Origin of the sequence: Actinophytocola glycyrrhizae (genome assembly GCF_042653545.1) — a bacterium.
Taxonomy (GTDB): domain Bacteria; phylum Actinomycetota; class Actinomycetes; order Mycobacteriales; family Pseudonocardiaceae; genus Actinophytocola; species Actinophytocola glycyrrhizae.
Map to the genome: position 1 here is coordinate 566,346 of NZ_JBHSIS010000010.1, position 55,715 is coordinate 622,060.

Sequence of the window (55,715 nt, forward strand, 5' to 3'; positions counted from 1 at the left end):
GGAAGATGGGCGCCGAGCTGATCATCGACCGCAACGCGGAGGGCTACCGGTTCTGGAAGGACGAGAACACCCAGGACCCCAAGGAGTGGAAGCGCTTCGGCGCGCGGATCCGCGAGCTGACCGGTGGCGACGACCCGGACATCGTGTTCGAGCACCCTGGCAAGGAGACCTTCGGCGCGAGCGTCTACGTCGCCCGCAAGGGCGGCACGATCGTGACGTGTGCTTCGACGAGCGGGTTCATGCACCAGTACGACAACCGGTACCTGTGGATGAACCTGAAGAACATCGTCGGCTCGCACTTCGCGAACTACCGCGAGGCGTGGGAGGCCAACAGGTTGATCGCCAAGGGAAAGATCCACCCCACGCTGTCCGGTGTGTACCCGTTGGAGCAGACCGGGCAGGCGGCGTACGACGTGCACAGGAACGCGCACCAGGGCAAGGTCGGCGTGCTGTGCCTCGCGCCGGAAGAGGGCCTTGGCGTGCGGAATCCCGAGTTGCGCGAGCAACATCTTCCCGCGATCAACCGTTTCCGCGGCGTCTGATCCGGCGACACGACCCGTCCCGCCGCGCCAGGCAAGGTAGCGTGGGGCCCATGGCGCTGGGCGAAGAACGTGATCTTGTACCGCTGGGAGCCGGCTTCGACATAACCAAGCGCGGCTACAGTCGAATGCAGGTCGAGGAACACCTCGAGCAGCTGGACAGCCAGCTGAAGATCCTCGCGGCCGACCGCAACGCGGCGGCGGCGCAGGCGGCTGAGCTCACGTCCCAGCTCGAGCAGGCCCGCACGACGATCGACGACCTGAACAAACAGGTCGAGAAGCTCGCGCAACCCCCGACGACGTTCGATGGTCTCTCGGCGCGCCTGCAGCGGCTGCTACGTCTCGCGCACGAGGAATGCGATGAGATGCGCACCAAGGCGACCGCGGATGCCGAGCACATCCGCGCGAAGGCCAACGCGGAGGCCGACGAGCTGCGCGGCAAGTACGAGCGCCAGCTCAAGGAACTCGACGAGCGCCGCATCGCGATGGAGAAGGAACACCGCAGCGTCCTGGAGAAGGCCCGCAAGGAAGCGGACGAGATCGTCGCGAAGGCGACGTCCGAGGCCGAGGCGACCGAGATCGCCGCGCTGGCCCACCGCACCCAGGTGGAGGAGGACTTCGAGATCGCGATGGCCTCCCGCCGCACCGAGTCGATGCGCGCGCTGGCCGAGCAGGAGGCGACGTCGAAGTCGGAGGCCGAACGGCGTGTCCGCGAGGCGACCGAGGAGGCCAACCGCCGCCGCCACGAGGCCATGACGGAAGCAACGGCCCGCCTGCAGGAGGCGACGGACGAGGCCAACCGCAGGGTCCGTGAGGCCACTGAGGAGTCGAACCGCCGCATCAACCACGCCACCCAGCGCGTGGCCGCGCTGCGCAAGCTCCGCGCGAAGGTCGCCGAGCAGTTGACGTCGGCCCGCGAACTGGTCATCGACGCGCACGCGTACCTGGACAACGCCGTCCCGGCCTTCGAAGCCCTGCCGGAGGAACTGGCGGACGCGGCCGAGGCAGGCGCCAAGCCGACCCCGGCCCCACGCGACCGCAACCCGATGCCCGGCCCGCCGAAGGAGAAGTGGGAGACGTCCGGAGGCAAGGACGCGCCGCCGGTGCCCCCGGAGGTCGCGGCCGCCGAGACGAAGCGCATCACCAGGTGACCGACCTGCTGGCCACCGCCGTCGCGGAGGCCAGACAGGGCCTCGCGGAGGGCGGCATCCCGATCGGCGCCGCCCTCTTCACCACCGGCGGCGAGCTCCTGGGCAGCGGCCACAACCGCCGGGTACAGGACGGCGACCCGTCCCTGCACGCGGAGACCGCCGCGTTCCGCAACGCGGGCCGCAGAAGGCACTACCGCGACACGATCATGGTGACGACCCTGTCCCCGTGCTGGTACTGCAGCGGCCTGGTACGCCAGTTCAACATCCCGAAGGTCATCATCGGTGAAGCGACCACCTTCCACGGCGGCCACGACTGGCTGGCGGAGAACGGCGTGACGATCGAGATCGCCGACGACCAGACGTGCGTCAAGCTGATGACCGACTTCATCAGCACGAACCCAACCCTCTGGCACGAGGACATCGGCGAGTAAACCCCGCCCCAAGCACTACGCCGGGCCAGTGGCCCACTCACGCGGGCTCACCGCGTGATGGCGAACATGTAGCAGCCGTAGGCCACGTTCCGGCTGTGCACCTCCACCACCTCCGGATGCGCGAAAACGGCAGCGACAGCCGCCTCCGGATCGCTCCCGTCATGCACACACGTGGCCGGGTGGATCCACCCGCGAGCGTCATAGGCCCGCAGAGCCTGAGCCCTCCCGACCCATTCCGGCGGGTATCCCGCGGACTCCGGCCCATCACACGGAGCGGCGTGCGCGAACACCGCCCCACGCTCCTCATAGGGAGAAGGCGCAGGCAACGGCGGCGAGTAGTTGAACAGGATCATCTCCTCCCCCGCCACCGCGCCCCGCAGGCAGCACCGCAAGTCCTCCCCGCCGGATGCCACCACAGCCACCCCGTCACCACGAACCGTCAACGGTCGAATCACAGACATGTCCCCAAGCCTGCGCGAGGCGACGGCCAGGATCCGGCGGGAATCGGTCGTCACAGACACGGTGCGAAACAGGCCCCCACCACGGTAGGTTTACGCGCGAGTAGCTAACGGGAGGTCACATGACGGCTTACCAGACCGTGGTCGTCGGTACGGACGGCTCCGACTCGTCCTACCTCGCGGTGGACCGGGCCGCCCGCATCGCGGCCGACGCGGACGCCACCCTCGTCATCGCCTGCGCCTACCACCCGGCCCGCCAGGAAGACGTGAGCCGCGCCCAGGACGTGCTGGGTCCGGACGTCGCGTACCAGGTCGTCGGTTCCTCGCCCGCCGAGGAGACGGTGCGCACGGCCGCGGAACGGGCGAAGAAGCAGGGCGCGACGAAGATCGACACCGTGGTGGTCGACGGTGAGCCGGTCGCGACGCTCACGAAGGTCGTCAAGGAGCGCGCGGCGGATCTGCTGGTGGTCGGCAACCGCGGCCTCAACTCCCTTGCCGGCCGGCTCCTCGGCTCGGTCCCGTCGGAAGCGGCCCGCAAGTCCGGCGTGGACGTGCTCATCGTCCACACCACGTGACCGACGACGAGGCGCTCCAGCAACGCATCGAGCGCATCCTGCTCGGCGGCGGCAGGCAGTACACCCGCGCGCAGGTCGCCGAGCTGTCCGGGGTGTCGCCGGAGCGTTCCAGCGCACTGTGGCGCGCACTGGGCTTCGCCACTCAGGACGACGACGTCGCCGTCTTCACCGACGGCGACGTCCGCGCGCTGCGCATCACCAGCGAGCTGATCCGCGGCGGCATCGTCGACCCGTCGATCGCGACGGCGACCGCACGCATGATCGGCCAGCACATGTCGCGGCTCGCCGAGTCGCAGGTGCACATACTGCGCGACGTCCTCGCCGCGAACCCGGAGATCGGCGCCGACGAGCGCCAGCTCGCGCGGCTCGTCGAGCACCTCACGCCCGAGCTGGAGGCTTTGCAGGACTACGTGTGGCGCAGGCACCTGGCCGCCAACTCCGTCCGCATGCTCGTCGCCCCCGACGAGGACCTCGACGAGCACCGCCAGGTCGTCGGTTTCGCCGACATGGTCGGCTTCACCACGCTGACCCGCCGCGCCAGCGAGGCCGAACTGGTCGCGATCGTGGACCGGTTCGAGGCGCTGGCCGCCGACATCGTCGCCGAGAACCACGGCCGGATCGTGAAGATGCTCGGTGACGAGGTGCTGTTCGTCGCCGACTCCCCCGCCGCCGCCGCCGAGATCGCACTGACCCTCCTCGACCGCGCGGAGAAGGAGGACGGGGTGCCGTCGCTGCGGGCGGGCCTCGCGTACGGGCGGGTGCTCAGCCGCTTCGGCGACGTCTACGGCTCGGTGGTCAACATCGCGAGCCGCCTGACGTCGGTGGCCAGGCCGAGCACGGTGCTCGTCGACCTGGAGATGGCGGAGGCGCTCAAGGACGACCCGGCGTACACGCTCCGCACCCGCAGACCGGTGTCCGTCCGCGGCTACACCCGCCTGCGCTCGTCGGCACTGCGCCGGGCGGGCGACGAGAGCCCGTCACTGGCCGAGTCGGCGCAACGAGTGGCCGCCGAGGTGCTGGGACTGGTCGACGACGAGGACGAGACGCCGCACATCCCGCTCGAACCCGACGACGAGGCGACCACACCACGCAGGAAAGCACGGCGGCGCAGGCGCTGAGCTGTTTGGATGGACCCATGCGCTTCCCCGAGACGCCGCTAGTGCTGCTCCACGCGTTCCCGCTGGACCACCGGATGTGGGACGGGGTGAGAGCCGGGATCGCCGAGCACATCGAACTGCTCACCCCGGACCAGCGCGGCTTCGGCGGCACCCCACTGGGCGACGACGAACCGGACCTGGCGGCGGTGGCCACCGACGTCCTGGACCGGCTGAACGGCCGCAGGGTGGTCCTCGGCGGCTGCTCGATGGGCGGCTACGTGGCGATGTCCATCCTCCGGCAGGCACCGGAACAGGTGGCCGGCCTGCTGCTGGTGTCGACGAGGGCGACCGCCGACGCCGACGCGGGCCGAGCCAACCGCCACGCGATGGCGTCCCGCATCGAGGAGGAGGGCCCGGCGTTCGTCCCGGAGACCGTGCTCCCGACACTGCTGGGCACCGAAACCCACGAACGCCGCCCGGAGGTCGTGGCAGCGGTGCGCACCATGGTGTCCGAACAGGACGGTGCGACGATCGCGTGGGCGCAGCGCGCGATGGCCGTCCGCCCCGACTCGTCGGAACTGCTGCGCGACACCGACGTGCCGACCCTCATCGTGCGCGGCGAACAGGACACCCTGATCCCACCCGACGAGGCGGACGCACTGGCGGCACTGATGCCGAAGGCGGAACTGGTGGTACTGGCCGGCGCCGGCCACCTGCCACCACTGGAGGTCCCGGAGGAGTTCACGGGCGCGGTGGCCCGCTGGCTGGAGTAGCCCACCCCGAGCCCATACGACGGCATCCGGCAGAGCACGCGAAGCCAACGCCCTGAAAGGCGCCTTTCAGGGCATTGCCAACGCCGACCTGCGAAACTCGCGAACCGCCCGCTCAGTGGGTCGCGCTCAAGCTCGGTTTCACCGAGGTGCGCAGGGCCTGGTTCCAGGGCACGTTGTGTTGCTTCTTCCGGCACCCGGATGAATGATGCGGGCCATGCCCGTAACCGTCAGAGCCGACCTCGCCTCCCTGCCCGACTACATCGCAGGCCGGAAGGTGCCCGGGGCCGTCATCCTCTCCAGCAACGAGCTGTCCGGTCCACCGCCCGAGGCCATCCTGGCCGCGGTCGCGGAGGCCGCCGCCGACGTCAACCGCTACCCCGCGATGGGCGCGGACGACCTGCTCGACAAGACCGCGGAGCACTTCGGTCTCGACCGGCCGCGGCTCGCGGTCGGCTGTGGCTCGGTGAGCCTGTGCCAGCAGCTCGTGCAGGCGACGTGCGAGCCGGGTGACGAAGTGATCTTCGGGTGGCGGTCGTTCGAGGCATACCCGATCGTCACGCAGATCGCCATGGCCACCGGGGTGCGGGTGCCGCTGACGCCCGCACAGGGCCTCGACCTCGAGGGCATGCTCGCCGCGGTCACCGACCGCACGCGCCTGCTGTTCGTGTCGAACCCGAACAACCCGACCGGCACCGCGCTGCGGACCGCAGAGCTGACCGCCTTCCTGGACCGCGTCCCGGAGAACGTGCTCGTGGTGCTGGACGAGGCGTACCGCGAGTTCGTGACCGACGAGGACGTGCCGGACGGCTTCACCTTCCTCGACCGCCAGAACGTGGCCGTGCTGCGGACGTTCTCCAAGGCCTACGCGCTGGCCGGTATCCGGCTCGGTTTCCTCGCCGCGTCGCTGGACGTGGCCGCCGGGGTCAGGAAGGTTGGGATCCCGTTCTCGGTGAACCGCATCGCGCAGGCGGCGGGCATCGCGGCCATGGCTGCGACACCGGAGCTGCTGGCACGCTGCGCGGAGGTGACCGCCGAGCGGACCCGCGTGCACGACGCGCTGCTGGAGATGGGCTACGACGTGCCCGCGTCGCAGGCGAACTTCGTATGGCTGCCGCTCGGCGAGAAGACCGCGGAGTTCAACGAGCACTGCCTGGACCAGCGGGTCGTCATCCGGGCGTTCGCCGGTGAGGGCGTACGGGCCACCGTCGGCCTGCCCGCCGAGAACGACGCGTTCCTGGCCGCCGCCAAGTCCTTCCAGCACTGACCGCTGGTCCGCCACGGCGAGTCGCGCGTTCGCACACACCGAGTCGTCCGAATCGGTGTGTCCGAGCGCGCGACTCGCGGACATCCAGGGCATCAGGCGGCGACCTGCCGGGCCTTCAGCTGGTCGACGAAGCGTTGGCGGGCGTCGGCGACCCGGCGCCAGTGGGTGATGCGGTCGAGTTCCGTGGACGCCTTCGCCAGCACCTCGGCGGCGTGCGCGGCGGACTCGATCTCGTTGGCGGCGGCGTCGAGGTCGCCCGCGTCGATCAGCACGTATGCGCGGCGCATCTCGGTCTGGGCGGTGGCGTAGATGGCGTAGGCGGTCATGTTGTCCGCGAGGGCGCCGAGTGGGTGCGACATCGGTTTCTCCGGTCTGTGAGGTGGCTTACACAGACACGTCGAACCTGACGCCGCCGGTTCGACATCCGGCGGACGGGTTTCCTAACGTTTTCGTGTCGGCCGCCGACGGCCGCGTGCCTGCCAGCACCCGAGATGCCAGTGGCGCCGGTCGGCGACCGAGCCGACGTCGTCCGCGGGCCACACCACGACGTGCGCGACGCCGGCCTGGATCTCGTGGTCGCAGCCGGGACACCGGTAGGTCTTCGTCGCCTGCGTGGCGCTCACGTTCCGCACGAGCCAGTCGCCGTCCGGCCCCGACTCGGCACGCTGCCAGCCCGCACTGCCCAACGGGCGCGGCTCGGCACGCGGCACGCGACGGTCACGGTTACGACGAGGCACGGGACCTCACGGTAGCGGCAGGGCAGAATGGGTGCGTGCCGACATACGAGTACCGCTGCCGTGACTGCGCGACCACCTTCGAGGTGCGCCGCTCGATGAGCGAGTCGTCCGCCCCGGCGTCCTGTCCGGATGGCCACGACAACACCGTCAAACTGCTGTCCATGGTCGCCATGACCACCGGCGCCGCGGGCAGCGACGGCGCCTCGGCCCCGGCCGGTGGTGGCTGCTGCGGCGGCGGATGCGGCTGCGGCTGAGCCGCGGACCGATGCCCTGAAAGACGCTTTCGGGGCATCGAGCGACTCGAAAGCGTCTTTCGGGACGTGGCCATCGCGCTCAGCGGTAGTCGCGGAAGCCCTTGCCGGTCTTGCGGCCGAGGCGGCCCGCGGTGACCAGGTGTTCCAGCAGCGGCGCGGGCGCGAACCCGGCGTCCCGGAACTCGTAGTACAGCGTTCGCTCGATGGCCAGTGAGACGTCCAGCCCGACCACGTCCAGCAGCTCGAACGGGCCCATCGGCAGGCCGCAGCCGACCTTCATCGCGGTGTCGATGGCGTCCGCGTCCGCGTAGTGGGCCTCCAGCATCTTCACCGCGTCGTTCAGGTACGGGAACAGCAGTGCGTTCACGATGAAGCCCGCCCGGTCGGCGCAGTGCACCGGGTGTTTGCCGACGGTGCGGCACACCGCGTCGGCGGTCGCGACCACGTCCTCCGCGGTGGAGATGGTCGCGACCACCTCGACGAGCTTCATGACCGGTGCCGGGTTGAAGAAGTGCAGGCCGACGACGTCGGCGGGGCGGGACGTCGCGGCCGCGCACTCGATGACCGGCAGCGACGACGTGGTGGTCGCGAGGATCGCGCCCGGTTTCACCGCCTTGTCCAGTGCCTCGAACACCGTCTGCTTGACCGCCAGCTCCTCCGCGACCGCCTCGACCACCAGGTCGCAGTCCGCCAGGTCGTCGAACGACGTGACCCCCGCGATACGGGCCAGCACCGCGTCCCGGTCCTCTTCGGACAGTCGACCCTTGGTCACCTGCCGGTCGAGGGACTTGCGGATCGCGGCGACGGCGGCCCCCGCCTTCTCCGTCGTGCGGGCGCGCAGCACGACGTCGAAACCCTTCCTGGCGAACACCTCCGCGATGCCGGTGGCCATCGTGCCGGTGCCGACGACCCCCACGCCGCGCACGTCGCGGGCCTGCGCGCTCGCGCTCACGGCCGCCGGTGTGTCCACATCGGACACCACGACCGGCGAGTCGATGGCGTCGTAGGTGTAGAAGCCGCGGCCGGACTTCCTGCCCAGCAGTCCCGCGGTGATCATCTGCTTCAGGATCGGCGCCGGTGCGTGCAGGCGGTCGCGGGACTGGCGGTACATCGTCTCGAGGATCACGTACGCGGTGTCCAGGCCGATGAGGTCCAGCAGTGCCAGCGGTCCCATCGGGTAGCCGCAGCCGAACCGCATGGCCGCGTCGAGGTCCTCGCGCGTCGCGTACCGCGACTCGTACATCGACACCGCGTGGTTGAGGTAGCCGAACAGCAGCGCGTTCGCGATGAAGCCCGCCCGGTCGCCGATGACGACCGGCTCCTTGCCGAGGTCCCGCGCGAACGACTCCACGTCGGCGATCACGTCCGGCTCGGTCACCACCGTGCGCACGATCTCCACCAGCTTGAGCACCGGCGCCGGGTTGAAGAAGTGCAGCCCGACGACCTTGCCCGGCCGTCCTGTGTGGACACCGATCTCCGTGACCGACAACGACGAGGTGTTGGACGCGAGGATCACGTCCGGCCGGCACACCTGCTCCAACTCGGTGAACACCCGCGCCTTCAACTCGAGGCTCTCCGGGATGGCCTCGACCACCAGGTCCACGTCGCCGAGGTCCTTCAGGCTTGTGGTGTAGGTGATCCGCGCCAGCAGCGCGTCGCGCTCGGCGGTGTCGAGCTTGCCGCCCGCCCGTGCCCGTCCGGTGGAGTACTCGATGTGCTCGCGTGCCCTTGCCACGGCCACGTCGTCGACCTCGACCCCGACCACCCGGCGCCCGGTCCTGGCCACCACCTCGGCGATGCCCGCGCCCATCGTCCCGAGCCCGACGACTCCGACGCACTGGATCTCCCGTGCCACCGTGCACCTCCGCAGTCCGTGACCAGACGGGCAAACTCGGACACTACCTGCCAGTAACAAAGGCGGCAGCACAGCCGTGGCCCAGGTCACCGGGCTGTATCGGTCAGGCTTGCGGCAGCTCCGGCCACACCAGCTCGGCGACCGCGGTCGCCGCGGCGCAGGCAGCGTCGATCTGTCCGCCCGCCGCGCGGGAGTAGACGCTGGCCACCTCGTAGGCGTCCTCGCCCGCGATCTCGTCGAACCGGATGTGCGCGGTCTCGACCGCGCAGTAGGAGTTCTCGCCGACCTTCGGGTACCGGTTGGTCGCCGACGGCCGCCCGCCGACCAGCCCCTCCGTGCCGCCCTGGCTGTACACCCCCGGCCGCGGCCCGGCGCCGAACTGGACCCGCACGGTCACCGGCGAGCCGGGCGACCGTTCCCAGAAGCAGGTGTGCCTGCCCGGGTACTCGTCCGGCCTGCTCACCCCTTCGAGCCCCGGGATCGCGGCGATGTCGTCGTCGTCGACGAGCTCGCACGGGTCGATCCTCAGCAGGGAGTTCCGCTCCGGCTCACGGTGCTCGACGTCCCGGTCCGTGATCACGTCGATGGCGTGGTCCATGCCGGTCTCGACCATCGGGCAGGTGTCGGTCGACCCGTCGTACACGCTGGCGGACACCTGCATCGTCACGCCGTCGGGGAACACGAGCAGCTGCGAACAGAACGTCGGCGTGTCGTCCTGCTGCCCCACCCACAGGCCGCCCTCGACGTCCTTGACGTGGTTGTCCGCCAGCTCGGGCTGTGCGGAAAGCACGCTGAACGCGCCGATCGAGAGGATGACGTCGGCGTCCTTCGAGATGTCGTTGACGCGGACCGCGCAGTAGTCGAGCGACTCGGGTGCGGTGAACTCGGCGGTGCCGTACTCGTCGAACGCCCCGGGGTCGGTCAGCGAGCACGGCGCGACGGTGGTGAGGTCGTCGAACACGACCTCGGACGTCAGCTCGTCCGGCACCGTGGTGGTGGCGACCGGCAGCCCGCCGACCTTCGCCGTGCACGCGGACAGGAAACCGACCGCGACCACCGCCACGACCCGAGGAAGAACCGACAACCGCACAACGCCGCCCTAGGTGCTCAACTTTCCCCCGTGCCAAGGCGATTGAAACACGATCAGGGTTTGGGCAGTGCGGGAATCACCAGTTTCGCGATGGCGACCGCACCCCCGCAGCCGTTGTCCCCCTCCGGTGCCTTCGAGTTGTCGAAGTCGACCTCGATGATCTCGTCCGCGCCGTCCTCACCGGTCGAACGGTGCCGCCACTCGAGCCTGCAGGACGCGGCGCCCTCGGTCACGGTCTGGTAGGCGGTGATGCCGCTGCCGATGTCGACCGGCGAACCGGGGTCGACGGTGTCGTCCTTCGGGTCGTAGCCGGTGCGGATCCAGACCGAGATCCTGACCGAGTCGCCGTCCCAGTTGCACCAGTGCAGCGAGTACGGCGACATCTCGGTGTTCGCGCCGACCGCGGTCTTGATCTGGTCGGTGTCCAGCAGCGTGCACGGGTCGGTGCCCGCGACGGAGCCACGCTTGTCCTCCCGCTGCGGCGGGTCGTCGCGGACCATGGCGACGACACCGGTGAGCACGGTGCGACCGGTCGCGCACAGGTCCTCGCCCTCGCCGCCGACCTGCACGCGGAGACCGAAGTTGGGGTTCGTCGAGGTCACAGCACTGACGAAGCAGGCGCTGCCGTCGTCGAGCTCGCTCTCGATCGCGGGCAGCCCGCCGATGTTCTGGTCGGCCTCGGTGGCGTTGTTGATGGTCTCGCCGACGTAGAGCGTGATGTTGAGATCCTTGCCGTCCTTGTCCTCCATGTAGTTGGAGCACTCGCTGAAGTCGCGTGTCCGGTTGTTGGCCGGGGTGCCGAGCGAGGCCAGGATGTCCTCACTGAGCAGGGCACACGGGTCGAGCTTGCGGAGCTCCTCGGTGGAGAACGCGGGGTCGTTGGTCTTCGGCTTGCCGGTGCTGGTGCCGGTGCCGGTGTCCACCTGACCCGCGGGCACGGTGCTGCGCGGAAAGGTCTGCTTGGCGGTGTCCACCGCCTCGCCACACCCGGCGAGCACAACGGCGGCGACCGCGCTCAGTACGACAAGGGCTCCCCTCACACGTGCACCGTAGCCATCGCGCGCGCACCGCGTGCGGGGAACACCCGAATCAGGGCCGCTCACCCCTTCCGACCAGGGACTGTGCCGTGCGGTGGCGGCGCGAACACCGCGCGTGTCCACGCGCCGGGGCCGTGCTCAGAACAGGCGGAACTGCAGTAGCAAACCCAAGGTGGCCGCTTACCTGCCGATGAGGCATCAGGCGCCGACGTTATGACCCGGGGCATGCAGGGCCGCGACCGTCGCCGACGAGAGCAGATCCGCACGAACGGGCCTCGCGAGTCGTTCACTTTGGACGAGATCGGAGCGCGTGATCTGTGGCGTTGCGCATCTGCCTTGACCCCGTCGACCGACGGTTCCGTGCACCCGACCCGCCGCGGTCACCCAGCGTTGACCACATCAAGTCCGTCTCTACGGGTGGAACGCACACGAAGAACAACGTCCGACTCACACACCTGTTCTGCAACATGGGCCGCGGTTACGTCGACAAGCCCACGCTGAGCTCGGTGAGAGTCATCCAGAGCCCAGCGCGCCGCGTCGCACGCTTCGAGGCCAGCCAGTAGATCACAGCTTCGTTCGACTGGCAGTGAACTCCCGGATACGACGCCCCCGCGTCCACCGCCCGAGGGGGTCGACAAGGGCGCGGACAGAGGTAACGCTTCCGACCTGGACGCCGACACACGGCGACGTGGACATCAGCCGAACGGGTCGGGTGCTCGCGGGGGTCGGCATCGTGTTCAGTGTGGTCCTGCTACTGAACGGTGCTCTGCTTACCCCGCTTCTAGCGGTGCTGGTGGGTGCCGCGCTCATCCTGTTTGGTGTCCACCGTGTGCTGAAGGCGAGACGAGCAGAGCGGTAGAACGTGCGGCGGTTGTGGGTTGTCCTCGCCGGACGGGCAGGTCTCGGGGGTGGCGGGGGATGCTGTTTGGCGGCGGTTTGGGCGGGTCCCCCTGCGGGGTGGGCTTGCGCCACCGTCAGGGTTGCGCAGGCAGAGGCCCCGCTTCGCGGGCCCGGGGCGCGTAGCGCCCGGGGGTAAAGGCGCGCTGACGGCGTGGTAATGCCCTGAAAGGCGCGTTCAGGGCGCTGGGCGCCCTGAATGGCCCATTGAAGGCACTCGTTGTGCCGTGAACACGCCTTTCCCGGCATCGACCCAGATGACGGGTCCGTACGCCAAGCCACTTCATATGATCTTCACGGAATCAATTGTCTAGGCGTCGACCTGCGCCGAGGTGATCACCACCTGCCGCCGCGCCAGGCCGTGGGTGATCAACCGTCGTGCACGACCGTCGCCGGATCCCAACGCCCCGGCTTCGGGAACTACCCGTCGGTACTGCTCGACGCGGTGAGTCGATCGTGGCGCTGAGCAAGTACCTCGGCCACGGCTCTCCGGCGTTCACGTCGAAGGTCTACACGCACCTGATGCCGACCAGCGAGGAGCGGACCAAGACGGCCCTCGATGCGGTGCTGTCCACGTGGTGTGCCCCGACTAGGAGAAGACGAGGAGCTGCCCTGCGATGACACTCAGAACAGGCGGAACTCGTCCGACTCGATGCCGCGCAGCGCGTCGTAGTCGAGGGTCACGCAGCGGATGCCCCGGTCCTCCGCGAGGGTGCGGGCCTGGGGCTTGATCAGCTGTGCCGCGAACACGCCCCGCACCGGCGCCAGCAGTGGGTCGCGGTTGAGCAGCTCCAGGTACCTGGTCAGCTGCTCGACACCGTCGATCTCGCCCCTGCGCTTGATCTCCACCGCCACCGTGGCACCGGCGTTGTCGCGGCAGAGGATGTCGACCGGGCCGATGGCGGTCATGTACTCGCGGCGGACCAGCGAGTAGCCATCACCCAGCGTGGTGATGTGCTCGGCCAGCAGCTCCTGCAGGTGGGCCTCCACACCGTCCTTGACCAGGCCCGGTTCCGCACCCAGTTCGTGGGCGCTGTCGTGCAGGACCTCGTCGAGGGAGATGACCAGCTTCTCGCCCGCCTTGTTGGACACCGTCCACGTGCCGTCGCCCTCGGTGAGCCAGCACGGGGGGCTCATCCAGTTCAGCGGCTTGTACGCGCGGTCGTCCGAGTGCACGGACACCGACCCGTCGGCCTTGACGAGCAGAAGTCTGGTGGCCATGGGCAGATGGGCGGTCAACCTGCCCGCGTAGTCGACCTGGCAGCGAGCGATCACAAGACGCACCGAAGCAGGCTAGCCGACCAGCCCCGCGTCCTTGGCGAGCACCGCCGCCTGGACGCGGGACCGCAGGTCGAGCTTGGTGAGCACCCGCGACACGTGTGTCTTCACGGTCGCCTCGCCGACGCTAAGGCGCCTGGCGATCTGCTGGTTCGAAAGGCCCTCCCCCAGGCACACCAGCACGTCGTGCTCCCGCTGGGTCAGTTCGTCGAGCGCGGCCGGGCGGATCACCGCGGGCCGTGACGACGCGAACGTGGCCATCAACCTGCGGGTCACACTCGGTTCTATGACGCCGTCACCGGCGGCGACCAGGCGGACCGACTCGACCAGTCGTGGCGCGTCCACCGACTTCAGCAGGAAACCGGCCGCGCCCGCGCGCATCGCGCCGTAGACGTACTCGTCCATGTCGAACGTGGTCAGCACGATCACCTGCGCCGTCCCCGCCTCGATGACCTGCCGCGTCGCGGTCAGCCCGTCGGTGCCCGGCATCCGCACGTCCATCAGCACGACGTCGGGCCGCAGCGCCGCCGCCTTGCGCACGGCCGCCGCACCGTCCTCGGCCTCCGCGACCACCTCGATGTCCGGCGCGCCGGACAGGATCATCCCGAGCCCAGCCCGGATCGCCGCGTGGTCGTCGGCGATCAGCACCCGGATGGCGCCGCTCACAGGTCCTCCTCCGCGGGCAGCTCCGCCCGCACCCGCCACTGCCGCTCGTGCGGCCCCGCCTCGAGCACACCACCGACCGCCTGCGCGCGCTCGCGCATGTTCAGCAGCCCGCGCCCCGCACCGGCCTCCGCAGTGGCCGCCGTGCGGTCGTTGACCACCTCGACCACGAGCACCGAGTCGCGTCGGCCGACCGTCACCGAGGCCCGCGCACCCGGCGCGTGCTTGGCCACGTTCGTCAGCGCCTCCTGCACGATCCGGTACGCCGACAGGTCGACCGCCACCGGCAGCTCGGTTTCGAGGTCGGCCGACGCCGACACCGACAGGCCCGCCGCCCGCGCGGACTCCAGCAGTTGCGCGATGTCGCGCAGCCTGGCGGGCGCGGTGTGCTCCTCGACCGGCTCGTCGGACCGCAGCAGGTGGATCATCGCGCGCATCTCGGTAAGCGACTGCACACTGTTCTCCCGCACCGACTTCAGCACCCTCCGCACGGCGACCGGGTCACCGTCCACCATGGACAGCACCGCCTCGGACTGGATCGCGATCGCCGACAGGTGCCCGGCGATCACGTCGTGGAGGTCGCGCGCCATCCGCGCCCGCTCCTCCCGCACCGCCGCGTCCCGGTCCAGCTCGGCGATCCGCGCGACCTGGTCGGCCCGCGCCCGTTCCGCGGTCGCCGCCTCCCGGTGCCACCGCACGTTCATGGCCCACCACACGGGGATCAGCGGGATGCCGCACACCTGCAGCAGTGTCAGCACGACGTCGCGCAGGTCGTGCGCCGACATGATCGACACGACCACCAGCACGAGCACCACCGCGCCGCAACCCCACACGACGAGCCGGTTGGTGCGCCGCGAACCGTAGAGCGTCGCGGCGAAGAGCAGGTCGGTCAGCACGATCACGGTGGGCAGGGACACGCCGACGACCAGCTCCGGCGCGGTCGCCGCGAGTCCGATCAGGAGCCCGGTGCCCGGCGCGCGCCTGCGCAGCAGCTCCGCGCAGCAGAGCACGGCGAGCGTCAGCATCCGGACGGGGTGCCCTGGCGGCAGCGTGTGCGGCCCGACATTCGCGATCGCGGGCAGCCCGGACACGAGGATCACCGAGCCGACGCCGAACAGCAGCACGGCCTGCAGCACCGCGGCACGTGGCTCCACCCACGCGAGCAACCGCTCGACCGTCCCGTTCACGAAGCCCATCACAGCACACGCGCGCACGCGCGGGCGTCCGCACAACGATGGCACCACACCTCCGCCGAAGTGATGACCTCGCCTGCCCCGCCTTGCCGACGACAGTGGCGGGACCCGCCCGGCACCGTTGACGGCATGGCGGACATCAGCCCACTCGCGATCGCGATCATCGTCTGTGAGATCGGGTTCTGGGTCATGCTCGCGGCCGGGCTCGCCGCCCGGTACCTGCTGCGGTGGCGGCGCACGAGCGTGGTCCTGCTGGTGGGCACACCGCTGCTGGACCTCGCGCTGCTGGCGTTCACGGTGGCCGACCTGCGGGGCGGCGGCGAGGCGACGACGGTGCACGGGCTCGGCGCGGCCTATCTCGGGTTCAGCGTCGCGTTCGGGCACAGCCTCGTCCGGTGGGCCGACCAGCGCGTCGCACACCGGTTCGCGGGCGGTCCGCCGCCGGTGAAGCCGCCAAGGCGCGGGCCGGAGAAGGTGCGGTACGAGTGGCGCGAGTGGGGCAAATGCCTTGCGGGGGCGGCGATCGCGTGCGCGGCGATGGCACTGCTGTCCTTCGTGGTCGCGTCACCGGCGCAGACCGAGGCCCTGTGGGGTGTCGGCGGCTGGATGATGCGGCTGGGTGTGGTGACGGGGATCTGGCTCGTGGCCGGTCCGCTGTGGACGACGTTGGCGAATGTGCGCATCAGGGGGTTGCGATGAAATGGTTCACCGAGGCGATCGGGATCGTGCTCTGTATCCAGGGCGTTGGCGGCGGGCTCAGCGCGCTGCTGGAGGGCGGGCGCAGCTGGTTCCTGGTCCGGTACGTGGTGCCAGGCGGCGCACAGGTCGCCGTCGCGGCAGTGCTCGCGCTGGTGGGGGTGCTGGTGCTGGTCGCGGGGTCCCGCAAGCGCCAGTACGCGTGAGCGACGGGGCCCGCGGGACGGCAACCGCAGGGGGCTCGCGGGCCCCGTCACACCTGCCGGACCACCACGCCCGCCGCTTCGAGGGCCGCGACCTCGGCCGCGGGCGCGTCCGTGTCGGTCACGACCACGTCCAGATCGGACACCGGCGTCACCACGGCCAGCGCGGTGCGGGTGAACTTCGGCGAGTCGGCCACGGCGATCACCCGGCTCGCCGAGCGCATCGCGGCCCGCTTCACCGCGGCGTCGGCCAGGTCGTGGCCGGTCACGCCGTGCGCGGCGGTCAGCCCGCAGCACCCGAGGACGGCCGTGTCGAACCGCAGCGACGCGAGCGAGGCCTCGGTCAGCGGCCCGGTCAGCGCCAGTTCCCCCAGCCGCGGCGCGCCACCGGGGAACAGCAGCGTCAGCGCGGGCGCGCCCACCAGCACGTTCGCCGCGTGCAGGGACAGCGGCACGACCGTGAGCCGCCGGTGCCGCACCGCCCGCGCCACGGCGACGCACGTGGTCCCGCTGTCCAGCACCACCGACTCGCCGTCCGCGAGCAGCGCCGCGACCGCCTCGGCGATCCGCCGCTTGGCCGCGACGCCCTCGGTGGCCCGCAGCGCGTAGGGCGGCTCCTCGCCACGCAACAGCAGGCTCCGCGCACCGCCCCGGTAACGCTCCAGCACGCCCTGCGCCGCGAGCACCTCCAGGTCACGCCGGATGGTCATCTCGGAAGCGCCGGTCAGCGCGGCCAGCCCGGCCACGCTCATCTCCCCGGCATCCCTGGTCGCCTCGACGATCCGCCGCAGTCGTTCAGTGCTCACGAACACCACAATAGTGCGTAGCCCCGACTAACGAACATGGGTTATGTTCGAAAGGTGATGCGCCGCGCTCGGACAGCGACCTTTGCCTTCTTCGGCCTGAACGGTTTCGTCATCGGCATGTGGGTCGTCCACATCCCGGTCATCGAACAGCGGGCCGGCATCGACCACGCCACGTTCGGCCTGCTCCTGCTGCTGCTCGGCGGCGGCGCGTTCGCGGGCATGCAGGTCGCGGGCCCGCTCACCGACCGGTTCGGCCCGCACCGCGTGGTGCCGCTGTCGGCGGTCCTCTGCACGACCGCGCTGATCCTGCCCGGCCTCGCCACCAGCGGCGTCGCGCTCGGCGCGGCACTGCTCGCGCTCGGCCTCGGCAACGGCTGCCTCGACGTCAGCATGAACGCGCACGCGGTCGAGGTGGAACACGCCTACGGGCGCACGATCATGTCCGCCTTCCACGCGGTGTGGTCGGTCGGCGGTTTCCTGGCAGCGCTCGCCGGTGCCCGCACCCTGACCTGGGGCTGGTCCCCGGCGACCACGTTCGCCGTCGCGACCGGGATCACGCTGGCCATCGCCGCGGCCGCCACCCCAGCGCTCCTGCGCAAGGCACCGAAACCGGCCGCCGATGGCCGCGAGCAGCGCAGGCGCACCCCTGGCCGCATCTGGTGGCTGGCCCTGATCGCGTTCCTGCTGATGCTGGCCGAGGGCGTGGCGAACGACTGGAGCGTGCTGCACCTGAGCACGGTCCTCGGCGCGCCGGAGGCGACCGCCGCGTACGCGTACGGATGTTTCGCCGCCGCCATGACCATCGGCCGCCTGCTCACCGACCCGGTGTCCCAGCGGTTCGGCCCGGTGGCGATCGTCCGGTACGGCTCGGTGATCGCGACGGCGGGCATCGTGACCGCGTCGCTCACCACGTCGATCCCGGTCGCGCTCGCCGGGTGGACGCTGTTCGGCATCGGCCTGTCCGGCGCCGTGCCGCAACTGTTCAGCGCCGCGGGCCACGCCGACCGCGAGAACGCGGGCGCGAACGTGTCCCGGGTCGCGGGCCTCGGCTACCTCGGCATCCTCGCGGGCCCGGCCGTGGTGGGCCCGATGACCCACCTGATGCCGCTCAACCACACGTTCCTGCTGATCGCGGTGTTCTGCGTGGTCGCGGTCGCGGCGGCGGGAATCCTCAGTCCGGCCACTCCGCACGACGCTTCTCCAGGAACGCCGCCATCCCCTCCCGGGCACCGGGAAGCTGGGACGCGGCAGCCATGACCTCGACGGCGATCGCGTAGGCGTCGGCCTCCGGCCGGTCGAGCTGGGCGTAGACGGTCTGCTTGCCGATGGCCTTGCTGGCCCGGCTCCCCCGCGTGGCCCTGGCCAGCAGCTCGTCGACGGCGGCGTCGAGCGCGTCGGCCGGGACGACCCTGTTGACCAGGCCCCACTCGAGCGCGGTCGGCGCGTCGATCACGTCACCGGTCAGCACCATCTCCATCAGGCGCTTGCGCCCGATGCCGCGCGCCACCGGCACCGCGGGCGTGTGGCAGAACCAGCCACCCTTGCCCCCCGGCAACGCGAACCCGGCCGACTCGGCCGCCACCGCCAGGTCGCAGGAGGCCACGAGCTGGCACCCGGCCGCGGTCGCGAGCCCGTGCACCCGCGCGATCACCACCTGCGGCACCGACTCGATGGTCTTCATCAGCGCGGTGCACAGCTGCAGCAGGTCCCGGACGCCCATGAGGTCACGGGACGCCACGTCACCGAAGTCGTGCCCCGCCGAGAACACCGGGCCCTCGGCCGCGAGCACGATGCCGCTCGCGGCCGAGTCGCCCGCGTCCTCGAACGCGCTGAGCAGCTCGGACAGGTGCTCGTAGGACAGGGAGTTGCGCCGCGCGGGCCGGTTCATGGTGATCCGGACCGTGTCACCGTCCTCCTCGACAACGATGTGCTGTGCCATGCCCCGACCGTAGCCCCGCCGCGGCGGACGGGGCCAGCGCTCAGTGCTCCAGCACGGCCTGCAGGAACGTGCGCGTGCGCTCGTGGTCCGGCTCGCTGAACAGCTTGTCCGGCGGCGCGTCCTCCAGGACGTGGCCGTGGTCGAACATCATCACCCGGTCGGACACGTCCCGCGCGAAACCCATCTCGTGGGTCACGCACAGGAACGTGATGTCCGTGGTCTTCGCGATGTCCTTCAACAGCGCCAGCACACCGGCGACCAGCTCCGGGTCCAGCGCCGAGGTGACCTCGTCCAGCAGCAGCACGTCGGGCCGCATGGCGAGCGCCCGCGCGATCGCCACCCGCTGCTGCTGCCCACCCGAGAGCTGCGAAGGGTGCGCGTCGATCTTGTCCGACAGCCCCACCAGTTCGAGCAGGTCCCTGGCGCGTTCCTCGGCCTCCGCCCTGGACAGGCCAAGCGCCCGGATCGGCGCCTCGGTGAGGTTCTGCAGCACCTTCATGTTGGGGAACAGGTTGAACTGCTGGAACACCATGCCGATGCGCTTGCGGATCTGCCGCTGGTACTTGTCGTCGGCAGGCACCCACCGCTCACCCCGGCGCATGTGGCTCAGGCAGTCGCCGCCGACGTGGATCCGCCCGCCGCTGACCTGTTCCAGGGTCATCAGCAGCCGCAGGATGGTCGTCTTGCCCGAGCCGCTCGGCCCGATCAGCGTGACGAACTCCCCCGGTTCGACCGCGAAGTTCAGTTCGTCCAGCACCACGTTCTGGCCGAACCTCTTCATCACGCCGTCGAACCGGATCATGACATCGGACGCCGGCTCAGCGTGCTGCGATTCCGACACGACGCTCCATCCATCGAACGAGTAGGGATGCCGAGTAGCTCACGATCAGGAACAGGATGCCCGCGATCGTGATCGGCTCGACGTACCGGAACGCATCGGAGCCCGCCTCGTAGGCGGTGCCCACGACGTCCAGCACACCGATGGTCAGCAGCAGCGGGGTCTCCTTGAGCATGGAGATCGTGTAGTTGCCCAACGCGGGCAGCACCCTCGGGATGGCCTGCGGCAGGATCACGGCCGTCCAGGTGCGGGTTCTCGGCAGGCTGAGCGCCGTCGCCGCCTCCCACTGCCCCTTGGGCACCCCCTCGATCCCCGCCCGGTACACCTCTGCCGAGTAGGTCGCGTAGTGCACGCCGAAGGTGACGACACCCGTCGTGATCGGATCCAGCGTCACCCCGAAGGTGGGGAACACGGTGAACACGAAGAACACCTGCACCAGCAACGGGGTGCTGCGGATGAACTCGATGAACAACCAGGTGATGGTGCTGACGATCCGGATCGGGGACCGCCGCAACAGTGCCAGCACCAGGCCGAGCGCGTAGGCGAGGATCGAACCGAGAACGGTCACCTGGATCGTGACGAGCATGCCGTCCACGACGATGTCGGGGAGTACCTCCCAGGCGAAGTCCCAGTCCCAGATGTCAACTGCGGACTGCATCTACTTCACCCCCTTGGAGTCGGCGAGTCCCAGGTCCTTGTTCCGGTTGAACGAGGAGAAGAACGCCTGGCGCGGCGGCGGCGTCCTGCCGACGAGCGCGGCCGCCCTGCGCTCGAGCAGCCGCATGCCCATGGTGATCAGGATGGCGAGCACCAGGTAGAACACCAGCACGATGGTCCAGATGGTGGCCGCCTCGGAGATGTTCCTCGGGAGCACGACCCGGTGTGCCTGCCGGGTCATCTCGGCAACGCCGATGATCGTCAGCAACGCGCTGCCCTTGAGCAGCTGGATGAACAGGTTGTTGAACGGTGGCACCATCTCGACCAGCGCCTGCGGCAGGATCACCCGCCGCATCCGCTGAGCCGGTGTCAGGTTGAGCGCGACGGCACCCTCGTGCTGTGCCTTCGGCACGGACTGCACGGCGCCGCGGACGATCTCCGCACCGTACGCGCCGAAGTTCGCGCCGAGCACGAGGATGCCGACGGCCATGGGCACGATCTGGAAGCCCGTCAGCACCGGCAGCACGAAGGCGATCCACAGCAGCTGGACCACCTCGGACGTGCCGCGCCAGATCTCCACGTAGACCCGGGCCACCGCCCGGACAGCCCGGAAGCGCGACAGCAGGGCAAGCCCGAAGATCACGGCCAGCACGGTCGCGAGCGCGATGCCCCCGAGCGTTGCCTCCACCGTCAGCAACATGCCTTCGAGAATTATCGAGGCGAATTCGGGCACTTTCTCGAACATGACGGCTCTTACCGTGTCCGGGTTCGGGTCACTCGCCCGCGCACAGCTGTTCGGTGGTCACGTCCTCCGGCGGCAGGTTGTCCTCGGTGAACCCGAACGGCTTGACGATCTCGAGCCACTCGCCGCTTTCGTGCAGCTTGGCCAGCTCGGCGTTGAACGCCTCGACCAGATCGGTCTCACCCTTGCGGAAGACGAAACCGCCTGCCTGGATCTGCGGCTTGCCGTCGACCTCGGGCACGAAGCCCTCCGTCACCTCCAGCGGCGCGCCCGGGTTCTGCTCGATCAGTTCCCGCAACGAGATGTCGGTCAGCGCGCCGCAGTAGGCCCGCTTGTTGACCAGTGCCTGGAACAGCTCCGGCTGGCCCTCGTAGGTCTGGATGTTGCCCGCGGGAATACCGGTCGCCTCGGCGACGGACTTCTCGATCGTGCCGCCCAGCACCGCCACCGTCAGCCCCTTGGCCTTGACGTCCTCGAAGGTGGCGACGCCCTCCGGGTTGCCCGTCGGCACCATGAAGGCGGTGGGCGTGATGTAGTCGACCGCGGAGAACGCGGCGTTCTCGCAGCGGTCGGGCTTGATGGCCATGCCCGCCGCCACCATGTCGTACTGGCTGGCGTTCAACGCCTGGATCAGCTGGCCGAACTCGACCTGCTCTGCTTCCACCTCGTTGATGCCCATGGCCTTGAAGACCGCCTTGGCGACCTCGGGCGCCTCGCCGGTGACCTCGCCGTTCTCGGTATAGCCGTAGGGGACCTCCCCCGCGATCCCGACCTTGATCCGTCCCGCTTCGCGGATCCGTTCCAGGGTGCCGCCTTCGCCGCTGCCGCCCTCCGGTACCTCGGAACAGGCCGTCAGCAGTGCCGGGCCACCGATGATGGCACCGCCGGCAACCGCGCCGAACCTGAAGAAGTCCCGTCGTGTCCAGTTACCCATCGCCATCGTCAGTTCCTCACATGCGTTCGCTCGGCGTAAATCGCGTCTCGATGGCAACTCAACGTAGGGGGCGACGTCACCACTGGTCAAAGTCCGGCATAAGATCAACGGCGTCCGTTAGGCAACCGAAACATTGGATCGCAACGGCAGCGGACCAGGGCACGCAGATCTCCTCTCTGACGCTCTCCGTGCCCGGCACATTACTCTCGGCGATACCGGTCGGGGCCACGATCCGCGGCCACTCACCGCATTTCACACATCCGGGTGAGCACCCTGGACGATTGATTCCGTGTGAAGTGGCTTGCACGACAAGTGCCGTCAATGGGCCGTTCAGGGCGCCCAGCGCCCTGAACGCGCCTTTCAGGGCAATGCCAATCATCTAGTCCAGGCCGTGCGCCGTCCTGATGACGGCGACGATCTCGTTCATGATCTCGGTCAGCTCGTAGTCCTTCGGCGTGAACACCCGCGCGACGCCGCTTTCCCGCAGCGTCTGCGCGTCGGCGGGCGGCACGATGCCCCCCACGACGACCGGGACGTCCGCCGCGCCCGCCTCCCGCAGCCCGTCGACGACGTCCGGCACCACCGCGAGGTGTGAGCCGGACAGGATCGACAGGCCGACCACGTGCACACCCTCCTGCACGGCTGCGGCCACGATCTCCGCCGGGGTCAGGCGAATGCCCTGGTAGACGACCTCGAACCCGACGTCGCGGGCACGGACCGCGATCTGTTCCGCGCCGTTGGAGTGCCCGTCGAGACCCGGCTTGCCGACCAGCATCCGCAGCCGGCCGCCGAGCTGCTCGCCGGTCCCCCGGACCCGTTCCCGCACCGCGGCGAGCCCACCGTCGCCGGCGCCGCCGGAGGACGCGCCGGACACGCCGGTCGGTGCGCGGTACTCACCGAACACCGCGCGCAGCGCACCAGCCCACTCCCCCGTCGTCACACCCGCCTTCGCGCACGCGAGCGTGGCCTCCATGAGGTTCTCGTCGGTGCGGGCGGTCGCCGCGAGCAACTCCAGCGCCTTGTCCACCTCGGACTGGTTGCGGTCGTCGCGCCAGCGCCTGATCGCCTCGACCGCTTCCTGCTCCACCTCGGCCTTGATGGTCTCGATGGCGCCCTCACCCTCGAGCGGGCTCGGTTCGGTGTTCTCGAACCGGTTGACACCGACCACGATCTCCTCGCCCGCCTCGATCCGGCGGCGGCGCTCGGCGAGGGAGGCGACGAGCTGGGTCTTCATGTACCCGCTCTCGACGGCCGCGACGGCGCCGCCCATCTCCTGCACGCGCTCGATCTCGGCCTTGGCGCCACTGACGATCTCGTCTACTTTGGACTCGATGACGGGTGATCCGTCGAAGATGTCCTCGTACTCCAGCAGATCCGTCTCGTAGGCGAGCACCTGCTGCATGCGCAGCGCCCACTGCTGGTCCCACGGCGTCGGCAGGCCGAGCGCCTCGTTCCACGCGGGCAGCTGGATCGCGCGGGCGCGTGCGCTGCGGGACAGGGAGACCGCGAGCATCTCCAGCACGATGCGCTGCACGTTGTTCTCGGGCTGCGCCTCGGTCAGGCCGAGCGAGTTGACCTGCACGCCGTAGCGGAACCGGCGGTGCTTCGGATTCTCGACGCCGTAGCGGTCGCGCGTGATCTCGTCCCACAGCCGGGCGAGCGCGCGCATCTTGCACATCTCCTCGACGAACCGCACTCCGGCGTTGACGAAGAAGGAGATGCGGGCGACGACGTCGCCCATCTTCTCCCGCGGCACCTGCCCGGAGTCACGGACCGCGTCGAGCACGGCGATGGCCGTGCACATGGCGTACGCGACCTCCTGGACCGGCGTCGCACCCGCCTCCTGCAGGTGGTAGCTGCAGATGTTCGTGGGGTTCCACTTCGGCACGTTCGCCACCGTCCAGGCCACCATGTCGGTGATCAGGCGCAGGCTCGGCCCTGGCGGGAACACGTACGTGCCGCGGGACAGGTACTCCTTGATGATGTCGTTCTGGGTGGTGCCCGCGAGCTTGCCGACGACCTCGTGCCAGTCCGCGCCCTGCTCCTCGGCCTGTTCCTGGGCGAGGGAGACGTAGAGCGCGAACAGCCACATGGCGGTGGCGTTGATCGTCATCGAGGTGTTGGCCTCGGCGAGCGGGATGCCGTCGAACAGCTGCCGCATGTCGCCGATGTGGCTGACGGGGACACCGACCTTGCCGACCTCACCGCGCGCGAGCACGTGGTCGGGGTCGTAGCCGGTCTGCGTCGGCAGGTCGAAGGCGACCGACAGCCCGGTCTGGCCCTTCTCCAGGTTGCGCCGGTAGAGCCGGTTGGACGCGGCCGCCGAGGAGTGGCCGGCGTAGGTCCGCATCACCCATGGCCGATCGCGTTCGGCGTCGGATGGGTACGGCATCGGAACCACCTCCGTTGACGCGGGTCATTCGAATGTACTGGCCGGTAACCTGCTCGGCAGCACGTGTGTGGTGAATGCCGCAGCGACACCTGGTGCGGGGCCGGTCACCGCGCGACAATGGCAGGGTGTCCATGCTGCTGATCCTGCTGGTCGGCATGTGCGTGATGGCGTTGTTCGCGCTCCTGTTGCGGTGGGCGTCGAGCCTGGACACCGACGAGGCGCACCGCAAGGACTACGGCCTGCTGCGCGAGGTGGCGAAGGTGCCGTCACCGACGGCGGCCAGGGTGGTGGAGGAACGTCTGCAGGAGGTGGGCGTGCGTGCCACCACCGTCCCCGACCCGGAGGGTGAGGGGATGCGGGTGCTGGTGTTCCCCACCGACCGCGAGGTCGCGATCCGGACGTTGCTCGCGGACTGAGCCGTTCATCACGGGCGAAACGCGCCTGGTTCTGCCGGTCCGCTCCCGGAACGCGGCAACGTCAGGAGGCGAGGTAGCGAAGGATCGCGAGCACCCGCCGGTGGTACTCGGAGTCCGTGCCGATGCCCAGCTTGTAGAAGATCGAGTTGACGAACTTCTCCACTCCCGACCGCGACACGTGCATCCGCTTGGCGATCGCGTTGTTGGTGTGGCCCTCGGCCATCATCTTGAGCACTTCCAGCTCCCGCTCGGTGAGCGTCGTGAGCGGGTCGGCCTTCGAGGTGCGGGACACCAGCCGCCGCACCACCTCGGGGTCGAAGGCCGCCCCGCCCTCCGCGACCCGGCTGAGCGCGTCGAGGAACTCCCCGACCTGCGTGACCCGATCCTTGAGCAGGTAGCCGACCTTGCCCTGGTCCCGTCCGAGCAGCTGACCGGCATACCGCGTCTCCACGTACTGGGAGAGGACGAGCACCCCGACCTGGGGCCACCGCTCCTGAATCGACAGCGCGGCCCGCAACCCTTCGTCGGTGTGGGTGGGCGGCATCCGGACGTCGGTGACCACCACGTCGGGTAACTCCCGCCCGGTGACCTCGACGAGGGACTCCCCGTCCGCCACAGCGGACACGACGTCGTGCCCTTCCTCGGCAAGCAGCCGAACCAGCCCTTCACGCAACAACGTGGAGTCCTCAGCCAGGACAATCCTCACGACATTCCCCCAACCCACGTCAACTCACACATGAAGCCATACGACCCCGATTCACGTCGTTCCCGGCAAACCCTCATGCCGCGCCCTTTGTCGAAGCCCTGCCCCCGAACTCGGCTCACACAGTCACCAGAACCGGTAACCAGGCCCGAACCACGGTAGGCCCACCAACCGGACTGTCCACAGTGAACACGCCGTCCGCGGCGGCGACCCGGCTGGCCAACCCCGACAAGCCGGACCCGACCGGATCCGCGCCCCCGCACCCGTCGTCCCGGACGACCACCACGATCCCGCCCTCCTCGGCAAGCACGCCGATCTCGATCCGCGACGGCGCGCCGTGCTTCAGCGCATTGGTGACCGCCTCCGAAGCCACGAAGTAGGCGACCGTCTCCGTGGGCAGGTCCAGCCGCTCCCCCAGCCCGTACCGCAACGACACCGGCACGCTCGACCGCTCGGCGACGCCCTCCAGCGCCGTGTGCAACCCGCCCTCGTCCAACGCGGTCGGGTACACCCGCCACGTCACCTCCCGCAGGTCACGCAACGCCTGCTGCGACTCCTCATGTGCCTGTCGCAGCAACTCCTCGGCGCGCTCCGGTTCGGTTGCCCGGCGCGCCCTGCCCAACAGCAGGCCCAGCGCCACGAGCCGCTGCTGCACACCGTCGTGCAGATCGCGTTCGATCCGGCGGCGTTCGTCGTTGATCGCCTCGACCACCCCCGCGCGCGTGATGGCGAGTTGGGACACCCGCCTGCGCAGCAGCTCCTCCTCGGTCGGTCCGAGGTACTGGTCGGCAAGGGACCGATCGAGGATCGTGACTCCGATCAGGCCCCACACCGCTCCGAACAGGAGGACCATCCCCATCACCGCGATCGCGACGATCTCGGCCCAGGTGTTGCTCTCCTCCCCACCGCCGACGGGCCGGCCGGCCACGACCTGCGACGTCATGATCACGGCGGCCCCGGAACCGATGGCGACGAGCCCGAGGATCGCCGCACCGATCAGGCCGACGACCATCCTGCGGACCAGGTAGGACTGGGTGCGTGGCCAGGTGGGCCGCACACACAGGAGGTCGTCGAAGTTCAGGTAGGTGACAAGCCTGCGGCGGTTGAGCTCGACGAGCTTCCTGCCGAGCCCCTCGATGCCCGGACGCGCGGCGGGTACCGCGTGCACCGGCGTGAGCACGACGACCAGCACCATCTCCGCGAGCGCGATGAGACCACCCAGCGTGAGGCCCACCGTGCCCCGGCAGGCACGGTGGAAACGGGTGCGGAGAGATGGCATGTGGCCAGGTTAGCGAGGGTGCGGCGGGTGCGAACTGTGGTTCTCCACAAGAATCGACTGCGGAGAACCACAGGCAAATCGGGCGGATCACCTCATGGCGCGCCCACGTTCGGACACATAGCGTTGCGATCATCCACAACGAGCAGAAGGAGCCAGTAGATGATCGTGGCAGCCGCCGACCAGCCAGGAGGTCTCGCCGGCCTGGCGGTCGACCTCATGGACAAGCTGGGCGGGCCGGGCGCGGCGTTGCTCGTCGGCATCGACAACATCTTCCCGCCGATGCCGAGCGAGCTCGTGCTGCCACTGGCCGGCTTCTCCGCGAGCCAGGGCACCATGAGCCTGTTCATGGCGCTGTTCTGGACGACGCTCGGCTCCGTGGCGGGCGCGCTGCTCACCTACTGGCTCGGAGCGTGGCTCGGCCGCGACCGGGTCAGGTCCCTGATCATCCGCGCCCCGTTGATGAAGGCCTCCGACTTCGACCGCACCGAACGCTGGTTCCAGAAACACGGCACGAAAGCCGTGTTCTTCGGGCGCATGATCCCGCTGTTCCGCAGCCTCATCTCGTTACCCGCGGGCGTCGAGCGAATGCCGATGTGGCAGTTCCTGTCCCTGACCACCCTCGGCAGCCTGATCTGGAACTCGGGCTTCGTGGTGGCCGGCTACCTGCTCGGCGCCAACTGGCAGGTGGTCGACGAGTACGCGGGCATCTTCCAGAAGGTGGTCATCGTCGCGGTGACACTCGCGATCGTGCTTTTCGTCGTCGTCCGGGTACGCGACCGCAGACGAAGCAGGAGCACGGGTGAATAGCCGGGGTGCGGGGTCAGTTGCGTTCCGGGTCACCCGCGACGCGGCGGACGTCGGCGCCCAGCTTGACCAGGTTCTCCACCAGGCCCGGGTAGCCGCGGTCGATGTGGAAGACGTCCCACACCTCGGTGACCCCCTCGGCGCACAGGCCGGCCAGCACCAGACCGACGCCCGCGCGGATGTCGGAGGCCCACACCGGGGCGCTCGACAGGCGTTCGACGCCGCGGACCACGGCGTGGTGGCCGTCGGTGCGGGCGTCCGCACCGAGGCGGACCATCTCCTCGATGAAACGGAACCTGGCCTCGAACAGGTTCTCGGTGATCATCGAGGTGCCGTCGGCGATGGAGGTCAGTGCGATGGCGAACGGCTGGAGGTCGGTGGCGAACCCCGGGTAGGGCAGCGTCACGAAGTCGACCGCGGTCGGCCGGTTGTGCTGGACCACGCGGAACGCGTTGTCGCCGGTGATGGTCACCTCGGCGCCCGCGGTGCGCAGCTTCTCGAGGACCAGGTCGAGGTGGTGGGGGTCGACACCGCGCACGGTGACGTCACCCCTGGTCATCGCGGCGGCGAACGCCCAGGTGGCACCTACGATCCGGTCGCCGATCACGCGGTGTTCGGTCGGCTGGAGAGCCGTCACGCCGTGGACGGTGAGAGTGGACGTACCAACGCCCTCGATCTTGCCGCCCATCTGCTGGAGCATCGTGCACAGGTCGGCGATCTCCGGCTCGCGGGCCGCGTTGTCGATCACCGTGGTGCCGTTCGCGAGGACGGCGGCCATCAGGATGTTCTCGGTCGCGCCGACGCTGGGGAAATCCAGCCAGATCTGGGCGCCGTGCAGCCCTTCTGCCTCCGCGACGACGCAGCCGTGCTCGATCTCGCTGTGGGCGCCGAGCTGACGAAGTCCGTTCTGGTGCATGTCGAGCGGCCGCACGCCGATCGCGTCGCCACCCGGGAGCGCGACCACGGCCCGCTTGCAGCGGCCGACCAGCGGCCCCAGCACGCACACCGACGCGCGGAGCTTGCCCATCGCGGGCGAGTCGGCGCGGTGGTTGAGGTCGGCGGGCGTGGTGATGGAAACCGTGTCGGTCTCGATGGTCACCTCGCAGCCGAGGCTGCGCAGGACCTCTCCCATCAACGGCACGTCCAGGATCTGTGGGCAGTTGGTGAGCGTCGTCGTGCCCTCGGCCAGCAACGCGGCCGCCATCAGCTTCAACACGCTGTTCTTGGCGCCGACCACGTCGACCTCACCGGCCAAACGGGCGCCGCCATGTACCTGGAAGTGCTCTGTCACGAGCGCCCATCATGCCCCAGCCGCACGCGGGGTCGCGCGCCACCCGGGGTCCGCGCGGTCCGCTACCCTCGCCACCCGGTCGTCTAGCAAGGGGTCGTCTGTGAGGTTCCTGTCGCGCTTCGCGAACCCGTCCGGGTTCGTGCTGGTGCTGCTGCTGTTCTTCCTGTTGCCGTTCGTCTCCGCGTCGTGTGACGTACCCGGCTACGGCGAGGCGGGCGCGACCTACACCGGCAGTCACCTCGTCAGCGGCGTCGACCCCGAGGTGCCCGCCGAGCTGCAGGAGCTGGCCAACGACCCGGAGAGCCCGACCGCGCTCACCGACCCGCCCGACCCCGGCGTCCAGCTGCTCGCGATCGCGCTGGCCGTCCTCGCGGCGGCAGGCGTCCTCACGGTGCTGATCCCGCACCTGAAGGCACGCCTGCTCAGCGGCGCGGCGCTGGCGGCGGCCACGCTGGTCGTGACCGTCGTGACGATGAGCGTCGCCCAGTCGAACCTGCAGAACGCGCTGGTCGACTGGGCCCGGCAGACCGGCGCCGCCGAGAACGAGGACGGTGACCGGCTGCGGACCGCCGTGGCCGAGGTGACCCACACCGAGACCGGCTTCTGGCTGATGGTCGTACTGCTGGCCCTCATCACGCTGATGGCCACGGCCCTTGGCCTGCTGGGCGACCGTCTCACAGCGGTGCTGGCCGACCGGGAGTCCGGTGCCGAACGGCCGAGCGGTTTCCCGTTCGGCAGATCGGACGACTGACGGGTCGACCGCGCCCCGACGCGGCGGCGGCGATCATGGTTGACCTCCACCAAGCTGGAGGTTGCACGCTGGGGTCCTGCTGAGTGGAGGACAGATGCGTGCGGTGTGGTTGCGGGAGTTCGGCGGACCCGAGGTGCTGACGGCCGGAGACGCGCCGGACCCGGTCGCGGAGCCGGGACGCGTGGTGGTGGACGTCGAGTTCGCCAACATCACGTTCGTCGAGACCCAGTTCCGTGCCACCGGGAACGGGCCGTTCGCGGTGACGTTGCCGATGGTGCCCGGCAACGGGGTGGGCGGTGTGGTCGCGGCGGTGGGCGCAGGCGTCCCGGCCGACCTCGTCGGCGCGCGGGTCATCACCAGCACCGGCGGGTCCGGCGGCTACGCGGAACGGGTCGCTGTCGACTCGACGGCGTTGTTCCGGGTACCGGCCGAGGTCCCGATGGACGTGGCGGTGGCCCTGCTGGCGGATGGCAGGACCGCGACGATGATGACGTGTGCCGCCCGGCTGCGGGCAGGTGACCGGGTGCTGGTCGAGGCCGCCGCGGGTGGGGTCGGCAGCCTGACCGTGCAGCTGGCGAAGGCGGCCGGCGCGACGGTGGTCGCCGCGGTGGGCGGCACGCGGAAGCAGGGCGTGGCACGTGACCTGGGCGCGGACATCACCGTCGACTACACCGGCGATGGCTGGCCGGAGCGGGTGCGTGACGCGGTCGGCGCGGTGGACGTGGTGTTCGACGGCGTGGGCGGCGACATCGGCCGCACGGCGTTCGACCTGCTCGACCGCGGTGGCCGCATGGTGAGCTTCGGCCTGTCGAGCGGCACGTGGACCGCGATCGGCGACGAGGAGGCCACCGCACGCGGAGTGACCCTCGTCCGTCCGGCGGCGACCCCGGACGAGCTGCGCGGTCACACGGAGAGCGCGCTCGCCGAGGCCGCGGCGGGACGCCTGCGCCCGGTCATCGGCCAACGTTTCCCGCTGGCCAGGGCAGCGGACGCGCACGCGGCGATCCAGTCGCGCGCCACGATCGGCAAGACACTGCTGGAAACCGGATGACCGGTCAGCTCGCGAGGTCGTTCAGCAGCAGGGGAATCAGGCGTTCCTCCATCACCGCGCTGCCGTGTGCGGTCATCGTCTCGGCGAGCAGCGGGTCCCAACCGCTCGTGGCCGCGGCGCCTTTCAGCGGTTCGGAGTCGCCGGTCTCCAGCGCCGTCAGGTAGTCGGCCGTGCTCATGTGCCACGGGACGGCGTCGTAGCGGTCGACCGCCATCGTGGTGGTGCGCAGACCGGTCCAGTCGAAGTCACCGCGCCAGTGGATCCGGCCGCGCGCCGCGCCGAGGAGCTTGTGGCACGCCGCGGACGGCTGGCCCTCGGTGCAGATCAGCGGTGCGCTGGACTCGCCGAGTTCCGCCGCGGCCGCGCGGAGCACCGCCGGGTTCTCACACACGTGGATGTCCGGCGCCACGACGGTGAGCGGGTCGGTGCTCAGCTGGTGCAGGGTCAGCCGGAACGGGATGCCGAACCCGGCGGCGTCACGGAGCCAGTCGGCCACGACGTGCGTGTCCGACGTGGGCAGGTTGAGCACCAGCACCTGGCTGGCCAGATCGTCGACCACCACCCCGGCGGACTCCCACAGTGCCCTCCGCTGTTCCGCGTTCGCCGGGGCGGGTGCCGCTGCGCGGAGTGCGAGCGCACGCAGGACGAGCGTCGCCAGCGAGGTGCCGGACAGCGCCTTCGTGTTGCCGGTCGCCCACTCGGCGAGCACGGGCAGTGGCAGGTCGGCCGCGGGCAGCCGGTTGAGCACCTCCGCTGCCCAGCCGAGCTGGTCGGCCTCCCCGCGCCGCACCAGCCTCGTCGCCGTGCCGTCGGCGAGCAGTCCGGTCAGCCACTGGCCGAACCACGGCTCCCCGTCGTGCGCGGCGCACCGCTCGCGCGCGTCGGTGATCGCGTCCGCACGGACCGTTTCCTCAGAAGCCCGTTCCGCGGAACGGTTGCGCACCGGACCGCCGTGCCTGGCCAGTGCGGCGTGCAGACCGATCCCGCAGGCGTCGCGCACCGCCTCGTCCACCTCGGCCAGCTCCACCCGCAGGGTGGCCACGTCCGCGCCCCGGTGCCGGCCGGTGATCCCGATGATCACCCGGCGTTCGGCCTCGGTGGGTTTGCCGATGCCGACGCTGCCCGTCAGCTCCCCCTGTGTGCGTTCGAGCTTGCGGCGAGCGGCTGCCAGCAGTCGCTGCCAGCCCGGGTCCGCGAGCAGTTCGTCGATCATGCCTCACCATCCACTGTGAACTCCCCGGTCAGCATGCCGTCGCCGGTGAGCCTCCTGCGGCGGCCGGGTGAGCCGAGCGCGGCTGCGAGGTCGGTGACCGGCGAGTCCGCGAGGATCTCCTTGCCGTCCCACACCAGCAGCAGCGCGCTGACCGTGTGCTCGGCGGCCGAGTGCGACAGGTCGTAGTGCGCGCACGCGGGCACCGTGTCGTAGGTCGCCCACAGGTCGTACCCGGTCATGAACAGGTCCAGGTCGAACTGGGCGGTCAGCCCCAGCAACTCGCGGCGGCCGTTGTCGTCGACACCGGCGAACGCCTCGTCCAGCGCGAGCAGCCGCGGGCAGGTCGGGGCCGCCGACGACAGCATCACGTGTGCGGCGGCGAACAGCGGCAGGTGCAGCGACACGGACTGCTCGCCACCGGACAGCGTCGAGTGGCGGGACTGCGTCAGCCGCTCCTCGCCACCCTCGCCGGAGACCAGCGTGAACGCGAACACCCGCCACCGCCGGTAGTCGAGCACCTCGGCGAGCAGGTCGGCGTAGGCGCGGTCGCGGTGCTGCGCCCTGGCGTTCTTGATCCGGCTCGCGAAGTGCGCCCGCATCCTGGCCAGCTCGTCAGGACCCAGCCGCGACGCGTGCCGCTCCAGGAGCCTGCTCACCGCCCTGCCTTCCTCGTCCAGCGAGTCCGCCAGCTCCCAGTGCACCCCGACCCCGGCACCGGAGGACATCCGGCGCGTGCGCATCTCGCTGGCCATCCGGCCGATCAGGTCGCGCGCGTCGATCGTGCGTTCGTGGATCTGCTGGGCGAGCCTGCCGAGCAGTGCGTCCTCCAGGATCCGCCGCTCGGACTCGGTCAGCAGCAGCTCCTGGTCCCGGCGGGCGGCGGTGATCCGGTCGGCGAAGGCGCCGATGGGGGCGAACCCGTGCTCGTCCGCGACCCGCACGATGATCACGTCGTCGTCGGTCTGCCACTCCGGCCGGTAGTCGTGCCCGGCCGCGGACAGCTGGGCCTGCATCTCGTCGAGCGCCTTGGACACCCTGGTCTTGCTGGACTTCAGCGAGGCCTCGGTGGGCCGCAACTCCGTGGTGACCGACGCGATCGCGTCCTGTAGCTCCACGACCGCCCCGGGCAGTGCGCCGACCGGACTGTCCGGAGTGGACACCAGCGCCGCTGCCGCGGCCGCCGCCAGCCCGGCCGGGTCCTGCCAGGCCGTCTCGGTGCCCGGCCAGCCGACGCCGGCGGGCACACGCAGCAGGTCGAGCAGTTCCCGGTGTGCGTACGGGGCGAGCCTGCGGGCGTCGTTCTGCGCCTCGGTGATCGCGGTGGTCAGCGTGGCCGTGGCGCCGCTGACCGCTTCCCCGGCCGCTTTCGCCTCGCCGAACGCGTCCCGGTGCTCCTTCTGCCTCGCCCTGAGCGTGTGTTCCCACTCGTCGATCCGGTCGCGGGTGGCGGCGACCTGCCTCAGCACGTCCTCGACGTCGGCGCCGACCGTGGCACGCAGCGTGGCCAGCCCTTCTGCCTGCTCGGCGTGTTCGGTCTCCTTGTCACCCGCCTCGTCGGCCAGCCCCACCGCGTTCTCCTGTGCGGCACGGAGTTCACGCTCGGCGGTTCCGACCTGTCCGGCGAGCGTGCGTTCCTGCCGCCGGGCCGATGTCAGGTCGGCGGCAGCACCGGCGAACCGGCCGACGGCGGCGTCGACCCGGGCGATCCCGTCCCGGTCGGGCGGCAGCGCACGGTCGGCCGCGACCCGGGTCAGCCTGCGTTCCCGGTCACCGACCGCGGCGACCGCGCCGTCGAGGTCCCGGCGTGCGTCGTCGAGGTGCTCCCTCTTGATCCGCAGCGCGACGGCGGCCTCGGCCTGTCCGCGCAACGCGTCGCGGATCCCCCTGGTCGGTGGGAGCTCGCCGCGCGCGGCCGTGACGGCCGCCAGAAGTTCTTGCGCGGCAACGACGCCGCGGTCGAGTTCGGCGATGACCGCGGCCGCGGTCGTGATCCTGTCGTCGAGTTCGGCGAGCCGGGCCGCGCGCCTGCGGGCCCGCGCGGTGGCGCCGATGTACTCGGCGTGGTCCTTGGCGTGCGCGCCGACCTGGATGCCCTGTGCGAACCCACCGCGCGGTGACACGGCCGGGAACACCGGCGGTTCACCGGTGGCGTCGACGACCTCGGCGAGCGCGACCGAGGACAGCACGTCCGCGATCCGTGCCGCGTCGACGGGTGCCTCGTCCTCGGGCACCAGCACGTCCGCCAGTGTGGGACCGGGCGGCCTTCTGCCGACGGGCAGGGGAACCAGGTGGGCGTCGGACCCGTTCGCGTCGAGGACGGAGTCCGGCTGGAGCCACGCGTCCAGCAGGTTGGCCGCCTCCAACGCGGCCTCGACCGCCGCGGCCCGGTCCGCGGGCACGTCGTCGGCGAACCGCACGAGCCGCCACAGTGGACCGCCCGGCCGTCCCGTCCTGTCCGCGGTGCGTGCGGCGAACGGCGCGGGCGCGTCGTCCCGCTCGGCGGCGACCGCCGCCCGTTGTCCGCGCAGCCCGGCCAGCTCGTCGTCGGCGGTGCCGCGCTGCCGCCGCAGTTCCCGCAGCGCGTCCCGGCGGTCCTCGACCGGGGTCGCCGTCAACGCGTCGAACACCTCGGCCAGACCCGGCTCGTCCGGCTCACCGACCCGCGTCAGCGCCGCCGCCAGCCGGGCGTCCACTTCGGACAGAGCTAGTTCCGTGACGGTCGCTTCGTGCCGTGACCACCAGTCGCCCAGCGCCTGCCCGGCGGCCGCGCGGGCCGCCTCGACCGCTCCGTCTTCCTTGTGCAGCAACGACTCCGCGGTGCCGACGGCTTCCTCGGCCTTGCCGAACGCCGCGTCGAGGAGCGACCGTTCTGCCCTGGCCCTGTCGAGTGCGCCCATCACCTCGCGGACGGCGGCGAGGTCGTCCCGGCGTGCCACCAGGCGTGCGGCGACCCGGTCGTCGACGTCGTCCGCGTCGCTGTCCTGCGCGCCCCAGGCGATACCGGCGTCGTGCGCCGCGTCGGCGACCTGCGCCGCGCCTCTCGTCACCTCCCGCGCGGCGTCCGCAAACGCTTCCCTGGTGGTGGCCAGCTCGCGTTCCCGGCGTTCGGCGACCGCGGCGGCCTCGTCGGCCCGCCGCCGGGCCGTGCGCGCCGCCGACTCGAGCCGTCCCACCAGTTCGACGAGCTTGTCGAGCTGCTCCTTGGCCGTGTATGCCTTGCTGCTGCGCAACGAGTCCAGGTGCGCGCGCTGTTTGCCGAGCGCGGCCTCCGCCTCGCCGACCGCGCGCTCGGCGTCCCCGGCGAGCCGGGTCGCGTCCCGGTGCCGGGTCAGCGCCGTGGCCAGCGCGGCACGCGCGTCCTCGACGGCGGCGAGCCGGCCGCCGACCACGTCCGCGGCTGCTCTGGCATGCGTACGCAGGTAGGTGACGTAACTGGTGAGGAACGTCCTGGCCGCCTCGTCGGCCGCCACCAGCCCGCGCAGCGTCCGCTGCACGCTCTCCATGTCGTCGAACGACCGCGCGGCCTCGGCGATGAGACCGTCGTCGAGTGGGCGCAGGCCGTCGGCCAGCGTGCGGGACAGGCCCTTCGGGTCCAGGTGCTTCGCCAGCTGCGGGCGGCGCAGCGTCAGGACGAGTGTCAGCAACTGCTCGTAGCGGTCGATGCCGAGTCCGAACAGCCGGGCGTCGATCGCGGCGCGGTGGTCACCCGGCCGGTCGGTGAGCGCGTCGGGCCCCAGCTCGGCGGCGAGCTGTTTGCGGGTCAGCGGCCGGTCGTCCTGGCCGAGCAGCGAGAAGTCGACCCCGGCGCGGCCGTCCACCACGAAGTACCAGCGGGTCACCCGGTCGTTGTGCTTCTGCGCCCGCAGGCCGACGCCGACGGTGACGAACGAGTCCCCGCAGGCGAACTCCAGCCACACGTACGAGTACGCCGACTCCTGCCCGCGGTAGAGCAGGTTGGACTTCATCGTGCGGTCCTCGCTGGCGAACGGGTTGAGCCTGCGCGGCTCGATCCGCCCGTCGAGCACGAACGGGAACAGCACCTCGAGCGCCTTGGTCTTGCCGGAACCGTTCGGGCCGCGCAGCACCAGCCGCCCGTCGGCGAAGACGAACTCCTCGTCGCGGTAGTCCCACAGGTTCACGATGCCCGCCCGGCTCGGCCGGTAGCGGTCGGCCAGGGCAGGAGCGGCCTGGTCCAATCCTCCTCCTAGTCGAACAGGGTCGGTTCGGTCGTGCGTCCGCGCACGCGGACCACCACGTTGCGGTAGCGGGCGAGCAACGGCAACACCAGCACCCCGCCCGGCACCCGCGCCACCATGCGCAGCTCGGCCAGCAGCTCCAACGCGGCGGCGAGCAACCGTGCCGGGTCGGCCCGCCACTGCGCGGCGAACGTCGAGCCGTAGCGGTCGAGCAGTCCTGACATTGTGGTGGCCAGCCAGCCGTCCTCGACCAGCGGGTACTCGACGGCGTCGCGCTCGGCGGGTTCCGCACGCTGCCCGGTCTCGGCCAGGTCCGCCAGGACGCCGAGCCGCGGCAGCCCGCTGTCGACGGCCTCAGCCAGCTCCCGCTGCCCGCCGTCCGGCGGTGCGAGGTGGACGAGCCGGGGCGCGTCCTGGTCCTCGATCCGTGACGATGCCCGCTCCGCGAGCTCCACTCGGTCGGCGATCTCGTTCACCAGCAGCAGCGCTGTCTGCGCGACCGTGCCGGTGCCGGGGAAACGCCGGTCGGAGAACCCGCCGGAGGTGTCCAGCACCGCGATCCCCTCCGCGCGGCGTTCGGCGGTCAGCCCGGTCAGCCGCTCGACCTCGGCGACCGCGTGCGCACCGCGCAGGAAGTTGCGGACCTCTCCATCGATACCGTCCGCCTCGTAGTAGACGACGGGCCGCTCCACCAGGGCCCGCCTGGCCCGCTGCCCGGCGTGGCGGCGGCGCGCGTCGCGGCCGGTGCCGTTCGCGTCGGCGAGCACCCCGCCGAGCAGCGCGGTGACGCTGTCGATGTGCTGCAGCACCCGCCGTGGCCGGTACACCGCGTTGACCACGTCCCGGTCGACGTCGTAGAGCGCCTCCCCCGCGTACGGGTCGTCGGCCCAGCGCCGCGCGCTGCCGTCGGCCAGCCGCAGCGCGCCGCGGGTCTCCAGCCAGGCCACCGCATCGACGAACGCCGCCCGGTCCGCGGCCCGCTCGGTGGACAGGCCAAGGCCCTCGATCCGCCCGGCGTCGGCGGCGACCGCGTCCGCCAGCTCCGACAGCGCCAGCTGTGTGCCCGCCCGGCCGAGCGCCGCGAGCGTCAACGCGAGGTAGGCGTAGCGCCTGCGGTCGAACGGCCGGTCGGTCGTGGTGCGCGCGGGGCGGCTCGCGTCCAGTTCGTCGGGCGTGCGGATCAGCCGTGCGGTGGTCGGCGTGAGTTCCAGGCGGTAGCCGAACGCCCGGTCCAGGTCGCCGCGGAGCTGGTCGGCCCACCTGCGGACGAGCGGCAGCGCGGCGGCGTCCGGGTAGGACTCGGTCACCAGCGGGTTGACGAGGATCGTGCGCACGGCGCGCTGGTAGGCGGCCAGCTCGAACTCGGGGACGGTCATCGCGGCGCGACCGAAAGTGTGAGCCCGTCCAGGTGCAGGCGACCGCGCACCGTGTCCACCGTGGACGACTCCGGGTGCGGCGACAGGGTCAGCTTGACCCCGTAGGCCGAACCGCTCGTCACCCCGGTGACGGGCACCCTGGCCCCCAGCGCGATGTCCAGCAACGACAGGAGCAGCTCGGTTTCCTCCTCGTCCAGTGTGCGGCCGTACACACCGCCCGCCAGCGACTCCGCCGCGGCCCGCCGGGCCTGCTGCTCGGCGAGCTGCGCCTCGCGGAGGCGTCTGCGGGAGGCGTCGTTGCGCTCCACCTTGGCCGGCGCGCCGGGTGAGGGCGGCTTACCGGTCTCGACCAGGGTCCGGGAGATCTCGACCGGCGGCGCCTCCCACCAGGACCGCCGCGTGGCGACCAGCTCGGCGTCCTGGTGCACGACCGCGACGTGCCGAGGCGCGCCCAGGTTGAACGTGGCCGCGAACAGCGCGTGCGCCGCCTCGTCGTGGGCGGTGCCGGTGAACCAGGCCGCGAGGTGCCGCAGCTGGCTCTCCCTGCTGACCCCGCCCCGCCGCGACTCGGTGACGCGCCGCAGCAGGGCCAGCACACTCGCGATGGCGCTGACGGTGCCGGACTGGAGCCGCTCCGCCTCGCTGGGGTCGCCGCGGAACCAGTGGACGAGCCCGCCCCACCGGTGCCGCCAGTCGGCGAGCCGGTCGGCCGGGGACCGGAAGATCCGCTCGTCCACGCTCGCCGCGAGCTCTGCCATCCGGTCGACGCCGGTCTCCTCGACCGCGCCGAGCGCCGCGGCCAGCTTCGGGGTGTAGCGCGCCAGCTCGGAGGTGAACTCGCGCAGGTGCGCCAGCAGCGCGTCCTTGTGCGCGAGGAACACCTCGGCGCTGGTCTCGGTGGTGCGGGACAGGTCGCCCAGCAGCAGGTAGAACCGGGCGGCCCGCTCCGCCATGTCCGACAACGCGGAGTCCAGCCGGGTCAGCTTGCGGTAGACCTCCTCCGCGTCGCCCTCGGTGTTCGCCGTGGCCAGCGCCAGCAGGTCGGCGAGCAGCTCGGGGAACACCAGCCGCGACAGCACGGCGTCGTCGACGCTGGCACCGAGCACGTCCTCGACCGCGCGGTAGGCCCGGTACCCGGCCTGGGTGAACTGGTAGACGTAGTGCCGGTTGCGGTACTCGGCGAGGTTCGCCGCGCGGGCGCCGTCGTAGCTGCGGTCCAGCACCCGCCAGGTGTGCAGCTGGTCGAGCAGGGGCGTCAGCTCGGCCGGGTCGCCGCCGTCGTGCTCGGCGACGTCGTTGGCGTGCAGGAGCACCTGGTAGTTGGCGCGGGCACGGTCGAAGGCACGCAGCACGCGCAGGTAGTCGGCCCGCTTGTCGGCGGCGGTGAAGTGGAACAGCCGAAGCCGGTCGTCGAGCGCGAACGCGTCGATGCCGAACTCGGTTGTCTCACCTGTCTCGTCCACCACCTGGAAACCCCTCAGGACCTGTCAGGTCTTCCACGCTTGCCGGGCACACTCACCGTCCCTTATGACAGCACGTGGCGGCGGGCGAAGCTCACGAGTGACCGGTAGGCATCCGTCCGCAGCGCCAGGTGCCCGGCCCCAGGGTTCTTCGAGTCCCGCACCGCGGCACCGAACGCCACCTCGACGCAGTTGCTGTCCTCCGCGCTGAAGCTGCTCTTGCGCCAGGTTCCGAACGCGATCTCCACGCAGTTGGCATCACTCGCGCTGAAGCTGCTCTTGCGCCACGGACTGCGGGGCTCGACACGAGCGGTCATCGGCGCTACCTCGCTCTCTCCAGATCCTCGGCGATGGCGTGCAGCAGTTGCAGGGACTCCTGCTGGCCCAGCGTCAGATCGATCAGCCTCTCCGCCGAAAGCGTATACGCCGCGATCTCGTCGGGGTTCTCGGGAAACATGCCTGACATCCGGCCCTCCACGAACACAACCGCCGGTTCGTCAGCGAACTGCAGCATCGTGAACGCGCCGTGCAAGCCGGGATGCGCAGCCACCGCTGCGGGAACCACTCGAACCGCCACGTGCGGCCGTTCGGCATCCTCGACGATCCTGTGCACCTGCCGGGCCATCACACCGGCGCCGCCGACAGGCTGCCGGAGCATCAGCTCGCTGACGACGAACACCAGCTCGGGCGGGTCCGGCCGGGTGACGATGGCCTGCCGGCCGAGCCGCCGGGCGACCCGCCCCTCGATCTCCCGCACCTCGACCCCGAAGGCGGCCATCAGGGCCCGGCAGTAGTCCGCGGTCTGCAGCAGACCGGGCACGAGCAGCGGCTCGACGTCGATGATCCTGGTCGCCCTGGCCTCGAACTTGAGGTAGGTGCGTGCCTGGTCGGTCAGGTGGGTCTTGTTCCCCTCCCACCAACCCTGCTCCCGGTACCCCTTGGCCATCCGCATGATCCTGTCACGATCCGGGCCCGTCACCCCGACGGCCGCCAGGATCGCCGACACCTCCTCCGCGGTGGTCTCCGGCCGCAACCCCCGCTCCAGCCTGCTGATCGTGTTGGCCGACCAGCCCAGCACCTCGCCGACCCGGGCGCAGCTCATCCCCGCCTTCTCCCGGTAGTGCCTCAGTTCCATACCGAGCCCCCGGTCACCCACCCCACCGAGATATTTCACTTTCCCGGGCATATCACGCTCCTCACAATTCATGTCAGTGATGACACAGACTAAACCGAAACACCACGGAGTCGCCGCAACAATCACCCGATTGTGCATTGCTTCGACGGAATCCCCATGTCAATGTGCTCGACACACGACACGACCGACAGTTGCACGCAAACATCAAAGAAGTGAAATATGAGTGCACAATTGCATTGGCCGCACATCAGGCAATTCCTGCGAATCGACGACACGACCGGCCAGGTCGTCAGCGATTACCTGGGCTTCTCACTCGTCGAGGACCTGCTGACGCCTGCCGCACGGGCGACGGCCTACGAGGAGTGGGCCGCCTTCCACGAATGGCACCTGGCACAACGGACCGCCGAACTGGCCACCGACCGCGTGAAGCGACATCTGGTGACCGAGTGGACCGACAGCATGACCTACTCCTGCCGCCGGAGCGCCGCCCTGGCGCGGGGCGAGAACCCCGGACCGTGGACGCCCCTGCGGGTCCGGCGCCCCGACCTGGACGCGGAACGCCGGGCCATCGTGGCCGAGCTCGTCGCGAACCCCAACACGTAGCCCCCGTGCTCCCGTATCTGCGCCGATGGGCCGTGCAGGGCGGAAAACCCGACGGCGACAACGCGACCACCATCTTCGACCTACGACACGACCGTCGCCACGTCGTGGTCTATCCGGCCACAGTGGACACCTACGCGGTCACCGTCACGGCCTCGGCCATCCGAATGCTCGCCACCACCGCGATTTCCGGCACGGCCTGCGCGGTGCCCGCCGACCACGCCGTCCACGGCAGGCGACTGCTCGGCTTGCGCCCGTACCAGTCCGCCCACGAACCGTCCTGGCTGAACCGGCCCGCCGACGCCCCGCCCTACCCCGGCCCGATGGAGCTGTACGTCGTCCTGCCCGGCGACGAGATCCACATCGTCTACCGGCACGACCGGCTGCACCTTCTCACCAGCGTGCTCACCGAGATCGTCGACACCATCATCTGAGGAGACCCCCGTTGTCCCGCAAACGTTTCACCGCCCTGATCGCGACCGCGTGCATCGCTTCAGGCTGCTCCGCCACACACCGCGATCCCACGACCACTCCGCCATCCGCGCGGCTGGGCACGGTCGAACCGGCGTATCCGGTCGGCACCGAACTGTTGCCCGGCACCACGGTCATCGACGCGATTCCTGTCGCCGACCTGTCCACCACCGGACACGTCGACTTCGATCCGGACGACCCGTGCGCCGGCGTGCCCGCCGACGTGGTCACCCCGGCCGGAGTCGAGGCGACACCCGTGCTCGACAGCGCCATCGGGTGCGTGTGGGAGGGGCCGGGCATCGCACTGGGCATCAGCGCCGACCATCGTTCGATGGCGAAGCAGGTGGAGGAGCATCGCGCCATGTCGGCGGGCGGCGCCGTCGACCGGCTCGCGCATCTCGTGTGGCTGCGCATCGACGACCACTACGCGATCGAACGCGTCCTCGAATTCGACCGGACCAGCAGCTGCTTTCTGACACTCGACGTGTCCTCGTCGTTCGTGCTGACCGTGTCGATGTACTTCATCGATCCCGTGACCAGCGAACCAGCCGATTCCGACGTGGAGACCGCGGTGCGCGAGCGCTGCCCGACGGCCCGCGCGGTCGCGGACGAACTGCTCGACCATCTCGACCATGTCGGCTGGTGGGAGCCGGGCCGTACACCGACCGGGTGACGTTACGAGTTCACCACCGTGTGTCACCACGGTTGGCTATGCTGCTTGGTTGGGACGAGTGCCGGAGGGGGCGCTCCTGGGAGGACCACATGCCTTTCGACATCACCGGCGCGGCCAACCCCGCCGCGAGCACAAGCACGCTCCGAGTCGAACCTGACCAGGTCCTCCAACTCAAAGCGGAGCTACAACCCATCTACGACGAGGTCAACGAGTTTCTGCGCACGAAGGCGCAGGTCATGGTGATGCGGCCGCTCGGGGCAGACGCGGTCAGCAGCGACACAGCCACAGCGTTGAACGAGAACTCCCAGGCAGCGGTCGAGGCCGCCAGCGGTTACCTGAACCAACTCAAGGCTGTCCTCGACGCACTCGACCAGGCCGTCAAGACCTACAACCTCACCGAAGACGCCCGCACGCTGGCCTTCCGGCAGGTATCCCAGTGACTCAGGCCCGACGGTTCACCCTCATCGCGACGTTGTCCGCGACGCTGGCGCTGACCGGATGCACCACCGTGTCCGCCGGCTCGCCCATGCCCGGCGACACCATCAGCACCACACCGGACACCGCCGAGTCCACCGCCACCGAGCCGTCCAGTGAGCGGCCGCGGGACATCGACCTCACCGGCAAGGACCCCTGCGGACAGATCCCACAAGCAGACTGGCCCAAGTTCGGCATTGATGGACCAGGCAAGCCGTCCGAACACCCGGACTTCAAGTCACCCCAGTGTTATTACTCCTCAGCCAGGGCCGGAAATGTCGCGTTGGTGGTGACCGCGGGCATTGAAGAGTGGACCACTATTAAGTACAACGTCGAGATCGAGGACGTCGAGCCCATCGACGGGTATCCCACCCTCACTGTGGCGAGCAACATCGACAGGCGAGCGTGCTGGGCGGTGGTGGACGTCGCCGACGGCCAATCTCTGATGACCACCGCAACACCGGATCCGAACGAGCCGGGTAGTCCTGAGCGGTGCGATCTCGCCTATCAGTTGGCGGAATCCGCGATGAAAACGTTGGTGGCGTCGTGACGGACATGGCGGCAGGGGGAACGCGATGAGCGGGCAGTACAACTGGGACGAGAAACCCCACCAGAGGTTGTACGACGACATTCACGGCAGGGGTGGCTTCTTCCGGCCGGACGGTGCCGGGGTCTCCGGGGCGTCCGGCTCGCAGGAAGGGTGGGCCGCGCTCGCCGACCTGATGGCGCGCGCGCACGAACGGACCGAAACGGCGCTCGCCAAAGCCGGTGCGGTGTGGGACGGCGGCGCCGCCGACGCGATGCGATCCGGGGTCACCCCGCTCGCGCAGTGGGCCGCCGACGCGAACACGGCCAGCAGCGCCAGCCAGTCGAGCACCGAACTCCACATCGACGCCTACTCCTCGGCAAAGAACGCGATGCCGGAACCGGTCGAGGTCACCTCGACCGCCAACGGCGGCGGCGGGATCCCGACCTCGTTCGTCGACATCCTCGCCGGGCAGGCCGACCAGGACAGACAGGAAGCCGCCGCACAGGAGGCCAAGGCCGAGGCGGTCCGGACCATGCTCGGCTACGAGTTCGCGTCCGCCGTCTCCCAGGGCACCGTCGGGAAGTTCGTGCCGCCACCTGCCGTCGCCGTGGACGTGCCTGCGCCGCCGAAGAGCGGGATCGGCGACAGCATCCCGGTCGGCGACCGCGAACCGCCCGGCCCCAGGCACCCGGTCGACGGCGGCACCGGTTCCCCAGACGACACGGCAGGCAACAGGTCCGGCCCTGGCGCCACCCCACCACCCGGCGCCGGCTCGGGGCCGGGATCGGCCACCACACCGAGTGTCGTCACGCCGACCCCGACACCCTCGACGGCAGCTCCGCCGGCTCACCTCCCCGTGACCGGTTCCGGCTCCGACCAGTACCGGTCCGGCATCACACCGTTTCCCGGCGGCACCGGCAGGCGCCTCGGCGAACGCGGGCCGGGCAGCACCGGACGTGGTCCAGGCGGCAGCGGGCATGGTCCAGGCAGTGGTGGTGCCGGGCGCGGTCCTGGCGGCGCCGGTCCCGGTGAGGGCCTCCGAGGCGGCATGCGCGGCGGGCCGATCAGCGAGCCCGTCGCCGGGCGAGGCACCACGCCGGGCACGGCGGGCGGTCGTGGCGTCGGCGGGATGGGCATGGGCGGGCCGATGGGCGGCCGCTCCGAGGGCGACGAGGACAAGGAACACCAGACCGCGGAGTACCTGCGCGGCACCCACGACAGCTTCTGGGACGACACACCGCCGGTCGCGCCCTCGGTGATCGGCGATGATGAGGAAGACTACTGAGTGTCCGGCAGATTCACACTGTCCTGGCTCGAGTACGACATCCTGTGGGAACACCTCGGCCTCGGCAGGCGCCCACCGATCCTGGACATCAACTCCCACGGCCGCACCTTCGACGAACGCGCCGAACTGCGGACCAGTGCGTGGAACTCGCTTGCCCGCAAAGGGGCGGGAGCACCCGGCGACCTCCACCCCGACCTGGAGTTCGGCCTGCGTCTGCTCGCACGACCGGAATGGGAGCTCGACGGGCGGCTGCACCTGTCGGCGGACGGGCCACGCACGTCCGTCCTCATCGGCGCACGCAAAACGGCGGCCGCAGTCGGCGTGCTCGACGCCGAGCGCTTCACCGTGTGGCGCACCGCGGCCAGCGGAATCGCACGCACCGCGGTCGCACAGTTGCCCGCCTGCCCACCGGGCACGGGCCTGTCGATCACACTGCCCGCCGACACACTGGACGCGTGCGCCGCGCGGGCAGGCAACGACCCCGGCACGTTGCAACGGGCACTGGTGTCCTCGGGACTCGGCAAGGACGAGGCCCGCAAGCTGGTCGGGGTGGTCGGGCAGGTCGTCCGCTTCGGTCACCTTGGAGCCGCCCACACCCCGCGGCATGGTGCCCGTCAGCGCGCGGGCCACGTGGTCAGCTTCTACGACAACCCGCTGGGGCGGTATCTCCTCACGCGCAGAGACTCGTGGGTGACCCTCGCCCCGGGCAGCCCGCCCGCGATCACCCGGCAGGTCGAGGAACTACTGGACAGCCTCACCCGAACCCGCCGGTAGTGTGCCTGGCATGGCGGTTCACATCACGCGGGTGTACACGAAGGTCGGCGACAACGGCACCACCGCACTCGGTGACGGGAAGCGGGTGCCCAAGACCGACCCGCGGCTCGCCGCCTACGCCGACGTCGACGAGGCCAACGCGGCCATCGGCGTCGCGGTCGCCATGGGCGGGCTTTCCGACGAGCTGCTGACCGTTCTGCGTGGCGTGCAGAACGACCTCTTCGACGTCGGCGCCGACCTGTGCGCGCCGGTCGTGCCGGACCCCAAGTACCCGCCACTGCGGATCACCGAGCCCTACGTCGAGCGGCTCGAAGGCTGGTGCGACGACTTCAACGGGCGGCTCACCAAGCTGTCCTCGTTCATCCTGCCCGGCGGGACCGCGGGCGCCGCGCTGCTGCACGTCGCGCGGACGGTGACGCGGCGGGCGGAGCGCAGCGCGTGGCATCTGGTCGAGGCGGACGGCGAGCGCACGAACGTCCTCGCCGCCAAGTACCTCAACCGGCTGTCCGACCTGCTGTTCGTGCTGTCGCGGGTCGCGAACCCCGACGGTGACGTGCTGTGGCAGCCCGGCGGCGGCCGGTGATTACTGCGAACGGACCGTTCGCAGCCGCCTGACCCGGGTACCTACCGGGGCATGGTTGCCTCATCCGCGCAGCGAGCGAAGAACAGCAAGGTGGTGCAGGGGCTCGGACGGGCCGGAATGGTCTGCTACGGGCTCGTGCACGTGATCGTGGCGTACCTGGCCGTGCGTGTGGCCTTCGGCTCCGGGGAGCAGGCCGACCAGAAAGGCGCGGTCCAGGAGATCGGAAGCGGTTCCTTCGGCGCCGTGGTGCTGTGGGTGCTGGCCATCGGCCTGTTCGCCTACGGCGGGTGGCAGCTCATGCAGGCCGCGATCGGCTACCGGTGGGTGACCAAGCAGGGCAAACGCACCCGGCGGCGGATCGGGGCCGTCGTCAAGGCGATCATCGGCATCGCGCTCGCGGTCTACGCGACCAGGCTCGTCACCGGCAGCGGTGGCGGCGGGTCCGGCAACCAGCAGCAACAGGAGTTCACCGCGAAGCTGCTGTCCCTGCCCGCCGGCCAGATCCTCGTCGGGATCGCGGCCGCGGTCGTCATCGCGGTGGGAGTCGCCCAGGTCAGGAAGGGCGTCAAGAAGAAGTTCCTCGACGACCTCGACCTGCACGACCTGCCGCGCGGCACCCAGCAGTTGGTCACGCGGCTCGGTGTCTTCGGCTACATCGCCAAGGGTGTCGTGGTGGGCATCATCGGCGTGCTGCTGGCGTTCGCCGCGTTCCAGTCCAACGCACAGGAAGCCGGCGGTCTGGACCGCGCACTGAAGACCCTCGCTGCGCAGCCCTTCGGGACCGCGGCGCTCGTGGTCGTCGGTGTCGGACTCGCGGCGTTCGGCGTGTACTGCTTCGCCGCCGCCCGGGCGCACAAGAACTAGGGCCCGATCCTCAACGCCGCGTGGTCTGAGCCTGCGCTGTCCATCCGGTGCGTAAGTCGGCGGATCCACCCATCGGGGTTGCGCGGGGCTGCTGCCCCGCTTCGCGGGCCGGGCGCGGAGCGCCCGGGTTCGGCGCCAGTGCCGTGAATGGGCCGTTCAGGGCACTCAGCGCCCTGAACGCGCCTTTCAGGGCACAGCTAGCCCGCGACGCGGGACACCAACCCCAGCCACCCGACCGAAACCGGACCGATCCGACCAGCACACGACGACCGACTCACACCAACTTCACGGAATCAGTCATCTAGGAAGCCCAGGGCAGCCGGCCCGGCGGGGCGGACTCCAGCCACGACAGGAACCCGGTCAGCGCGTCCGGTCCCATGGCGATCTCCACCTCGCCGCCGTCGTTCGCCTCGCGGAAACGCAGCACGCGTGAGGCAGGCGGCATGCTATACAGCTCCGGTCCCGACGGGTCCCTGCGGTCCGCGATCTCCAGCGCACTGCGGCTGATCACCCGGTCGGGGCCGGGGCGCAGGCTGAGCACGCGGAACCACACGAACTCGTCACCCTGATAACGCCCCACCCCGAGGTGCCAGCCCTTGCCCGCGTCGTCGAGACGGGTGCGCAGCGCGGCGTGCACACCGCCGGACCGCAACGCACGCAGGCGACGAACGGTGAACCAGACGAGGACAACCGCGACCAGCAGGAGGACCGCTCCGACCATCACGGTGATGTCCACGGCCCGCCTCCGCTGCCCGGCCGTCAGTCCCGCTGACCCGCTGCGCGAAGTCGACCCTGCGCTCTGGCGCGGATCTCCTCGTCGTCCGAGTTGAGGTCGGCCTCCGCCGACGCCACGTCGATCTCGTCGGCCAGGTCGGCGGACTCCGCGAGGATGCGTACCGCCTCACCCGTCACGGAAAGGAACCCACCCTGGACGGCCGCGGTCACGGTCTCGCCGTCGGTCGTGCGCACCTTCACCACGCCACCCTCGATCAGCTGACCGAGTACGGGCTCGTGACCGGGCAGAATGCCGATCTCGCCCTCGGTGGTCTGCGCCGAGACGAACGTGCCGGTACCCGACCACAGGCGTCGTTCCACGGCGACCAGCTGGACGGACATCTCGGCCACGCGGTACCTCCTTGTATGGGTCTTCCAACGGAAGTCTAATTGGTCGGCTCTCAACCTCCCCAGCCAGGCTGGTGTCGATAAGGGTGAGACGAGTCACGGATCGACTGGGGGGTGCCCATGGACGAAACCGACTTCACGGACTTCGTGACGCACCGAGGGCCCGCTCTGCTCCGCACCGCCTACCTCCTGTGCGGCGGTGACCGGGGCGCAGCGGAGGATCTGCTGCAGGACGTGCTGGAGCGGGCCTACCCGCGGTGGCGGCGCATCAGGGGCAGGCCGGAACCCTACCTGCGGGCCGCGCTCGCGAACGCGGCGGCCAACCGCTGGCGGAACCGCTCGCGACGGGTGAGCGAGGTACCGCTCCGCGACGAGGCGCCACCCGCGTGGCCGGGACCGGAACAACAGATCGTCGAGGAGGACCGGGTCGTCCGCGGCCTGCACGCGCTGCCGCCCAGGATGCGGGCCGTGCTGGTGCTGCGCTTCTTCGACGACATGGCCGAGGCGGAGGTCGCGAAGGCGCTCCGCTGCAGTCTCGGCACGGTCAAGAGCCAGACCTCCCGCGGCCTCGCCCGCCTCCGCGAGGTGCTCGACGACGACCTTCCCGCCGACCATCCCGACGACCTCCCCGCCGACCTCCCCGCCCCGGTCCACGAGAGGACGACCACGTGAACGCCACAGAACTGCGAGAACACCTGCACGGCACGACGCCCGGGCTGGCCTTGCCGCCCGCGTTCGCCGAGACCGTGCTGCGTGGCGGGCGCAGGCGCAGGGCACGACGCAGGCTGGCCGTCGCGGCGAGTGTGGTGGCGGTCGTCGCCGTGGCCGCGAGCGCGACGGTCGTGACCATGCGGGAGGACGCACCGGTCCCGGTCGCCGACGCCCGGCTGACCATGCCCACGAAGGGTGACCTGGCGGGCGACAAGGCGTTCCTCGACCAGGCACGCCATGCGTGGCAGGAGGGGCTGCCGTACTCGCCGGAGGCCCGCGACGGGTACTACGACGACCTGCGCGGCGACCCGCACGTGTACTGGGCGGGCAGCACCCCGGCCGGGCGGGCGGCGGTCGTCCTGCAGCAGGTGTACGTGCACCGCAACAACCAGGTGCCCGAGAACGGGCTGCGGACCGCGGAAGGGCTGGTCGCGATCGACCCGGGGGACGGACAGCTCAAGCTGGTCACCACCCGGATGATCGGCTGGGACGAACCAGGGGTGGCCGACTACTACAAGTTCGGCCCGGACGACCGGACAGCCCTGATCGTCGACAACGGGAAACCACTCCACTACGCCTTTGATTTCACCGTGGTCCAGGGGGACGACGGGCGCCGCGACCTCCGGTTCGACTGGAGCCAAGCCGAGCCCGATGACGGTGTGGCCATCGTGACCGTCCCGCCGGACAGGAGTCCGTGGGAGATGGTCGCCTTCGAAGGGAGCGACCCGCCCGACCTGCTCCCGGTGGGGGACTACTCGCTCATGACGACAACCGCGAGCTCCTACCTCATGCTGCGCCTCACCGACCCGTCCTACCGGATGCACTCGGACCTGCTCCCCTGGGGCGAGGTGACGTGGGAACTGGGCGAACCGCTCGGGTTGCCACCGATCGCACTGGACGGGAGATGGGGCGTGTTCCGGTCCATGGCCCAACAGAAGGACTACGTCGTCAGCCCGTGGACCATCGCCGTCGGGCTGCCCGACGGTCGCGTCATCATCCTGAAGCAGAGCCAGGTGGGTACCGCGCCACCCCGGCTGATCGCCAAGGTGGCACCCGACCTGACAGCGGAGACGATGAACCTCATCGACGGCGGCACCGTGGACCCGGAGGCGATCCTGCCGGTCCGCTTCCGCATCCCCGACGGCGGCGGCTGGGTCGTCGCGGACAAGGGCAAGCAGCTGCGCTACCGGACCAGCCCGGACGGGCCGTGGCAGGACGCCGGCCGGGACGCCGCGCTGCTGCCCGACACCGTCAGGGAGATCCTGGTCGGCGACGACTACGTGCGACTGTCCTGACGAGACGGCGAACGCCGCGCCCCCGGAAGGGAGCGCGGCGTTCGCCGTCTGTACGGAGAGCACCTACTTCTTGGTGATCTCCTTGTACTTCTTCTCCAGGTCCTCCAGGCCACCGATACCCAGGAACGCCTGCTCCGGGTAGTGGTCGAAGTCGCCCTTGGTGATCTTGTCGAAGGCCTCGACGGTCTCCTCGCGCGGCACCGTCGAACCCGGCTGGCCGGTGAAGGCCTCGGCGACCAGCATGTTCTGCGACAAGTAACGCTCGATGCGCCGTGCCCGGTTCACCGTCAGCTTGTCCTCTTCGGACAGCTCGTCCATACCGAGGATCGCGATGATGTCCTGCAGTTCCTTGTACTTCTGCAGGATCCGGATGACCTCGGAGGCCACGGCGTAGTGCTTGTCGCCCACGATGGCCGGGTCGAGAATGGTCGACGTCGACGCCAGCGGGTCCACCGCCGGGAAGATGCCCTTCTGGAACACCGACCGGGAAAGCTCGGTGGTGGCGTCCAGGTGGGCGAACGTCGTCGCCGGGGCCGGGTCGGTGTAGTCGTCCGCCGGCACGTAGATCGCCTGCATCGAGGTGATCGAACGGCCCTTGGTCGAGGTGATCCGCTCCTGCAGCTCACCCATCTCGTCGGCCAGCGTCGGCTGGTAACCCACGGCGGAGGGCATGCGGCCCAGCAGGGTCGACACCTCGGAACCCGCCTGGGTGAACCGGAAGATGTTGTCGATGAACAGCAGCACGTCCTGGTTCTGGACGTCGCGGAAGTACTCCGCCATGGTCAGCGCCGACAGGGCGACCCGCATACGCGTGCCGGGCGGCTCGTCCATCTGACCGAACACGAGCGCGGTGTCGTTGATGACGCCGTCCTCGCTCATCTCCAGGAAGAGGTCCGTGCCCTCACGGGTGCGCTCGCCGACACCGGCGAACACCGAGGTGCCACCGAAGTTGCGGGCCACACGGGTGATCATCTCCTTGATGAGCACCGTCTTGCCGACACCGGCACCACCGAACAGGCCGATCTTGCCACCGGTCACGTACGGGGTCAGCAGGTCGATGACCTTGAGGCCGGTCTCCAGCATCTCGGTCTTGCCCTCGAGCTGGTCGAAGGGCGGCGGCTTGCGGTGGATCTCCCACTTCTCGAAGTCCGCACCGTAGCCGGGCTCGTCGAGGCACTCGCCGAGCGCGTTGTAGACGTGGCCCTTGACCCCGTCACCGACCGGCACGGAGATCGCGGCGCCGGTGTCGCGCACCTCGGCACCACGGACGAGACCGTCCTGCGGCTGCAGGGAGATGGTGCGGACGATGTTGTCGCCGAGGTGCTGGGCGACCTCGAGGGTCACCGTCTTCTTCAGCTCGGCGAACGTGATCTCCGTCTTCAGCGCGTTGAACAGCTCGGGGACCTGGCCGCGGGGGAACTCGACGTCGACCACAGGACCGGTAACCCGCACGATGCGGCCCTTGGCGGCGTTCTCGGTTGTCGTCATCAGTCTTCACTTCCTACCGAGGCGAGTGCGTCCGCACCGCCGACGATTTCGCTGATCTCCTGGGTGATCTGGCCCTGACGGGCCTGGTTGGCCTGCCGCGTCAAGGTGTTCACCAGGTCGTTCGCGTTGTCCGACGCCGACTTCATGGCGTTTCGCTGCGCGGCCAGCTGCGACGCCGCCGACTCGAGCAGCGCCGCGTAGAGCCGGGTGTTGATGTACTTCGGCAGCAGCGCGGAGAGCAGCGCCTCGGCGCTGGGCTCGAACGAGTAGGCCGACGGGATCACGTCGCTCTTCGGCGCGGTCTCCTCGGCCGCGTCCGAGTACTCCACCTCCAGCGGTGCGATCCGCTTGGCCACCGGCACCTGCGAGAGCATCGAGCGGAACTCCGTGTACACGATGTGCAGCTCGTCGACGCCGAGGATGCCGTCGGCACCCGCCTCGTCGCCCTCGTCGTCAGCACCCGCGTTGAAGGCGGCGACCAGCGTCTTGCCCGCCTCCTGCGCGTTCTCATAGCGCGGCACCTGGGTGAAGCCGGTCCAGCTCTCGGTGACCTTGCGGTCCCGGAACCGGTAGTACCCGACGCCCTTGGAGCCCATCACGTACAGCACCGGCGTCTTGCCCTGCTCGCGCAGCAGCGACTGCAGTTCTTCTGCGGCACGCAGCACGTTGGCGTTGTACGCACCGCAGAGGCCCTTGTCGCTGGTGACGACGAGCACGCCGACCCGCTTGGGGTTGGGGCGCTCGGTCAGCAACGGGTCGTCGAGCGTCGTGGCCGCGCTGGCCAGCGCGGAGAGGACCTTGGTGATCTCCTCCGCATAGGGCCGGGACGCGTCCACCCGCGCCTGCGCCTTGCTGATGCGCGACGTGGCGATGAGCTCCATCGCCTTGGTGATCTTGCCGATGGATTTGGTCGCTCGGATCTTGGACCGTAGTTCGCGAAGTTGTGCGGCCATCTACTTCCCGCCCGGTCAGCTCTTCGGGGCCGGGCGGTTGACCTTGACGGTCTCCTGCCCGACCTCTTCCGCGGACATGGCCTCGGCCGCTTCCTCCTGGAGGGGCTTGCCCTCGGAAGTGGTGAAGCCCTTCTTGAACTCGTTGGTCGCGTTGACCGCCCGCTCCGCGAGATCGTCGCTCCACTTACCGGTGTCGCGGATCTCGGCGAGGATGCCCTCGTGCTTGTGGCGCAGGTTCTCCAGGAGCTCCTTGTTGAACCGCGCGACGTCCTCGACCGGCACCTCGTCGTAGTGACCGCCTGTGCCCAAATACACGGTGACGACCTGCTGCTCGACCGGCACCGGCGAGTACTGCGGCTGCTTGAGCAGCTCGTACAGGCGGGCACCGCGGTCGAGCTGGGCACGCGACGCGGCGTCGAGGTCGGAGGCGAAGGCGGCGAACGCCTTGAGCTCCTCGTACTGCGACAGGTCGATGCGCATCGAACCGGAGACGGCCTTCATGGCCTTGATCTGCGCGGCACCACCAACGCGGGACACCGACGTGGTCACGTCGACCGCGGGGCGCTGACCCGAGTTGAACAGGTCCGACTGGAAGAAGCACTGCCCGTCGGTGATGGAGATGACGTTCGTCGGGATGTAGGCGGAGATGTCGTTGGCCTTGGTCTCGATCACCGGAAGACCGGTCATCGAACCCGCCCCGAGCTCGTCGTTCAGCTTCGCGCAGCGCTCCAGCAGACGGGAGTGCAAGTAGAAGACGTCGCCGGGGAACGCCTCGCGGCCCGGCGGGCGGCGCAGCAGCAGCGACAGGGCGCGGTAGGCCTCGGCCTGCTTGGTCAGGTCGTCGAACACGATCAGGACGTGCTTGCCCTGGTACATCCAGTGCTGGCCCAGCGCCGAGCCGGTGTAGGGGGCCAGCCACTTGTAACCCGCCGAGTCCGACGCCGGGGCGGCGACGATCGTGGTGTACTCCAGCGCGCCGTTGTCCTCGAGCGCCTTGCGCACCGAGGCGATCGTGGTGCCCTTCTGGCCGACCGCGACGTAGATGCAGCGCACCTGCTTCTGCGGGTCGCCGGACTCCCAGTTCGCGCGCTGGTTGAGGATCGTGTCGACGCAGACCGCGGTCTTGCCGGTCTTGCGGTCGCCGATGATCAGCTGGCGCTGGCCTCGGCCGATCGGGGTCATCGCGTCGATCGCGGTGATGCCGGTCTGCAGCGGCTCGCTCACCGGCTGCCGCTGGACCACCGTGGCGGCCTGCAGCTCCAGCGCGCGGGTCTCGTCGGCGGCGATGTCACCGAGACCATCCAGCGGCTTGCCGAGCGGGTCGATGACGCGGCCGAGGAACGCGTCGCCCACCGGGACCGAGAGGATCCGGCCGGTGCGCTTGACCTCCTGGCCCTCCTCGATCTGCTCGTAGTTGCCCAGGATGACCACACCGATCTGGCGCGGCTCCAGGTTCTGCGCGACCCCGAGAATCCCGCCAGGGAACTCGAGGAGCTCGTTTGCCATGGTCGAGGGCAGGCCCTCGACGTGCGCCACGCCGTCACCGGTGTCGACGACGAGGCCGACCTCCTCCCGGTTGACGTCAGGCGAGTAACTGGACACGTAGTTGTCAATCGCACTGCGAATCTCGTCCGACGAGATCGTCAGCTCCGCCATGTCGTTCCCGCTCCTACCGTCTGTGTCTTCTCAGAAGTTCCGTGGGGTTGCCACAGTGCCGCTCAGCCCGCGAAGCGCCGGCGCAGCTCGTCGATACGGCCGGTGGCGCTGCCGTCGATGACCTCGTCACCGACCTTGATCACGAGGCCGCCCTTGATGTCCGGGTCGACCTCGACGTGCAGCGCGATCGGCCGCGAGTAGATGCGCTGCAGGGTGGCGGCGAGCCGCTCCTCCTGCTGCTCGGTCAGCGGGACCGGCGCGACCACCGTGGCCACGGACCGCTCACGCCGCTTGGCCGCCTCGGCCGAGAGCTCACCGAGCCCGGCGACGACCGCCCGCCCGCGCGGCGCGGCCACCAGCTGCTCGACCAGCCGGAGGGTGACCCCGTCCGACTTCTGCCCGATCAGCTCACGGACCATCGCCAGCTTGCTCTCGGTCGGCGCGGTCCGTGCGGACAGCGCCTGCTCGAGGTCGCTGTCGGCGGCGACGATCCGGCTGAACCGGAACAGCTCGTCCTCCACCGCGTCCAGGCGGCCCTCCCGCTCCGCGTGCACGAGCAACGCGATGCGGCCGAGCTCGTCCAGCCCGTCGACCAGCTCGCGCGGCGTCGACCAGCGGGCACCGACCGCGGTCTTCAGCACGTCGAGCGCCTGTGCACTGACCTTGCCCGACAGCAGGCGGGTGATCATGTCCTCGCGGCGTCCGGCCTCCGCCGACGAGTCGCCGAGCACGCGGCGCAGGCCGATCTCGCCGTCGAGGAGCCGCACGACGGAGAGCAGCTCGTCACCGAGCTGCTCTGCCGAGGTGCCCTTGGCCCGCCCGGCGGGCTTGGCGCTCAGCACCTCGAGCAGCTTGCGCTCGGCGGCGGCGAGCGCGTCACGGCTCGCGGCGTGGAACAGCGTCATCTGTATCCCGTCCTCGAAGGGCTAGTTCCGCGCCGAGACCGAGTCGAGCTCGTCGAGGAACCGGTCCACGGTGCCCCGGCGGCGCGCCTCGTCCTCGAGGGACTCGCCGACGACCCGGCTGGCCAGCTCGACCGCGTGCCTGCCGAGGTCGGCACGCAGCTCCGCGACGATCTGGGCGCGCTGGGCCTCCAGCTGGGCCCGCCCGGCAGCCACGATACGTGCGGCTTCCTCCTGCGCCTGGGTGCGGAGCTCTTCCTTGATCTGCTCCGCCTCCAGCCGGGCGTCGTCCCGGATGCGGGCGGACTCGGCACGTGCCTCGGCGAGCTGCGCCTGGTAGGTCTGCAGCGCCTCCTCGGCCTGTGCCTGTGCCTCCTCGGCCTTCTTGATGCCGCCCTCGATCTTCTCGGTGCGCTCCTTGTAGAGCGCCTCGAACTTCGGGAAGGCGAACTTCTGCAGCACCCACAGCAGAAGCAGGAACGCGACCAGCCCGAGGATGATCTCGGAGGTGTGCGGGAGAACCGGACTCGGTCCCTCCGCGGCCAGAACAAGCGCGGTATTCACCATGGTGGCTCCCAGAGCTTCGGTTGCGACGTGCTCAGGCGGAGGCGATGAAGAAGAGCACCAGGCCGATCAGCGCGAGGACCTCGACCAGAACGAAGGTCTGCCACGCGATGCCCATCAGCTTGCTCTGGGCCTCCGGCTGACGGGCGGTGCCGTTGATGACCGCGGCGAAGATGAGACCCACGCCGACGCCCGGGCCGATCGCACCAAGGCCGTAACCGATGAGCGAGAGGCCCTGGTTCAGGTTGATGGTTTCCTGGGCGAGTTGAATGGCGCTCACTTGTTTTGTTCCTTCCGAACTCGGTCCGCGAGGGATTCGCGGATCGGGTATATGCCTTATCGGTTGTGAAACTCAGTGCTCCGAGGAAAGCGCGGAGCCGATGTAGTTCGCCGCGAGCAGCGCGAAGATGTAGGCCTGCAGAACCTGGATCAGCGCCTCGAGGAACGTCATCGCGATGGCGAAGGCCCAGGAGATCAACGAAACCGGCTTCAGCATGCCGCCCGCCTCGAGCAGCAGGTACTGCCCCGCGAGCGTGAACACCAGCAGGATCAGGTGGCCTGCGAACATCGCCGCGAAAACCCGGATGCCGTGCGTGA

General features: G+C 70.1%; 61 protein-coding genes (2 of these 61 cut by a window edge). 27 read left to right on the top strand and 34 right to left on the bottom strand.

Going from position 1 to position 55,715, the window contains the following annotated elements:
* The 3 genes in view from ccrA to ACFPCV_RS24380 are tightly spaced (at most 50 nt apart) and all read left to right on the top strand, a layout consistent with a single transcriptional unit that may run on beyond the window.
* A protein-coding gene (gene ccrA / locus ACFPCV_RS24370; protein ID WP_378058614.1) for a crotonyl-CoA carboxylase/reductase crosses the window boundary here: on the top strand, positions 1-542 show its final stretch. It extends 790 nt beyond the left edge of the window; the window shows 542 of its 1,332 coding nt (coding positions 791-1,332); its start codon lies beyond the left edge, outside the window; it ends in the stop codon at positions 540-542.
* A gap of 50 nt (positions 543-592) precedes the next feature.
* Complete coding sequence (locus ACFPCV_RS24375) at positions 593-1,690, top strand: chromosome segregation protein (protein ID WP_465251572.1); 1,098 nt, start codon at positions 593-595, stop codon at positions 1,688-1,690.
* Between the two features lie 5 nt (positions 1,691-1,695).
* The gene (locus ACFPCV_RS24380; RefSeq protein WP_378058750.1) at positions 1,696-2,121 is read left to right on the top strand and encodes a nucleoside deaminase; all 426 of its coding nucleotides are present in this window, start codon (positions 1,696-1,698) and stop codon (positions 2,119-2,121) included.
* A 47-nt stretch (positions 2,122-2,168) separates the two neighbouring features.
* Here ACFPCV_RS24380 and ACFPCV_RS24385 read toward each other — a convergent pair whose 3' ends face one another.
* Positions 2,169-2,582 carry a DUF1203 domain-containing protein gene (locus ACFPCV_RS24385; RefSeq protein WP_378058616.1) on the bottom strand — a complete coding sequence of 138 codons (414 nt, stop codon included), beginning with the start codon at positions 2,580-2,582 and terminating at the stop codon, positions 2,169-2,171.
* A gap of 119 nt (positions 2,583-2,701) precedes the next feature.
* Between ACFPCV_RS24385 and ACFPCV_RS24390 the strand changes: the two genes are divergently transcribed.
* From ACFPCV_RS24390 to ACFPCV_RS24405, 4 genes are all read left to right on the top strand, one after another.
* Positions 2,702-3,154: a universal stress protein gene (locus ACFPCV_RS24390; protein ID WP_378058617.1), complete on the top strand. Its 453-nt coding sequence runs from the start codon at positions 2,702-2,704 to the stop codon at positions 3,152-3,154.
* Complete coding sequence (locus ACFPCV_RS24395; RefSeq protein ID WP_378058618.1) at positions 3,151-4,272, top strand: adenylate/guanylate cyclase domain-containing protein; 1,122 nt, start codon at positions 3,151-3,153, stop codon at positions 4,270-4,272. The genes ACFPCV_RS24390 and ACFPCV_RS24395 overlap by 4 nt, the downstream gene beginning before the upstream one ends.
* A gap of 17 nt (positions 4,273-4,289) precedes the next feature.
* Positions 4,290-5,024: an alpha/beta fold hydrolase gene (locus ACFPCV_RS24400; protein ID WP_378058619.1), complete on the top strand. Its 735-nt coding sequence runs from the start codon at positions 4,290-4,292 to the stop codon at positions 5,022-5,024.
* Between the two features lie 214 nt (positions 5,025-5,238).
* Positions 5,239-6,288 carry a histidinol-phosphate transaminase gene (locus tag ACFPCV_RS24405; RefSeq protein WP_378058620.1) on the top strand — a complete coding sequence of 350 codons (1,050 nt, stop codon included), beginning with the start codon at positions 5,239-5,241 and terminating at the stop codon, positions 6,286-6,288.
* A 92-nt stretch (positions 6,289-6,380) separates the two neighbouring features.
* Here the strand turns inward: ACFPCV_RS24405 and ACFPCV_RS24410 are convergent, their stop codons facing one another.
* Together ACFPCV_RS24410 and ACFPCV_RS24415 are read right to left on the bottom strand one after the other, a co-directional pair.
* On the bottom strand, positions 6,381-6,647 hold the full coding sequence (locus tag ACFPCV_RS24410; protein WP_378058621.1) for a hypothetical protein: 267 nt from the start codon (positions 6,645-6,647) through the stop codon (positions 6,381-6,383).
* An 81-nt stretch (positions 6,648-6,728) separates the two neighbouring features.
* The gene (locus tag ACFPCV_RS24415; RefSeq protein ID WP_378058622.1) at positions 6,729-7,025 is read right to left on the bottom strand and encodes a hypothetical protein; all 297 of its coding nucleotides are present in this window, start codon (positions 7,023-7,025) and stop codon (positions 6,729-6,731) included.
* Between the two features lie 35 nt (positions 7,026-7,060).
* Here ACFPCV_RS24415 and ACFPCV_RS24420 point away from each other — a divergent pair, with 35 nt between their 5' ends.
* Positions 7,061-7,279: an FmdB family zinc ribbon protein gene (locus ACFPCV_RS24420; protein ID WP_378058623.1), complete on the top strand. Its 219-nt coding sequence runs from the start codon at positions 7,061-7,063 to the stop codon at positions 7,277-7,279.
* Positions 7,280-7,358: 79 nt separating this feature from the next.
* On the opposite strand, the gene ACFPCV_RS24425 is transcribed toward ACFPCV_RS24420, so the two are convergent.
* From ACFPCV_RS24425 to ACFPCV_RS24435, 3 genes are all read right to left on the bottom strand, one after another.
* Complete coding sequence (locus tag ACFPCV_RS24425; protein ID WP_378058624.1) at positions 7,359-9,134, bottom strand: 3-hydroxyacyl-CoA dehydrogenase family protein; 1,776 nt, start codon at positions 9,132-9,134, stop codon at positions 7,359-7,361.
* Positions 9,135-9,237: 103 nt separating this feature from the next.
* Positions 9,238-10,197 (bottom strand): hypothetical protein, encoded by a 960-nt coding sequence (locus tag ACFPCV_RS24430; protein WP_378058625.1) that lies wholly within the window; start codon positions 10,195-10,197, stop codon positions 9,238-9,240.
* Between the two features lie 80 nt (positions 10,198-10,277).
* Complete coding sequence (locus tag ACFPCV_RS24435; protein WP_378058626.1) at positions 10,278-11,264, bottom strand: DUF3558 family protein; 987 nt, start codon at positions 11,262-11,264, stop codon at positions 10,278-10,280.
* Positions 11,265-11,578: 314 nt separating this feature from the next.
* Here ACFPCV_RS24435 and ACFPCV_RS24440 point away from each other — a divergent pair, with 314 nt between their 5' ends.
* A complete protein-coding gene (locus ACFPCV_RS24440) occupies positions 11,579-11,824 on the top strand; it encodes an HNH endonuclease (protein WP_378058627.1) in 246 nt (81 codons plus the stop codon).
* A gap of 958 nt (positions 11,825-12,782) precedes the next feature.
* Here ACFPCV_RS24440 and nucS read toward each other — a convergent pair.
* The 3 genes from nucS to ACFPCV_RS24455 are packed head-to-tail and all read right to left on the bottom strand — an operon-like array spanning position 12,783 to position 15,286.
* Positions 12,783-13,442 (bottom strand): endonuclease NucS, encoded by a 660-nt coding sequence (nucS, locus tag ACFPCV_RS24445; protein ID WP_378058628.1) that lies wholly within the window; start codon positions 13,440-13,442, stop codon positions 12,783-12,785.
* A gap of 9 nt (positions 13,443-13,451) precedes the next feature.
* Positions 13,452-14,102, bottom strand: coding sequence for a response regulator (locus tag ACFPCV_RS24450; RefSeq protein ID WP_378058629.1), 651 nt, complete (start codon positions 14,100-14,102; stop codon positions 13,452-13,454).
* The gene (locus ACFPCV_RS24455; protein WP_378058630.1) at positions 14,099-15,286 is read right to left on the bottom strand and encodes a sensor histidine kinase; all 1,188 of its coding nucleotides are present in this window, start codon (positions 15,284-15,286) and stop codon (positions 14,099-14,101) included. The genes ACFPCV_RS24450 and ACFPCV_RS24455 overlap by 4 nt, the downstream gene beginning before the upstream one ends.
* A 135-nt stretch (positions 15,287-15,421) precedes the next feature.
* Between ACFPCV_RS24455 and ACFPCV_RS24460 the strand changes: the two genes are divergently transcribed.
* Both ACFPCV_RS24460 and ACFPCV_RS24465 read left to right on the top strand, forming a co-directional pair.
* On the top strand, positions 15,422-15,991 hold the full coding sequence (locus ACFPCV_RS24460) for a hypothetical protein (protein WP_378058631.1): 570 nt from the start codon (positions 15,422-15,424) through the stop codon (positions 15,989-15,991).
* Complete coding sequence (locus ACFPCV_RS24465; protein ID WP_378058632.1) at positions 15,988-16,194, top strand: hypothetical protein; 207 nt, start codon at positions 15,988-15,990, stop codon at positions 16,192-16,194. The genes ACFPCV_RS24460 and ACFPCV_RS24465 overlap by 4 nt, the downstream gene beginning before the upstream one ends.
* Positions 16,195-16,241: 47 nt before the next feature.
* Here the strand turns inward: ACFPCV_RS24465 and ACFPCV_RS24470 are convergent, their stop codons facing one another.
* The gene (locus ACFPCV_RS24470; protein WP_378058633.1) at positions 16,242-16,997 is read right to left on the bottom strand and encodes a DeoR/GlpR family DNA-binding transcription regulator; all 756 of its coding nucleotides are present in this window, start codon (positions 16,995-16,997) and stop codon (positions 16,242-16,244) included.
* 57 nt (positions 16,998-17,054) lie between these two features.
* Between ACFPCV_RS24470 and ACFPCV_RS24475 the strand changes: the two genes are divergently transcribed.
* The gene (locus ACFPCV_RS24475; RefSeq protein ID WP_378058751.1) at positions 17,055-18,254 is read left to right on the top strand and encodes an MFS transporter; all 1,200 of its coding nucleotides are present in this window, start codon (positions 17,055-17,057) and stop codon (positions 18,252-18,254) included.
* Here the strand turns inward: ACFPCV_RS24475 and ACFPCV_RS24480 are convergent.
* From ACFPCV_RS24480 to ACFPCV_RS24505, 6 genes are all read right to left on the bottom strand, one after another.
* Entirely contained in the window at positions 18,169-18,936 is a 768-nt protein-coding gene (locus ACFPCV_RS24480) for an enoyl-CoA hydratase-related protein (protein WP_378058634.1), read from the bottom strand. The genes ACFPCV_RS24475 and ACFPCV_RS24480 overlap by 86 nt on opposite strands.
* A gap of 40 nt (positions 18,937-18,976) precedes the next feature.
* Positions 18,977-19,738, bottom strand: coding sequence for an ectoine/hydroxyectoine ABC transporter ATP-binding protein EhuA (ehuA, locus tag ACFPCV_RS24485; RefSeq protein ID WP_378058752.1), 762 nt, complete (start codon positions 19,736-19,738; stop codon positions 18,977-18,979).
* A 16-nt stretch (positions 19,739-19,754) separates the two neighbouring features.
* Positions 19,755-20,432, bottom strand: coding sequence for an ectoine/hydroxyectoine ABC transporter permease subunit EhuD (ehuD, locus tag ACFPCV_RS24490; RefSeq protein WP_378058635.1), 678 nt, complete (start codon positions 20,430-20,432; stop codon positions 19,755-19,757).
* Complete coding sequence (ehuC, locus tag ACFPCV_RS24495; RefSeq protein WP_378058636.1) at positions 20,433-21,176, bottom strand: ectoine/hydroxyectoine ABC transporter permease subunit EhuC; 744 nt, start codon at positions 21,174-21,176, stop codon at positions 20,433-20,435.
* A 28-nt stretch (positions 21,177-21,204) separates the two neighbouring features.
* A complete protein-coding gene (ehuB, locus tag ACFPCV_RS24500; RefSeq protein ID WP_378058637.1) occupies positions 21,205-22,113 on the bottom strand; it encodes an ectoine/hydroxyectoine ABC transporter substrate-binding protein EhuB in 909 nt (302 codons plus the stop codon).
* A gap of 373 nt (positions 22,114-22,486) precedes the next feature.
* Positions 22,487-24,499, bottom strand: a complete 2,013-nt coding sequence (locus ACFPCV_RS24505; RefSeq protein WP_378058638.1) for a methylmalonyl-CoA mutase family protein — start codon at positions 24,497-24,499, stop codon at positions 22,487-22,489.
* A gap of 125 nt (positions 24,500-24,624) precedes the next feature.
* On the opposite strand from ACFPCV_RS24505, the gene ACFPCV_RS24510 reads away from it, so the two are divergent.
* Positions 24,625-24,915 carry a hypothetical protein gene (locus tag ACFPCV_RS24510; protein ID WP_378058639.1) on the top strand — a complete coding sequence of 97 codons (291 nt, stop codon included), beginning with the start codon at positions 24,625-24,627 and terminating at the stop codon, positions 24,913-24,915.
* Positions 24,916-24,976: 61 nt separating this feature from the next.
* Here the strand turns inward: ACFPCV_RS24510 and ACFPCV_RS24515 are convergent, their stop codons facing one another.
* Both ACFPCV_RS24515 and ACFPCV_RS24520 read right to left on the bottom strand, forming a co-directional pair.
* Positions 24,977-25,621, bottom strand: a complete 645-nt coding sequence (locus tag ACFPCV_RS24515) for a response regulator transcription factor (protein ID WP_378058640.1) — start codon at positions 25,619-25,621, stop codon at positions 24,977-24,979.
* A gap of 115 nt (positions 25,622-25,736) precedes the next feature.
* Positions 25,737-26,897, bottom strand: coding sequence for a sensor histidine kinase (locus ACFPCV_RS24520; protein WP_378058641.1), 1,161 nt, complete (start codon positions 26,895-26,897; stop codon positions 25,737-25,739).
* A 159-nt stretch (positions 26,898-27,056) separates the two neighbouring features.
* Here ACFPCV_RS24520 and ACFPCV_RS24525 point away from each other — a divergent pair, with 159 nt between their 5' ends.
* Positions 27,057-27,704 (top strand): DedA family protein, encoded by a 648-nt coding sequence (locus ACFPCV_RS24525; RefSeq protein WP_378058642.1) that lies wholly within the window; start codon positions 27,057-27,059, stop codon positions 27,702-27,704.
* 13 nt (positions 27,705-27,717) lie between these two features.
* On the opposite strand, the gene murA is transcribed toward ACFPCV_RS24525, so the two are convergent.
* Positions 27,718-28,992, bottom strand: coding sequence for a UDP-N-acetylglucosamine 1-carboxyvinyltransferase (gene murA / locus ACFPCV_RS24530; RefSeq protein WP_378058643.1), 1,275 nt, complete (start codon positions 28,990-28,992; stop codon positions 27,718-27,720).
* Positions 28,993-29,092: 100 nt separating this feature from the next.
* On the opposite strand from murA, the gene ACFPCV_RS24535 reads away from it, so the two are divergent.
* A complete protein-coding gene (locus ACFPCV_RS24535; RefSeq protein WP_378058644.1) occupies positions 29,093-29,743 on the top strand; it encodes a hypothetical protein in 651 nt (216 codons plus the stop codon).
* Between the two features lie 94 nt (positions 29,744-29,837).
* On the top strand, positions 29,838-30,794 hold the full coding sequence (locus ACFPCV_RS24540; RefSeq protein WP_378058645.1) for a zinc-binding dehydrogenase: 957 nt from the start codon (positions 29,838-29,840) through the stop codon (positions 30,792-30,794).
* A 4-nt stretch (positions 30,795-30,798) separates the two neighbouring features.
* Here ACFPCV_RS24540 and ACFPCV_RS24545 read toward each other — a convergent pair whose 3' ends face one another.
* The 6 genes from ACFPCV_RS24545 to ACFPCV_RS24570 form a co-directional block, all read right to left on the bottom strand.
* Positions 30,799-32,007, bottom strand: coding sequence for a TIGR02679 family protein (locus ACFPCV_RS24545; protein WP_378058646.1), 1,209 nt, complete (start codon positions 32,005-32,007; stop codon positions 30,799-30,801).
* Positions 32,004-36,203 carry a TIGR02680 family protein gene (locus ACFPCV_RS24550; protein WP_378058647.1) on the bottom strand — a complete coding sequence of 1,400 codons (4,200 nt, stop codon included), beginning with the start codon at positions 36,201-36,203 and terminating at the stop codon, positions 32,004-32,006. The genes ACFPCV_RS24545 and ACFPCV_RS24550 overlap by 4 nt, the downstream gene beginning before the upstream one ends.
* Before the next feature lie 8 nt (positions 36,204-36,211).
* On the bottom strand, positions 36,212-37,579 hold the full coding sequence (locus ACFPCV_RS24555) for a DUF2398 family protein (protein ID WP_378058648.1): 1,368 nt from the start codon (positions 37,577-37,579) through the stop codon (positions 36,212-36,214).
* Positions 37,576-39,042 carry a TIGR02677 family protein gene (locus tag ACFPCV_RS24560; RefSeq protein ID WP_378058649.1) on the bottom strand — a complete coding sequence of 489 codons (1,467 nt, stop codon included), beginning with the start codon at positions 39,040-39,042 and terminating at the stop codon, positions 37,576-37,578. Before ACFPCV_RS24560 ends, ACFPCV_RS24555 begins: the two co-directional genes overlap by 4 nt.
* Before the next feature lie 62 nt (positions 39,043-39,104).
* Positions 39,105-39,356: a DUF397 domain-containing protein gene (locus ACFPCV_RS24565; protein ID WP_378058650.1), complete on the bottom strand. Its 252-nt coding sequence runs from the start codon at positions 39,354-39,356 to the stop codon at positions 39,105-39,107.
* 5 nt (positions 39,357-39,361) lie between these two features.
* A complete protein-coding gene (locus tag ACFPCV_RS24570) occupies positions 39,362-40,225 on the bottom strand; it encodes a helix-turn-helix domain-containing protein (RefSeq protein ID WP_378058651.1) in 864 nt (287 codons plus the stop codon).
* Between the two features lie 168 nt (positions 40,226-40,393).
* Between ACFPCV_RS24570 and ACFPCV_RS24575 the strand changes: the two genes are divergently transcribed.
* The 9 genes from ACFPCV_RS24575 to ACFPCV_RS24615 all read left to right on the top strand — a co-directional run bounded on the left by ACFPCV_RS24575 (position 40,394) and on the right by ACFPCV_RS24615 (position 46,427).
* A complete protein-coding gene (locus tag ACFPCV_RS24575) occupies positions 40,394-40,777 on the top strand; it encodes a hypothetical protein (protein WP_378058652.1) in 384 nt (127 codons plus the stop codon).
* 5 nt (positions 40,778-40,782) lie between these two features.
* A complete protein-coding gene (locus ACFPCV_RS24580) occupies positions 40,783-41,208 on the top strand; it encodes a hypothetical protein (RefSeq protein ID WP_378058653.1) in 426 nt (141 codons plus the stop codon).
* A gap of 11 nt (positions 41,209-41,219) precedes the next feature.
* Positions 41,220-41,918: a hypothetical protein gene (locus tag ACFPCV_RS24585; RefSeq protein WP_378058654.1), complete on the top strand. Its 699-nt coding sequence runs from the start codon at positions 41,220-41,222 to the stop codon at positions 41,916-41,918.
* Positions 41,919-42,007: 89 nt separating this feature from the next.
* Complete coding sequence (locus ACFPCV_RS24590; RefSeq protein WP_378058655.1) at positions 42,008-42,358, top strand: PE domain-containing protein; 351 nt, start codon at positions 42,008-42,010, stop codon at positions 42,356-42,358.
* The gene (locus ACFPCV_RS24595; protein WP_378058656.1) at positions 42,355-42,942 is read left to right on the top strand and encodes a DUF3558 domain-containing protein; all 588 of its coding nucleotides are present in this window, start codon (positions 42,355-42,357) and stop codon (positions 42,940-42,942) included. The genes ACFPCV_RS24590 and ACFPCV_RS24595 overlap by 4 nt, the downstream gene beginning before the upstream one ends.
* Before the next feature lie 25 nt (positions 42,943-42,967).
* A complete protein-coding gene (locus ACFPCV_RS24600; protein ID WP_378058657.1) occupies positions 42,968-44,206 on the top strand; it encodes a PPE domain-containing protein in 1,239 nt (412 codons plus the stop codon).
* Positions 44,207-44,980, top strand: a complete 774-nt coding sequence (locus ACFPCV_RS24605) for an ESX secretion-associated protein EspG (RefSeq protein WP_378058658.1) — start codon at positions 44,207-44,209, stop codon at positions 44,978-44,980.
* 10 nt (positions 44,981-44,990) lie between these two features.
* Positions 44,991-45,563, top strand: a complete 573-nt coding sequence (locus tag ACFPCV_RS24610; protein ID WP_378058659.1) for a cob(I)yrinic acid a,c-diamide adenosyltransferase — start codon at positions 44,991-44,993, stop codon at positions 45,561-45,563.
* A 51-nt stretch (positions 45,564-45,614) separates the two neighbouring features.
* Positions 45,615-46,427, top strand: a complete 813-nt coding sequence (locus ACFPCV_RS24615; protein ID WP_378058660.1) for a DUF1206 domain-containing protein — start codon at positions 45,615-45,617, stop codon at positions 46,425-46,427.
* A gap of 301 nt (positions 46,428-46,728) precedes the next feature.
* Here ACFPCV_RS24615 and ACFPCV_RS24620 read toward each other — a convergent pair whose 3' ends face one another.
* A complete protein-coding gene (locus tag ACFPCV_RS24620; RefSeq protein ID WP_378058661.1) occupies positions 46,729-47,163 on the bottom strand; it encodes a DUF2550 domain-containing protein in 435 nt (144 codons plus the stop codon).
* 23 nt (positions 47,164-47,186) lie between these two features.
* Positions 47,187-47,543 carry a F0F1 ATP synthase subunit epsilon gene (locus ACFPCV_RS24625; protein WP_378058753.1) on the bottom strand — a complete coding sequence of 119 codons (357 nt, stop codon included), beginning with the start codon at positions 47,541-47,543 and terminating at the stop codon, positions 47,187-47,189.
* 126 nt (positions 47,544-47,669) lie between these two features.
* On the opposite strand from ACFPCV_RS24625, the gene ACFPCV_RS24630 reads away from it, so the two are divergent.
* Both ACFPCV_RS24630 and ACFPCV_RS24635 read left to right on the top strand, forming a co-directional pair.
* Complete coding sequence (locus ACFPCV_RS24630) at positions 47,670-48,221, top strand: SigE family RNA polymerase sigma factor (protein WP_378058662.1); 552 nt, start codon at positions 47,670-47,672, stop codon at positions 48,219-48,221.
* Positions 48,218-49,555, top strand: a complete 1,338-nt coding sequence (locus tag ACFPCV_RS24635) for a hypothetical protein (protein WP_378058663.1) — start codon at positions 48,218-48,220, stop codon at positions 49,553-49,555. Before ACFPCV_RS24630 ends, ACFPCV_RS24635 begins: the two co-directional genes overlap by 4 nt.
* Positions 49,556-49,618: 63 nt before the next feature.
* Here ACFPCV_RS24635 and atpD read toward each other — a convergent pair whose 3' ends face one another.
* The 7 genes from atpD to atpB form a co-directional block, all read right to left on the bottom strand.
* Positions 49,619-51,043 (bottom strand): F0F1 ATP synthase subunit beta, encoded by a 1,425-nt coding sequence (gene atpD, locus ACFPCV_RS24640; protein ID WP_378058664.1) that lies wholly within the window; start codon positions 51,041-51,043, stop codon positions 49,619-49,621.
* Positions 51,043-51,996, bottom strand: coding sequence for a F0F1 ATP synthase subunit gamma (locus tag ACFPCV_RS24645; protein ID WP_378058665.1), 954 nt, complete (start codon positions 51,994-51,996; stop codon positions 51,043-51,045). Before ACFPCV_RS24645 ends, atpD begins: the two co-directional genes overlap by 1 nt.
* Positions 51,997-52,011: 15 nt before the next feature.
* Entirely contained in the window at positions 52,012-53,652 is a 1,641-nt protein-coding gene (gene atpA / locus ACFPCV_RS24650; RefSeq protein WP_378058666.1) for a F0F1 ATP synthase subunit alpha, read from the bottom strand.
* A gap of 62 nt (positions 53,653-53,714) precedes the next feature.
* Complete coding sequence (locus ACFPCV_RS24655; RefSeq protein WP_378058668.1) at positions 53,715-54,557, bottom strand: F0F1 ATP synthase subunit delta; 843 nt, start codon at positions 54,555-54,557, stop codon at positions 53,715-53,717.
* A gap of 21 nt (positions 54,558-54,578) precedes the next feature.
* Positions 54,579-55,121, bottom strand: a complete 543-nt coding sequence (locus tag ACFPCV_RS24660) for a F0F1 ATP synthase subunit B (RefSeq protein WP_378058669.1) — start codon at positions 55,119-55,121, stop codon at positions 54,579-54,581.
* Positions 55,122-55,152: 31 nt separating this feature from the next.
* A complete protein-coding gene (locus ACFPCV_RS24665) occupies positions 55,153-55,398 on the bottom strand; it encodes an ATP F0F1 synthase subunit C (protein ID WP_378058670.1) in 246 nt (81 codons plus the stop codon).
* A 72-nt stretch (positions 55,399-55,470) separates the two neighbouring features.
* Positions 55,471-55,715, bottom strand: the 3' end of a protein-coding gene (gene atpB, locus ACFPCV_RS24670; RefSeq protein ID WP_378058671.1) for a F0F1 ATP synthase subunit A. The gene runs 538 nt beyond the window's last position; only the last 245 of its 783 coding nucleotides appear in the window; its start codon lies beyond the right edge, outside the window; the stop codon is at positions 55,471-55,473.

Coding starts and splice junctions, on each gene's coding strand:
- ACFPCV_RS24375 (WP_465251572.1), top strand. CDS start 593: ATGGCGCTGGGCGAAGAACGTGATCTTGTACCGCTGGGAGCCGGCTTC.
- ACFPCV_RS24385 (WP_378058616.1), bottom strand. CDS start 2,582: ATGTCTGTGATTCGACCGTTGACGGTTCGTGGTGACGGGGTGGCTGTG.
- ACFPCV_RS24390 (WP_378058617.1), top strand. CDS start 2,702: ATGACGGCTTACCAGACCGTGGTCGTCGGTACGGACGGCTCCGACTCG.
- ACFPCV_RS24400 (WP_378058619.1), top strand. CDS start 4,290: ATGCGCTTCCCCGAGACGCCGCTAGTGCTGCTCCACGCGTTCCCGCTG.
- ACFPCV_RS24405 (WP_378058620.1), top strand. CDS start 5,239: ATGCCCGTAACCGTCAGAGCCGACCTCGCCTCCCTGCCCGACTACATC.
- ACFPCV_RS24410 (WP_378058621.1), bottom strand. CDS start 6,647: ATGTCGCACCCACTCGGCGCCCTCGCGGACAACATGACCGCCTACGCC.
- ACFPCV_RS24460 (WP_378058631.1), top strand. CDS start 15,422: ATGGCGGACATCAGCCCACTCGCGATCGCGATCATCGTCTGTGAGATC.
- ACFPCV_RS24465 (WP_378058632.1), top strand. CDS start 15,988: ATGAAATGGTTCACCGAGGCGATCGGGATCGTGCTCTGTATCCAGGGC.
- ACFPCV_RS24475 (WP_378058751.1), top strand. CDS start 17,055: ATGCGCCGCGCTCGGACAGCGACCTTTGCCTTCTTCGGCCTGAACGGT.
- ACFPCV_RS24480 (WP_378058634.1), bottom strand. CDS start 18,936: ATGGCACAGCACATCGTTGTCGAGGAGGACGGTGACACGGTCCGGATC.
- ehuA (WP_378058752.1), bottom strand. CDS start 19,738: ATGATCCGGTTCGACGGCGTGATGAAGAGGTTCGGCCAGAACGTGGTG.
- ehuD (WP_378058635.1), bottom strand. CDS start 20,432: ATGCAGTCCGCAGTTGACATCTGGGACTGGGACTTCGCCTGGGAGGTA.
- ehuC (WP_378058636.1), bottom strand. CDS start 21,176: ATGTTCGAGAAAGTGCCCGAATTCGCCTCGATAATTCTCGAAGGCATG.
- ehuB (WP_378058637.1), bottom strand. CDS start 22,113: ATGGCGATGGGTAACTGGACACGACGGGACTTCTTCAGGTTCGGCGCG.
- ACFPCV_RS24505 (WP_378058638.1), bottom strand. CDS start 24,499: ATGCCGTACCCATCCGACGCCGAACGCGATCGGCCATGGGTGATGCGG.
- ACFPCV_RS24520 (WP_378058641.1), bottom strand. CDS start 26,897: ATGCCATCTCTCCGCACCCGTTTCCACCGTGCCTGCCGGGGCACGGTG.
- ACFPCV_RS24525 (WP_378058642.1), top strand. CDS start 27,057: ATGATCGTGGCAGCCGCCGACCAGCCAGGAGGTCTCGCCGGCCTGGCG.
- ACFPCV_RS24540 (WP_378058645.1), top strand. CDS start 29,838: ATGCGTGCGGTGTGGTTGCGGGAGTTCGGCGGACCCGAGGTGCTGACG.
- ACFPCV_RS24545 (WP_378058646.1), bottom strand. CDS start 32,007: ATGATCGACGAACTGCTCGCGGACCCGGGCTGGCAGCGACTGCTGGCA.
- ACFPCV_RS24555 (WP_378058648.1), bottom strand. CDS start 37,579: ATGACCGTCCCCGAGTTCGAGCTGGCCGCCTACCAGCGCGCCGTGCGC.
- ACFPCV_RS24565 (WP_378058650.1), bottom strand. CDS start 39,356: ATGACCGCTCGTGTCGAGCCCCGCAGTCCGTGGCGCAAGAGCAGCTTC.
- ACFPCV_RS24570 (WP_378058651.1), bottom strand. CDS start 40,225: ATGCCCGGGAAAGTGAAATATCTCGGTGGGGTGGGTGACCGGGGGCTC.
- ACFPCV_RS24575 (WP_378058652.1), top strand. CDS start 40,394: ATGAGTGCACAATTGCATTGGCCGCACATCAGGCAATTCCTGCGAATC.
- ACFPCV_RS24590 (WP_378058655.1), top strand. CDS start 42,008: ATGCCTTTCGACATCACCGGCGCGGCCAACCCCGCCGCGAGCACAAGC.
- ACFPCV_RS24600 (WP_378058657.1), top strand. CDS start 42,968: ATGAGCGGGCAGTACAACTGGGACGAGAAACCCCACCAGAGGTTGTAC.
- ACFPCV_RS24610 (WP_378058659.1), top strand. CDS start 44,991: ATGGCGGTTCACATCACGCGGGTGTACACGAAGGTCGGCGACAACGGC.
- ACFPCV_RS24615 (WP_378058660.1), top strand. CDS start 45,615: ATGGTTGCCTCATCCGCGCAGCGAGCGAAGAACAGCAAGGTGGTGCAG.
- ACFPCV_RS24625 (WP_378058753.1), bottom strand. CDS start 47,543: ATGTCCGTCCAGCTGGTCGCCGTGGAACGACGCCTGTGGTCGGGTACC.
- ACFPCV_RS24630 (WP_378058662.1), top strand. CDS start 47,670: ATGGACGAAACCGACTTCACGGACTTCGTGACGCACCGAGGGCCCGCT.
- atpD (WP_378058664.1), bottom strand. CDS start 51,043: ATGACGACAACCGAGAACGCCGCCAAGGGCCGCATCGTGCGGGTTACC.
- ACFPCV_RS24645 (WP_378058665.1), bottom strand. CDS start 51,996: ATGGCCGCACAACTTCGCGAACTACGGTCCAAGATCCGAGCGACCAAA.
- atpA (WP_378058666.1), bottom strand. CDS start 53,652: ATGGCGGAGCTGACGATCTCGTCGGACGAGATTCGCAGTGCGATTGAC.
- ACFPCV_RS24655 (WP_378058668.1), bottom strand. CDS start 54,557: ATGACGCTGTTCCACGCCGCGAGCCGTGACGCGCTCGCCGCCGCCGAG.
- ACFPCV_RS24660 (WP_378058669.1), bottom strand. CDS start 55,121: ATGGTGAATACCGCGCTTGTTCTGGCCGCGGAGGGACCGAGTCCGGTT.